The organism is Methylobacter tundripaludum, assembly GCF_002934365.1.
Classification (GTDB): Bacteria; Pseudomonadota; Gammaproteobacteria; order Methylococcales; family Methylomonadaceae; genus Methylobacter_A; species Methylobacter_A tundripaludum_A.
Map to the genome: position 1 here is coordinate 115,344 of NZ_PTIY01000002.1, position 57,671 is coordinate 173,014.

The following is a 57,671-nucleotide window of genomic DNA, read 5'->3' on the forward strand; positions in this document are numbered from 1 at the left end:
AATTCTTCTTGTGTTTCGATGCCTTCGGCAATGACGCTGCAATTGAGGGAGACCGCCATGCTTTGAATCGAGCGGACAAAATTAAGTTTGATCGGGTCGTTATGGAGGCTGTGGACGAAGTGTTTGTCTATTTTTACATATTCGGGCAGTAATTCCGCCCAGAGCCTTAATCCCGAATAACCGGCGCCCAAGTCGTCAAGAGCAATCTCAAAGCCCATGCCTCGATAGTGTTTGGCCGAGGCGCGCATGATTTCGTAGTTATCGGCTGGTTTGTGCTCGGTTAATTCAATGACTACCGAGCGCGGATTGACGCCGTACTGATCTAGCAATCTGAGTGTTTCGCCCTTTTTAAATTCCGGTTGCAGCAGCACCAACGGGCTGGCGTTGATAAACAGCTTTTCTTTAATGTCCAGGTCGGCGTAGCGTTGTATGGTTATTTCCCGGCATAGGAACTCGAGTTTTGTGCTTAAATTGAACCGTTCGGCCGTCGTAAACAAGTTAAACGGACTATGCAGAGGGCTATTGGATGGACCCCGGATTAGCGCCTCGTAACCCAGAATTTTCTTATGGGTCAGGGAAACAATAGGCTGGAAATGCGGCGTTAGGAGCTTGCCATCAAGGATGTTGATTATTTCTTTGCGCAGATCCGGCATTTGATAGATCCCCTAAACATGTTGAGGTTTAGGGTAGGATAGGCGGCTTTTATTACGTGAATATTTCTTTGTGATGACACGAATGTTTCCGCATTTGATAAGAAAGAGTAGTATTCTGCATAACTCGCTGAAAACATAGATCTTTTATGGTTAGTATTGTGAGCGGTTAGCGCTATTTGTTGCAGAAAAACGCCGCTAGCGCGACGGCTATGTCAGCAGTCGTATTTCATCCCGACGCTTACAAAGGCGAGTCAGGTTGGCTGGTAGACAGTTTCGGTAACGGCGGCGCTATTTTGCGCATGCAGCGCTGGTTAAGAGAATAACCCGGTCTTGGCGTATCGGGCTGCAAAACTGCAATCAGCAATTTTGCACAGTTATCCGCGTTCGGTTGTATTTGGCTGCACCTCGCCGTTACAACCCGGTACCTTGTTAACTCTCCGCCGTAGTTCTTTGCCCGGTTTGAAATGGGTCGAATACCTGGCCGGCAAGCTTAATTCAGCGCCGGTTCTGGGGTTTCTGCCGGTAACGGGTGGGTGATAATGCAGGGAAAAACTGCCAAATCCCCGGATTTCTATTCTATCGTTAGACATCAGCGCTGCACTCATATGCTCGATCATGCAATCAACCGCCGATTCCACTTGTTTTCGTTCCAAATGAGGCCGCTTCTTAGTCAATATATCAATGAGTTTCGATTTAGTCATACCAGTTTCTGTGTTGTTTAAGGTCTGCTCAGGTTTGTGTGGCATATGCCCTGTTTTTCTGCGTGAAATGCCCTGAAGACTGCCGATAATGATTTGTTTAAGCCCAGTATTCATGCGGCTTTAGGGCGTTTTTACAACGCAAGAACAAACAATAAGCATATATCGCGCCATTTTCCGCGTCTTATTGTCGCGCGACAATAAGTCACATTTCCAAGGCCGGTTTCATTCATTAGACTGTGTGCAACTCTTGTGTGTCACTCCCTTGCTTAAGGGGATTAGAGTTAACTGTCCTTCCTCTATGTGCGGTCAGCAGCGCTGGCCGCATCTTTTTAGCCTACGGGTGGAGCAATGAAACGGAATTACCAGGCTGATGCATTCTGCTTTGTTAATGATCAAGAGTTGATCAGACAAACCGCTTTCCATGAGGCCGGTCACGCGACGGCCATTTATCTTTACAATAAACAAAAACAACTGCCCCCGGTGCATTTTCAAATCACCATTAAGCCGCTGGATCGCCTAAAATCCGGTCTTCCGAACAACCTCGCCTATGATCGCTGTGCCGCAGTCGTAGAAGGAGGGCGCCTGATTCACAGCCTGCCGGTTGCGTTGCTTGAAAGTACGCGCTATTTCTCATCTGTCGAGCAGGACGTATATCAGACGGCTTTTGAGGCGGACATGATCAATTTGCTGATCGGGCCGCTGGCGGAAGCAAGGCATGTCGCCCTGCGCGATGACGAGCAGTTTAATGCCCGCTTGGTTAACATCGATGCCCTGCATTATTACGGCGGGACATCCGATCTTGAGAAGGTTTATGAATACCTGGACATCTTTATCGCGGACAGGCGCCGGCACGAAGAAAAGCTGGCCGAGCTGTTCGGGCAAGCTTTTCAGTTCATAAATTCACCTGTTTATTGGCAGGCTATTGAGCGATTGGCTGACTATATTCTCAGCAACAAGGAAAATATAATCAGCTGCGAGGAAGTGATTGCGGTGCTGGATAAAAGCAGTCCGCCACGTAGTGTTTAGCCGGGGACATCATCGGATCATTTAGGATCATGACAGACGGTACACGGCCTGCTATTGCTTGATTTGCAAAACTTCCACCGAATCCCATACGTCTTCAATAAAATCCGCATCCATTTTGGGCATGCCGTCCTGTATCCATTGCACCAGCGTTTTTGCGATATTGGGATAAGTAATATGAACGGCGTGATTGTCGTGCAGCCAATGTTCAATAACCGCTGCATCCAGATCGTTCATGACATGTCCATAGCCGAGCTGCTGTAAGGCCGCGGCATTGGAGATTTGTTCCATTTGCGCGTGTAGAGGCTTAGCCAGGATTTTTTTGCCCATCTGTAACGACTCGCTGGCCAGTTCAAATCCGGCATTGTTGATAATGCCCGCGCAATCATATAAATCTTTCTGGAAACCGTCGCGCGACAGAGGATTATAGGTGATATGATCGAATTGGGACGGAACCACTTCCGGCGAATAAACGTGAAACTGAAAGTTCTTAAAGGGCGACAAAAGCCGGACGACTTCATTCGGGTCTTCGAACGGAAGGTACACGATGATCTTGTTTTTGATAATGCTTTTCGGTGTTTCGGGCGTATCGATAATCGGCGGCAAAATGGGCTGGCCGAAATGATGCCAGTGCAAACCGATCCCCACATCCGCGGGGGCAAAATACTTTATGACTTGGTCGGCGATAGGGTCCGATCCCTTTCTGGGGATGTTATGGTTAAACGCATATTGATGGCCGATGCCTAAAACCGGTATTTTCCGGTTTTTTGCCGCCCAGGCGGTGACCGGTTCAAAATCGCTGATCACCAGATCATAGCCGCTCAAATCGAGCGACTTTACATCTTTTATGAAAGTAATGGGTTTTGCGTCACGCGCTGTTTTTAGATAATTGACTTGCCCTTTTTCCGTATTAAAGGTCATGCCGGTACGCAACTGGTAGCCGTTAAATATTTCCATATCGAAATACTTATCCGCAGGGCGTCCGCTAAATTGAAAGGTAACGTCGATGCCTGCGGCATGGAGTTCTTTCGCCATAACCCGTGCGCGAGTAATGTGGCCGTTTCCGGTGCCTTGTACGCCATAAAAAATTTTCATATTACGATTTGTCCCAAGCTGAAAAGTGCGGTGCTGATGCCCAAAATAGCGCCTACCAACGTGTCGGTCGGAAAATGCACGCCCAGAACCACACGGGAGAATGCAACCAATGTCGCCCAACAATAAAGCAGGATCATTAAGGGAGGTAAATAATAGCCAAGCAGCGTCGCCATCATGAACGCGGCGGACGTATGGCCGGATGGAAAACTGAACTTATCCGAGGGGGTAATGATGCTGCGGAAATTTTGTAAGGCCGCTTGCGGCCGGTTGCGCTTCAGGCCGTTTTTGAGCACGAAATAAATCGGTCTCTCGATTGAAAAACCCAGTAGAACGGCTTGCAGAAATGGGCTTTCCCAGCCCTCAGACCAATACAACAAGCCTGTGATGACCAGGTAAAGCTGGCCGTCGCCGGTTTTTGACAGATAACGGCCGGCCTTGGTCAAGTGGACGTGCATTCTGGCGTTGATCAGCCAGGTGAACATGAAAACGTCGTATTTATGGATGGAATAGAGCAGTTTCATATCTTTATCCTCCTGAGGGAAGTTCTGCAAAGCATTAACCTTCTGGGCAAAGAGTAAAACTCTTCTGTGACAAAGAAATGAACGTTTGTTGACGGTTTTGTGACAGCGGGGAGATTCAAGCAGGGCGTGCAAATAAGACTGCACATAACAAGCCTGATAGGGCGGCAGATTCAAGTAAGGCGGAATATAAATGTTAGGACAAAACCCAGCGTTGAAAGTATCATATCCGTCGCAACGTCAGTGGGGTATTGTCAATAAAGCCGCATGTCCGTTGGACAGGATGCACATGAGGGCAGCGTCTTCTTTTACATAACAAGAATATTTATTTGCCTTTTTTAGGTTTGATTGCCTACATCTATTTCGTGAATACAGATGTTATGGGTAAATTTAAACTACGGACTGACCATTACCTTTATAAATAAGTTTTAAAAAGTGGAGACCAGAACCCACTTAAATAAACGGGGCGTAAACCGAAAAGCCTATGAGTAAGTAAGGAAATAATAATCATGAACAATTCATATCTTAAAACAATAAGAAAATATTACCCTAACGCAATTTATTCTGAAATATTTGGAAAATTAGTTATTGAATATCTAAAGCAGATAGGTTTCAATCCAGATGAAGTAATGACTGCCAACAGTATTTGCAGCGATGATATAAACGCCATGCAGTTTTCAATATCAGATAGTGGTTTACTAGGCCCTTTTTATCTGGGAGGATTAGATGGATTTCCATTTACCGGACTAACGGGTATACAAGCATTCGCACATCACATGCCGGAGGATGGAGCATTGCTCATTTTTTATGGACCGCATATTGGCATAACTAAAGAGGGGGAAATCGGGAAAGTGGTCCGCAGAGGTCAAGATCATGAATCAAACTGTTGTGGAGCTGCACAAGCGGCACTAGATAAAATAAATGACAAACCGCAAGAACCCAGTTTACTCGATTACCAAGAAGATACTATTGTGCAATTGTTTCAACAAAACAAAGTACGAATCGAAGATGAACCCTATCCGATACAAGAAGCAACGGAAGTCATGTATGAAGCTGTACAAGAAAGAATTCATCTTTTGATTACGAAATCAAAAGATGAATTCGTAGGGAAATACCTGATTTTAATAGGATCCATTTTTATAAACGTAGACGAAGGGGCGGATTCCTGTATTACTTATAAAGAATTCCGAACGATAAACTTAGATACCAATGAAGAAAAAGACCATTTAAAAGGCTTTGTTACTTATTTGGCTAAAAATAAGTTAGATTAAAAATACCCGTATGACGTTATTAAATCAAAATCAATGGTGAGTTATAGTACTCCCCATTGTCCAGACCAAATAATCATGGAATTGAGATAGAGCCGGGCGTCTGGCACGGGCGCTGTTAATAGGTTATTCTGGCAAGTTGGAGATAGGGTGATTCGTGGGGATGCCTCAGAGTCTGCCCCCCCCCATTAAAATTGACGGTATCGTCCTGCCAATGCCTTTAAGTTAAGCACCGAAGGAGGAGTGGGCAATGCCCGCTGCGGTGGAATTACTAAAATCCTGCAATAATTGCCGCCCAAATATCGCGGCGCTGCCCGCTCCTTGTTTATGATGTATTGTTTGATATTAAGTTAACAATGCAAAATACTTTCTTTTATAAAATATCTGAAGCGTAATCGGCCAAGCGTGAACGCTCACCGCGGCGCAAGGTGATATGGGCTCCATGCGGCCAGGTTTTAAAACGGTCTACAACATAGGTTAAGCCTGAGGTCGTCGCCGTTAAATAAGGCGTGTCGATTTGCGACAGGTTGCCGATACAGATGATTTTGGTTCCGGGGCCTGCGCGGGTGATCAGGGTTTTCATTTGTTTTGAGGTTAGGTTTTGCGCTTCGTCGATGATCAAGAAACGATTCAGGAAGGTGCGTCCGCGCATAAAGTTAAGCGACCTGATTTTGACCCGGTTCATGATGATGTTGCTGGCCGCGCCTTGTTCCCATTCGGTCTGTTCAGCATTGTGGCTTAGCAGTTCAAGGTTATCGATTAATGCGCCCATCCACGGCGCCATTTTTTCTTCTTCGGTGCCGGGCAGAAAGCCTATATCTTCACCGACCGGCACGGTTTCTCGGGTCATGATGATTTCCTGGTAGGTTTTCTTTTCCATGACTTGGTTAAGGCCTGCGGCCAGAGCCAGTAGGGTTTTGCCCGTACCCGCCGTACCCAGTAAGGTGACAAAGTCAATGTTGGGGTCCAGCAGGACATTGAGGGCGAAGTTCTGCTCCCGGTTTCTTGCCGTTATGCCCCAGATATTGTTGCGTCTTGCCCGATAATCCTTGGCCAGTTCCAATACCGCAACCTGTCCTTCGCAAGATCTGACGATGGCTTCAAAGTTGGTCTCGTCTTCTATGTACAAATACTGGTTCGGGTACCATTCGGCGACCAGCGGATCGTCCAGTTTGTAAAACGTGCGGTCTTTTTCCTGCCAGGATTCCATTTTGGTGCCGTGAACGGCCCAGAAATCGGATTCCAGCGCCATTGAGCCGCTGTATAGCAGGTCAATGTCATCCAGAGTCTGGTCGTTATGGTAGTCCTCGGCCAGCAACTCCAGGGTCGCCGCCTTGATGCGCATGTTGATGTCTTTTGAGACCAGGATAACGGTGGTGCCCGGCAGTTCCTTAGTGAGCGCCAGGACGATGCGGAGTATCGAGTTGTCGGCCAGATTGCCGGGCATGCTTTCCGGCAGCAATGCGGTCATCGCGCTGGTTTGGAAATACAGGCGTCCGCTTTCGGCTGTGTCGGTGTTCGGCCCGTGTTTTATACTTGATAGCGGCAAGCCGTCGTTGATGGTTTGCTGGTTGGCGTCGCGGATTAATTCGTCCAGGAAACGGCTGACTTGTCTGACATTGCGCGCCAGTTCGGTCAGGCCTTTTTTCGCATGATCGAGTTCTTCCAGGACAATCATCGGGATGAAAATGTCATGTTCCTTGAAGCGGAAGATCGCGGTTGGATCATGCATCAGTACGTTGGTGTCCAAGACGAACAGCTTCTTAGGCGGTGATGTTTGAATATTCATGGCTAATTCCCTGTTAGTTCATGCAAGGCTTGCAAGACTTCTTCGCAGTGTCCTTTGACTTTGACTTTGCGCCATTCTCGAACCAGCAGGCCCTGAGGATCGATCAGAAAGGTGCTGCGCTCGATGCCTCGGACCTGCTTGCCGTACATGTTTTTCATCTTGATAACGTCAAACAGTTCGCACAGCTTTTCATCCGGGTCAGAGAGCAAGTCGAAGGGGAATTCCTGTTTGCATTTAAAGCCCTCGTGAACTCGGACAGTATCACGCGATACGCCTACGATGACGGCGTTCAGCGCAGTGAATTGTTCAATGTTGTCGCGGAAACTTTGGCCTTCCTGGATGCAGCCGGGCGTGTTGTCTTTAGGGTAAAAATAAATAACGAGATATTTGTTTTGGTAGTCGCTTAGCCTTACCGTTTTATCGCCGGTAGATGAAGCCTCAAAATCGGGTACAGGGTTGCCGGGAGTTATCATTATTAAAGTTATCGTTTTATGGGTTCAAGAATGGCGTCTATATTCAATTGGTCGCAGAAATCCATAAATTCTTCGCGTAGCGACAACAGGTGAATTTGCGGGGGAATTAAAATTACAAATTTGGTTGAGAATACGGAAGTCTGGATATAGGGCGCCTGATAGCAGCTGCCGGTTATTTCCTCAATATCTATTTTCCGGTCGAACAGAAACGAGGTAATGGATTCTGTGACGCTATCGCGGTCGAGGGATATTGTTTCCAATGAGTATGGAACGCATTCTTTGGCCTTGTCTTTCTGCTCCGGCCTTAAGGTATGGATTTTGATGTCCAGCCGTCTCTGGATAATGTCCAGGGTGTTTTCAAATTTGGCAATTTGATTCCAGTTGCCTTGAATCAGCAGGTATGCGGCGGAGGACTGAGCGAGACGGGATAGCCTTATTTCCAGGATATTGCATTTACAGTCGCGCACGGCGGGTAATATTTCGGCAATAAAATGAGTCTGATAATTGCCTAAGACGGTGATGGCTAGTTGCATTTTGTTTCTTGGAAGTTTTTTGGGGAGTTTAGCATCAAATTGGTGAAACTTGATGAACATTCAGTTTATTTGGTATTAAAATGAATAAAATTGTTTCTCTGCCGATAAGCACCTAACGCTGCATTTAAACCGTGTGGTTATCTTAAAACTCATCACCGAGCCTGAATATGACTGATTCAATGGATAAAAAAGCAAAAGAAAAACGCGATAATCTTACTGTTGATCTGGATGCCATGCTGGATGAGGCGGAATCATCCTTACTTCCGTCGAATGAGATACAAGACGATGATGATCTTGATGCAATTGATAGATTGTTGATGGATGCCGGGTTTGATGCAGACGATGCGTCCGGGCAAACAGAAACGAAAAAGCAGGTATATGACGCGAAAGATGCCGAGTTGGATGAACTTTTGAGTTTTGATAGCTTTGGAGGCGATTTTAACGAACCGGAAAAAAACCAGTCGGCCGTTATCGAAGTAGGGCGGACTGTAGAGGATTTGCCTTTTGTTTCGTCGAATGAGTCGCAGGATGACGAGGATGCTATTGACAGGTTGCTAATGGATACCGGATTTCATGAGGATAATGCGCCGGAGCAAGCAAACGCAGAGGATGCCGGTGCGGCGGACGAACAGGACGGTTTTTCGGGTTTTAGTGACTTCAACGAGCCGGAAATGGGTGGACAGGACTCGGCATCTGCGACGGAAGAGGAGGAGCTTGATGATTTTATGGCCCTTGTTGGCGATGATTTTGACCCATCGGATCTCATTCAGGATGATGACGTTACCGAAGCGGCTTCGACGGCGGGAGGTTTGACTACGCCCGAAAAAATCGTCGAAGAGTCTGGTCTGGACAAGGATATTGACGCGCTTGACGAAGTGGATGAGTTTTCGGATTTTAGCGACTTTAATGAGCCTGAAGCTGTTGAACAGGATTTATCACAGACGGCTGAAGCTGAACAGGCTGTAGCGGATTTGCCCCTGCCCGAAGAAATCGCCGATGGCTCCGGTCTGGACAAAGATGTTGGCGCGCTTGACGAAGTGAATGAGTTTTCGGATTTTAGCGACTTCAATGAGCCTGAATTTGTTGAACAGGACTTGTCGGATGCGGCCGAGGATGAAAAAGCCGGTGCTGAATCTGAACAGGCTTCCGCGGAAGCATTATCGGATGTCGAACAGTTTGCATCAGCGGCAGTGGATTCGACTGAGACCACGGAAGTCGTCGATGAATCCGATGTGGAAGAAGAGGCCGGTACAGGCTTGGCGGATGAGGTCGATGACTTTTCCTTCCTTAGCGATCACTTTGATGAGTCGGATCTGATTCAGGATGATGAAGTGACTGCTGCACCGGCTGCGGAAGCCGTCGATGTAGAGGATCGGGAAGAAGATATAGCGGATGAGAACGATGATTTTTCTTTCCTTAGCGATCACTTTGATGAGTCGGATCTGATTCAGGATGATGAACTGACTGCTGCACCGGCTGCGGAAGCCGTCGATGCAGAGGATCGGGAAGAAGATATAGCGGATGAGATCGATGATTTTTCCGGCTTTAGCGATGAGTTTGATAGTTCCGATTTGATTCGGGGTGATTCGGAGTCTGCGGATTTACCTGCCGCCGATGAAGAGCTGGAGACGGTGGCCGAAGAATCATTTAATGAATTGCAGGATGATAACGGCATTGACAATTTGCTTGCGGATGCCGGCTTTGATGCGGAAGGCGAGTTAGATCAAAATCTTGGAAAGAACGAGGCGTTTGGGGATGATGCGGATTTGAGTGAAATTAATGACCTTTTTCAGCTCGATGAAGTTAGTGACGATTCTTCCTGGCAGGCAGAGGGCGTTCAGTTAGGGGAAGCTGAAGAACCCTCCTCGGCGAAGGAAGATGATTTTCTTTTGCCTGATTTTGATATTACGGCGGATATGGAAATTTCTGATGCAGGCGTCAATAAAGACGATGAGTTGGCGGATGTTTTTGGCGACTCTGGTTTTCTAGGGCCGGATGAAGCGGTTCAGGGGTTTGACACGGAAACTGCCGGGTTAAAACCGGGAGATAACGAAGCGGTTGCCGGACCGGGTTCGGAACAGACTGCCGCGCCTGAGAAAGAAGACGTTGCCAATGTAAAGTTGAGTCCATTTGGGTTTGAACAGGAAGATATTAAAAGACAGCTTGAAGAGGCTGAAAGTAAGGTTAAAAAAGCAAAGCTTTTCAGTTATGTAGCATTGGGATTTGGCGTCGTTGCATTAAGCACGGCAGCCGGGCTGGGTATGATGATTTATGGCGCGAAAACTGAAGTCTCAAAGTTAAATGAAGTGGTTTCAACGCTTGAAGCAAGTCTGGCGAAGAGCGCCGCCAATAATCCCAATGAAGAAATGAATGCGATGCGGAATTCAGTTGTGCAATTGAATCAGCAGGTCGATGGTTTTATAACGGAGCTGAAAGGGAACCCACAGTTTCCCGTCGATTTGTTAAATCACAAGCTGCCTGATATTGTCGCTAAACAGGATATGGTAAGTAAGGCGATGGATGTGTTGCAGGTCAAGATTGGCGGGCCGGACGTAAAGCCAAAGCCTGTTTCGGAACCAGCCGTTGCAGTTCCACCGAAAGTTGAAGTCGTTCATAAGCCTGAACCGGTTAAACCTGAACCGGTTAAAGAAGTGAAGCCGCAGCCGGTTACGCCGGCTAAAACAGGTGTAGAACATGCTCCGGCTAAAGAGAAAAACGCGCACGAAACAGAACCGGCTCCCGCCAAGGTAGAGGCTGCGCATGAAACCGCAGCCGCCAAAGAAAAAACTCAACCTGAAACGGTAAAAGCCAAGCCAATAGCGGCTGAAAAAATTGTTGTAAAGCAAGAGCCGGTGAAGGAAAAAAGGCAAGAAGCGCCTGGAAAATGGGGTGTAAATCTGGTTGCCTTCAAACAGGAATGGTTTGCTAAAAGTAAAGCGGCGGAATTTGCCCGGCAAGGCGTTTTTGCCGAAGTAATCCCTGTCCGTGAGAAGAATACAACGATGTACAGATTGCGAGTCGGGGGGTTTAAAAGCAAACAAGAAGCGCAGGCCAATACCGACAAAATAAAAAGAGCACTCAATTTGGATTCGGTTTGGGTAAGCGATAATTAGAACTTCGGCTATGCGAGAAAAAAAGCTGGTCGTGGCGGTATCGTCCAGAGCGTTATTCAATCTGGATGAATCGCATACGATATTTGAAACCCAAGGCAAGGAAGCCTTCTGCCAATATCAGATAGAGCACGAGGATGAAATTCTGGCGCCGGGTTACGGCTTTGCGTTGGTTCAAAAGCTGCTGGCTATCAACGACAGCCGCCCCAATGACCCGCTGGTTGAAATCATCCTGTTATCGCAAAATAGTGCGGATACCGGGCTAAGAATCTTCAATTCCATTGCCCATCATCGGTTAGCCATTATCCGTGCGGCATTTACCAGCGGCGCATCGCCTTACAGTTATATCCCGGCGTTCGGGGCGCATTTGTTTTTATCGGCTAATGCCGATGATGTCGCCAAGGCGCTGGATGCCGGGTTTGCTGCGGCGACTATTCTTTGCGGTCCTTCGGTGGCGCATTATTCCGATCAGTTGCGTATCGCGTTTGACGGGGATTCCGTATTGTTTTCGGATGAGTCGGAACGGATTTATCAGCAGCGCGGCTTGGCTGTATTTACCGAAAATGAACGCAACGAAGCCAAAACGCCATTGCCGGGCGGCCCGTTTAAGGATTTCCTGAGCGCCCTGCATCATATCCAGACGCAGTTTGATTCCCAATCATCACCGATTAGAACGGCGCTAGTGACTGCACGTTCTGCGCCGGCACATGAGCGGGTGGTCAGGACATTAAGGGCCTGGGGTATTCGTATCGATGAGGCGCTTTTTTTGGGCGGAATGGCGAAAGGCGATTTTCTGAAGGCATTCGGTGCGGATATTTTCTTCGATGACCAAAAAGGGCATTGCGAGTCAGCAGCCCAGCATGTCGCCGCCGCGCATGTGCCGCACGGCATTGCTAACCAGATACAGGGTAAGTAGCCGTTTAAAATTTTTTTGGCCTTTATTGCTCGCGCTCACGACGAAGGGTGCGGAGCTCAAGAAGAACATATCAAACCTCATGAATCCAGTATGTTCCGGGATAGGTATGATGCGCGATGAATTTGCCGCATGCGTTTAAAAAATACGCAAGTATCCCGTTCAATCAGGCTATTATGTTCGGTAACGTACAGACGGGCTGCTGATGTTGCGGTTAAGCTACATTTGAGATTTTATAGCAACACTGATTTTGTAAGGAGTATTTTCTGTAAAATAGCATAAAAGGTAATGGATGCTGGTTCAAGATAGTGTGAATCGAAACGAAATAACGAGATCAATTCTAAAGACCCTGATGAAAAATAAACTAGAGATAAGGAAAAATATTATGCTGAAAAAGAATTTACTATTCATTGCCCCGTTACTCACTGCGGGTTTTCTGCCGCTGGCGCAAGCCGCCGATGCATTCCAGGATGACCGTTGGTATGTGGCGCCTTTCGCTTCGTTTGTCAAAACCGGTGGCGACCGTAGAGCAAGCGATGGCTGGGGGGGCGGCATGGGCATTGGCAAGATCCTCGATAAACATTTCAACGTCGAGGTTAAAGGGTTTTATGAAGGATTTGGCGGCGATAACGGTCCCTGGGATCTGGCGGGCGGCACGGCTGATGTACAGTATTATTTCTTCCGCGATAAATTCTCGCCTTATACCGTCGTCGGAGTAGGCGCCATGAACACATGTGCTTCCGCTAATTGCGGTGTAGGCGTTATCGGCGAAGCAGGCGCAGGTTTTACCTACGAGCTTCACGACAACTTCTTGCTCCGCAGTGATGTGCGTTATCGTTACAACAACAATCTCAATGCCCACGTACAGCCGGGTACAGATGAGTTCCACGATATGACCGTCAACGTTGGTTTTGTCATTCCGTTTGGCGACAAGCCGAAACCTGCAACAAGGGCTGAGGCTCCAATCGCAGCCGTCCCGGTTGCCGCAGTTGAAAATTGTTCCACCCTCGACACGGATTCTGACGGTGTTAACAACTGTTTGGATAAATGTCCCGGAACTATCAAAGGCAGTAAGATTGATAATAAGGGATGCCCAATCAGACTTGTATTGACAGGCCAGCATTTCAAATATGATTCTGCGGAGTTGACACTGAATGCCAAGGAACTGCTTGATGGTATCGCAGGAAATCTTGTTGCCTATCCTCAGAAAAACGATATTGAAGTCCAGGGGCATACCAGCAGCGAAGGCACCAATGCTTACAACATGAAGTTGTCGGAACGGCGCGCGAAGTCAGTTGTTGAATACCTTAAAATGAAAGGCGTCACCAACAAGTTGACTGCGAAAGGCTATGGCGAAACCCAACCTATTGCCGATAACAGCACGGAAGCAGGCAAGGCTGAAAACCGTCGTGTCGAGTTGATCTGGATCGAATATTGATCAAGCTATAAGGCCGCGAAAATAAGTCGGCTGGAATTGTCTAAATGCTGTAAACACAAAAACCCGCTTTCAAGCGGGTTTTTTTATGCTAACCAGTCCGAGCTTGAATGCCGAAACCGGGCTGTTTTCTTTTCTCAATGGCGTTTGTTCAAATTGGATGGGCCTTATGTACGATACCGTACAGACCCTGCCTGATGTTGTCGCTAGAATTTGTATGAGCTTTCAATCCAATGCGCTCGATTCAAAGAGAGGGAATTTCTTTTACCTGACGTTTTTCTCTAATGGGGTTCCCTTAATGTCATTTGGCGCATTTTTAAAAAATACAACGCAAAGGAATAACCAATGAAAATAACCAACGAGTACAAACAAAAAAAATTAGCCGCTAACGTTGTTGTGATCGGCTGTTTATCCGCTGTTCTCGGACTGGCGGGGTGCCAACAAGAAGGCACAGCAGAAAAAGCAGGGCAAAAAATCGATCGTGCGGCTGAAAAAGCTGAGCAAAAGATTGAACAAGCGACTGAAAAAGCAGAAACAAAAATTGACGCTGCAAAAGAGTCATTGGATAAGAAGGCCGACAAAGCCGGAGAATACATCAATGAATCAACTGACGCCTCTAAAGGGGCGCTGGAAAAGGCGGGAAAAAAACTTGATCAGGCGACAGAAAAAGCAGGAGAAAATATTGAGGGCGCAAAAGAGTCGGTAGTTGATAAGGCTGAAACAGCGGGGGAATACATCGATGATTCGGTTATTACCACAGAGGTTAAGACGGCGATTTTAAATGATCCTTTACTTAATGCATCCCATATCGAGGTGACGACTGATAAAGGCGTAGTGAAGTTGAGCGGCACTGTTGATTCCGAGCAAAGCATCGGTAGGGCGGTGGAAGTGGCCAATAGTCAGAAGAATGTAAAATCAGTGCAAACTGACTTGATCGTAAAGAGCGCGCCGGGTAAATAATAATGGTCTATTTACGATTCATAGTTGTTTTTGGCGTTATGCTGGTCCCCGTGTCTTTTGCTCATGCCACGGATCAGGATGACGCTTACATAGCCGGTTATGCCGCTGGCGTGTTAAAGCATGATTTAAAACGTGATATGCCGACATTAGTTGTACAGGATGGTGTAATTACTTTGCCGGTGAGTAGTTTGGAAGCCGCCGACCGGACCAAAGCGGTGCGGCTGTTAGCGGAAATTCCCGGGGTTAAGGCGGTAAAACTATCGGAAGCGACTAGCCGGCAGTCTGTGGCTGATTCTTCAAAGTCTGTCCAAGCTGCGGGCGATGGGGTTGGAGCAGGCGCTGAAACAACCCTATTGCCGACAGGACTTTTGCCCACCGGTCATCTATTCAAGCCATTATTGGCCGATACGCGCTGGGCCCATTTCTCGGCTGCTTACCGTAACTACCAGAGCAATAATTTTGATGGCAGAGATATAGCTTCTGTCAGCTTTGGTGAAACGATACCGTTTTATCGCAGTAATTTCGGACAATCCACTGCGCAATGGGAAACAGGGGTGCAAGCAGGAGTCTTTAGTGACTTCAATCTGGGGGCCTCATCGTCTGATCTGGTCAACACAGATTTTATTGCCGCAGTCTATTCAAGTGCGCGTGCTGGCCAGTTTTCAGCGTTTGGCCGTATTTATCACCAAAGTTCACATCTTGGCGACGAATTTCTGTTGCGCAAGATAAATACGAAATTCGAGCGAGTAAACCTCAGTTACGAAGGCGCGGATTTAAAGCTCTCTTATGAACTCCCCTATGGAGTCCGCTTGTATGGCGGCGGGGGAGGCCTGTTCCACAAAGAACCTTCGACGCTTAAGATATGGTCGGCGCAATATGGTGTTGAGTTTCGAAGTCCTTGGCGCATAGATTTTGCATCAATGCGGCCTATCGTTGCAGCTGACATCAAGAATTACGACGAAAATAACTGGAGTACGGATGTGTCGGCCAGAGCGGGCGTTGAATTTGGAAATTCAGGCGTATTAGGCCGGAAGCTTCAGGTTCTTGCAGAGTACTATAACGGCTACTCTCCTAGTGGGCAGTTTTATAAAGAGAAAGTGGAATATGTTGGCTTAGGTGCGCATTATCATTTCTAACCGAAGATAGAGAGGGCTTAACGTCTGTCCGTAAACGGCAGACGCTTTGCCTGACATCATCTGGAATAGGATGATTCCGAAAAGGAAGCGTTTCTCGGATTACTCTGGTAAATTCTGGAAAACCAACCGGGAAGGTCATGCAACCGGAGGCTGACAGGAAAGTCAATGGTTACGAGTCTGAACGCTTGGCATCGTCTACGACAGTATCAAAACCTGCATCCGATCGGGGATAGGCTGAAATGGATCTCCAGTGTGCTAATCGGCCTGCTCAAATGGGTGGGTTGGGGCGGGTAGCAGGCGATCGAGTTCCGTTTTGACCACTTGGTAGCACTCGCAAACCCGCGATTCCAAACCCTGCCTGTCCAGTACTGTGATACGGCCACGGTTGTAATCAATTAATCCCGCGCGCTGTAAATTCCCGGCGGCCTCGGTGACGCCTTCGCGGCGCACTCCCAGCATATTGGCGATCAATTCCTGAGTCATAATCAATTCGTTCGACGTGAGCCGGTCCAGGCTTAGCAGCAGCCAGCGGCAAAGTTGCTGATCCACTGAATGATGCCGATTACAGACCGCCGTTTGCGCTGTCTGGGTAATCAGCGCTTGGGTATAACGCAGCAGCAAATTATGCAACACTCCGTTGCGAGGCCCCTCCGCACGGGTGAATTCCTGCATAAGCAAGTGTCCCCGCAGTCTATAGGCATAGCCCGCACTCTGCACGACAGCCCGGTTGAGCATTGTTTCGCCGCCCATGAACAGCGCGACACCGATGATGCCTTCGTTGCCGACCACGGCGATTTCGGCCGACGCACCATTCTCCATCACGCAAAGCAGCGATACGATACAGGTCGTTGGCAAATAGACATAACTCAACTTGGCGCCGGACTCGTAAAGGACTTCACCTAGCGGCATCTGAACCAGTTCAAGATGGGGAGAAATGCGTTCGTATTCGGTTTCGGGCAGAGCGTCGAGAAGATGGTTTTGCCGCGGGTCATGCGAGTCAGTCATAAGTAGCGCTCCTATTTGTAAGTTAAGATCGAATCGCGTTAGCCACCTAAACAAAGCGGCGGGTGATATGTTAAGCGGCTGTAGGATAGAGAATGTCGTCTTTTCACACAATAAGAATTATTGTTTATCGGGCGAATTCGCTATTGAGCTGAATGCCTTATGCCGCTAACGCCTAAACTGGCGACCGGGATGGATAAAGCGGGCAGAGCCAAGGGAATCTGATGACTCTAAAAAACAGGTTGCTTGGATGCAGCTCCAGCCTGTTCTTTGACGAGCTTTGGAACCAGATAGCCGGGCAGGGCGGCTTGAACTTGCTTGATTAGCGCCAACGCTTCTGTTTCAGAGACTTCAAAATGCCCGGTTCCCGATGCCTTATCCAATAAATGCAGATAGTAGGGGATGACGCCGTTGCCGAACAGTCGTTCGCTCAGTTCGCATAAGATTTCCGCGTTGTCATTGACGCCTTTTAACAGCACCGATTGGTTAAACAAGGTGATGCCGCTGTTTTTCAGTGCGTTGCAGGCGGCAATGACGCGGGCACTGATTTCATTGGCATGGTTGCAGTGGACGACCATTACAATTTGTTGAGGGCTTTGGCGTATTGTGTCGATCAATTCATCGGTGATGCGGGCAGGCAGGACGATAGGCAGACGGCTGTGTATCCTGATACGCTTTAAATGTTTAATGCCGTTTAATTGCTGCATAAGCCGGGCTAATCTTGCGTCGCTTAGCAATAAAGGGTCGCCGCCGCTTAAAATAACTTCCGAGATACTTGCGTCGTCTCGTATGGCTTGGATGGCGGTAGTTTCCTTTTGTTTGCCAAGCTGCAAGTCGGCGTATGGAAAATTGCGCCGGAAACAATACCGGCAGTTGATGGCGCAGCTGCCGGTATTGATAAACAAAACCCGGCCATGATATTTGTGCAAAACGCTGGTCCGGGTGGCGGCCGCAAGGTCGCCGACAGGATCATTGCTAAAACCCGGATAAGCGAATAGTTCATCTTTTATGGGCAGTACCTGTCGTAATAAAGGATCATGCGGATTGCCTTTTTCGATACAGGCGGCAAAACTTAAAGGTACGCGTAAAGGGAAATCTTCAACGGCAGCGGTTGAAACCGGCAAGTCATCCGGCGATAAGTCCAGGTAACGGCAAAGGTCGTCAATGTTATTAAAAGCTTCGGCAAGTTGCTGTTGCCAGTGTTTAGTAAAGTGCTGGATTTCGGATTGCGGCTCGGACATCAGAGATTATTAAATTTTCTATCGGTTGTTGGCTCTATTATAATGCTTAAGTTTTACATTGTTTGTCATCTTTGAGGATAAAATGGCCATTTATAGCACCAACGAGTTTAAAGCCGGGTTAAAAGTTATGCTGGATAACGATCCCTGTGCAATTATTGAAAATGAATTTGTAAAGCCGGGTAAAGGCCAAGCGTTTAACCGGGTAAAAATCAGGAATTTGAAAACCGGCCGGGTGATTGAAAGAACCTTTAAATCGGGCGAGTCGCTTGAAGGCGCCGATGTGGTCGATGTCGAGATGCAATATCTGTATAACGACGGTCAATTCAGGCATTTTATGGTGCCGGATACTTTTGAACAGTATCAATGCGACGAAAAAATCGTCGGCGATGCGGGTAAATGGCTTAAAGATCAGGATTCTTGTACGGTGACCTTGTGGAATGATGCGCCTCTTGCTATTTCCCCCGCTAACTTTGTCGAGCTGACCATTGTGGAAACCGATCCGGGCGTGCGTGGCGATACTTCGGGCGGCGGCGGCAAGCCGGCCACTCTGGATACAGGTGCAGTGGTCAGGGTTCCTCTGTTTGTGCAGCAGGGTGAAATGATTAAGGTCGATACCCGTACCGGCGAATACGTTTCCCGCGTAAAAGAATAGTGTTGCAAGAGTGGCAGCCGACTTGCCCCATAGAGCTTCTGCGGTTAAGGGCGCGGACGCTTGCGAAGATACGTCAGTTTTTTGCCGACAGGTCGGTGCTGGAAGTGGAGACGCCGCTGCTTGGCAACAGCATCGGAACCGATCCGCAGCTGGCGTTTTTCACGACTGAGTATTTATCGCCAGGGATGGTGTGTACGCCGGAAGCCTGTCAGGAACAAGCTTGGCAGTCGCCATCCCGGCAAACGCTGTTCCTGCAGACATCACCCGAGTTCGCAATGAAACGCTTGCTCGCAGCCGGCAGCGGTTCCATCTATCAGATCGGCAAAGCTTTCAGAAACGGCGAGTCGGGGCGTTTTCATAATCCCGAATTTACGATGTTGGAATGGTATCGTGTCGGTTTTACCTTGCCTCAGTTAATGGATGAAATCGCCGAGCTGGTCGGTGGGCTGTTTATCGATCTGCCGTTACAGGAAACACAACGGGTCAGTTATCAAGACGTGTTTGTTTCATTTACCGGTTTAGACCCTCTGGTATTTTCATATCAAGACTATTGCAATTTTGCCAGGGAATGCGGGTTATCGGAGGCAGTGGATATTTGCGGACACGATCATGCGTTGTGGCTGGATTTTATCTTCAGCCATAACGTTCAGCCGCATTTGGGTAAAAATGCGTTGTGCATGGTTTACGGTTATCCCGCTTGTCAGTCGTCATTAGCCAGAATCAATGAGCAATGCGCGCAGATCACTGAACGGGTTGAATTGTTTGTCAACGGCGTTGAACTTGGCAACGGTTATCATGAGCTGACGGATGCGGCGGAACAGAGCAGTCGCTTTGATAAGGAGTTGGCGATCAGGCAACAACAAAAACTGCCTGTTTCCGTTAAAGACAAACGTCTTATTGCGGCTCTGGAGTCGGGGCTGCCGGAATGCTCAGGCATGGCTATAGGTTTGGATCGTTTATTGATGCTGTTGTCGGGTAGTGCATCCATTGATGATGTGCTTAGTTTTCCGATTCATAGGGCTTAAGCTTTTTTAAATATTTACTGTGATATAATCCGGCAGTTTTTCAATATTGGACAATAGCTGTTTCATTCTTAGACTTCTACATGAAATTAAATACTTTTTCGCGCGCGCTATTGCTGTTTCTACTTGTTTCCCAGGCGGTTAAAGGTGATGAAGAGTTTGTTGTAGAGGATATTCAGGTCAAAGGTCTGCAACGTATCTCTGTAGGCACCGTTTATAACTATCTCCCGGTTAATGTGGGAGAAAGATTTTCATTGGATAATGTCGCTCCGGCAATCAAGGCGCTATTCAAAACCGGTTTTTTTAAGGATATTTCTCTGGAAAGGGAAGGATCAACGTTGATTGTTAACGTGGTGGAGCGGCCCTCGATTGCAAAGATCATTTTTGAAGGCAATAAGGATTTGAGCAAGGATGACTTGACTAAAGCCTTAAAGAAAATCGGTTTGGCCGAAGGCAAGGTGTTCGACCAGCAAGTGCTGGATAAAGTCGAGCAGGAGTTAAGCCGCCAATATTTCAGCCACGGCAAATACGGCTTAAAGATTAAGACCGACGTGTCTAACCTTACCCGCAACCGGGTCGGTATTCATATCAAGATTTCCGAAGGCAGGGTAGCCAAGATTAAACAGATCAATATTGTCGGAAACAACGTTTTCGACGATAAAACCCTGTTGCGCAATCTTGAGTTGAATACGTCGAATTTATTGTCGTTCTATACCAAGGACGACCAGTATTCCAAACAAAAGTTGTCGGCGGATTTGGAGACTTTGCGTTCTTATTACCTGGATCGCGGTTATGTCAACTTCAATATCGAGTCGACGCAGGTAGCGATCACCCCGGACAAAAAAGATATTTATGTCACGATCAATGTCAAAGAGGGCGATGTTTATACGCTGGATAAAGTCAAGTTAGCCGGTAATCTGGTGGTCGATCCTCCCGAACTTATCAAGCTGGTCAAGGTAGGGCCGGAAGAAATCTTTTCCAGGAAAAACGCTACAGAAACCTCTAAAGCAATTTCCGACCGCTTGGGTGATGACGGCTATGCGTTTGCTAACGTCAACATGGTGCCGGAAATCAATGAGGCGAAAAAGACCGTCGATATGACTTTTTTTGTCGATCCGGGCAAGCGCGTTTATGTCAGGCGTATTAACATGAAAGGCAACAGCAAAACCCGCGATGAAGTGTTGCGCCGGGAAATGCGGCAAATGGAGTCCAGCTGGGCGTCCAGTTCGAAAATTGAACGGTCGAAAACGCGTCTTGAACGCTTGGGCTATTTTGAGGAAGTCACTGTGGAAACGCCGCCGGTTGCAGGCGCCGCGGATCAGATCGATGTTAATTATTCAGTCGTGGAAAAGCCATCCGGCAATTTGTCGGCAGGCGTCGGTTTTTCTCAGGTTCAAGGTATCGTATTGAATGCCAATATCGCTCAGGATAACGTGTTCGGCTCGGGTAAGCGGGTGAATCTTGCCTTTAACAATAGTAGTTACTTAACAAGTTATCAGTTTGGTTTTTTAAACCCTTATTTCACCGTGGATGGCGTCAGTCAAGGTTATAATGTGGGTTATACCAAGCGAAATGCCGGCCAAATTAATATTGCCAATTATTCAACCAATGTGGCGAATGCCGGGATCAATTTCGGCATACCGCTAAATGAGTTCGACAGCTTGCGTTTCGATATCGATGTAAAACATACTTCGTTGAGTGCAACCAGTTATTCATCCAATCAGATTTGCGACTTCATTTATGGCAATAATGGCACGGATATTTGTGCAAATAACTCAAACGGTAACGTTGCAGGAGGGGCCAATACCCGGAAGAAAGTTAAGGCGACAGGCGATTCGTTTCTGACATTGGCGCCATCGGTGGGTTGGACTCATGATACGCTTAACCGGGCTATCTTCCCGAATAAAGGGCAACAACAGCGTTTTTCCGCGTTGGCGACAGTCCCCGGCAGCGATCTGGAATATTATAAGCTTACTTACAAACATCAATTGTATTTCCCCCTGGCTAAAGATTTTACATTCAGACTGCAAGGGGAGGCGGCATACGGGAATGGTTATGGAAAGACAACCGCTTTGCCTTTCTTTGAGAATTTTTTCGGCGGCGGTACCGGGTCTATACGGGGCTTTAAGAATAATACTGTGGGGCCGAGAGACTCCAATGGCTATGCGTTTGGCGGCTCCAGCAAAATTATCGGGAATGCCGAATTGTTTTTCCCTGTGCCTTTTTTACCTGAGACAAAATCAGTCAGGTTAGGGACCTTTATGGATGCAGGGTCCATTAGTGACGGTTTTAAAACGAATAACCTAAAATATTCTGTCGGGGTCTCAGGCGAGTGGATGTCGCCGTTCGGCGCTTTGTCTGTCAGTGCCGCGTTACCGCTAAATGCCAAATCCACCACAACAGCAGCCGATGGCACTATTACAGGGGATCAAAAAGAGATGTTTCAATTCAACTTCGGGCAAAATTTCTAGAAGAAGTTGGTTTTGTTTAACAGGCTTATCCCCTATAATTCGGCATATGATTTAACTTATTCTTAATCATTACTTATTTTAATTTCACCAGAGAACCGTGTAACAATGAAAACAAAAATTGCTTTATTTTTAGGATTGTTGCTCGCTGCTAATGCGAGCTATGCTGATTTAAAAATTGGCTTTGTCAATATACCAGCCGTTCTTGAAAAAGCACCTCAGGCGGAAAAAGCCAAAAAACGCCTGGAGCAAGAGTTTTCACCTAGAGATAAACAATTAGTCGCTCAGCAAAAAGAAATCCAAAGCATGGACGAAAGAATGACCAAAGACGCCGCCGTGATGGGGGAGTCGGCACGGGCCAACCTGGAAAAGGATATTTTAAACAAGAAACGGGATGCAAAAAGAGCCCAGCAGGAGTTTAGCGAAGATTTCAATGCCCGTCGCAATGAAGAATTGGGCAAATTGCAACGCCGCATCGTTGAAGCTATTCGGGAAATAGCCAAAGACCAAAATTTTGATTTATTACTCACCGATGGCGTTATCTATGCCAGTGAAAAAATTGACGTGACTAGCCAAGTTCAACAAAAGTTGTCAGCCATGCCGGAATAATTACACACGGTTTTTATCCCATCGCATCGTCATCAACTTTATAAGAAAAATCCTTAGACATGTCCATTAAGCTAGATATTTTACAAATACAAGAATTCCTGCCGCATCGTTACCCTTTTTTGCTGGTTGATAAGGTGATCGAATGCGAGCCCGGCGTTAGGTTGCTGGGAGTGAAAAACGTCACTTATAACGAACCGTTTTTTCAAGGACATTTTCCGCAAAAACCCATTATGCCCGGCGTACTGATTTTGGAAGCTTTGGCTCAATCGACAGGGTTGTTGGCATCCGAAACAGCAGGGGATGAACTGGCCGGAATGATTTATTATTTGGTCGGCATCGATAAGGCTAAGTTTAAAAGACCCGTTGTGCCCGGCGATCAATTGATGCTGGAAGCAAAATTCCTTAAAAGCAAACGCAATATCTGGGCATTCGAATGCTGCGCCGAGGTTGACGGCGAGTTCGTTGCGAGCGCCGAAATCAGATGTGCGGCCGTGGTAAATTAATTTGATTGATCCAACAGCGATAATTGATAGCAAGGCGGAGCTGGCTGATGACGTGTCGGTCGGCCCTTTTTCCGTTATCGGGCCTGATGTAAAGATTGATGCGGGTACCGTTATAGGCTCCCATGTCGTTATTAAAGGGCCTACCTCGATAGGTAAGCAAAATCGTATCTATCAATTCACGTCCATCGGCGAAGATCCCCAAGACAAGAAGTATGCGGCCGAGATCACCCGGCTGGAAATCGGCGATAGAAATACGATACGCGAGTATACCTCTATGCACAGAGGTACCAAGCAGGATAAAAGCCTTACCAAGATAGGCAATGACAACTTGTTTATGGCTTATACCCATGTAGCGCACGATTGCATCATCGGCAATCACGTCATTATGGCCAACGGCGCTTCGTTGGCCGGTCATGTGCATTTGCACAGCCACGCCATTTTGGGCGGATTCACCCTGGTGCATCAGTTTACCCAGATAGGGCAGTACAGCTTTGCCGCGATGGGCAGCGCGATTACTCAGGATATTCCCCCGTTTGTAATGGTCGGCGGCAAGCCCACCCGGCCGCACGGCATAAACTCGGTCGGCATGGAGCGCAACGGCATATCCCCCGAAGACATCCGCTTAATCAGGAAAGCTTACAAGATCATTTACAAGACCAATTTGCGCCTCGAAGACGCCATCGATCAAATGGAAGATTTGGCCGGGGAAAGCAAAGAATTGTCCGACATGGTCAGTTTTTTGCGCAACGTCAGCCGGGGCATATTGCGTTAAGCGCTTTTGGCACGCTTAAACTGAAGCCGTTATGGATGATGGGTTTTCAACCAAAAGTATTGTCGCCGGCGTTGACGAGGCGGGCCGAGGACCGCTTGCAGGTCCGGTTTTCGCAGCAGCAGTCATTCTCGATCCGATGCGGCCGATAGCCGGATTGGCCGATTCCAAAATCCTTAGCGAAAGCAAACGGGATAGTCTTTACATCCTGATCAAAGAAGCCGCTTTAAGCTGGTCGATTGCGCAAGCCAGTGTTGAAGAGATTGACCAACTCAATATTCTTCAGGCCACTTTATTGGCAATGCAACGAGCGGTACAAGGATTGCACATCCAGCCCGATGAAGTGTTAGTGGATGGCAACCGTCTCCCCCAATTGTCCATGCCCGCCCAAGCCATCGTCAAAGGCGACAGCAAAGTGCAGGCGATCAGCGCGGCGTCAATATTGGCGAAAGTCGAGCGGGATAAGCTGATGGTTGAGTATCATCAGCAGTATCCAGACTTTGCGTTTCACGAGCACAAAGGTTACGGTACCAAACAGCATCTGGCCGAAATTGAGCGGTTCGGTTTTTTGGATGTGCATAGAAGAACATTCAACCCGGTAAAGTCCATGCTGCAAGGTAAGCTTTAACCCAACTCAAGCGGCCCTTCATCCATTAACGCGATCTGTTCGCGCAGCTCAATAATCCTGTCCTGCCAATAACGCGGGATGTCGAACCACGGGAACGCCATAGGAAACGCCGGATCATCCCAGCGCCTAGCAATCCAGGCTGAATAATGGATCAGACGCAGGGTGCGCAGGGCTTCTATCAGATGCAGCTCCCGGATATCGAAATCGTAAAAAGTCCGGTAGCCGGCCAACAGATGGTTTAACTGCACGGTCATTTCGGCGCGATCCCCGGACAGCAACATCCACAAATCCTGTATCGCAGGCCCCATCCGGCTGTCATCGAAATCGACAAAATGCGGGCCGTCATCGGTCCATAAAATATTGCCGGGATAACAGTCGCCGTGCAGGCGCAAGTTTTTCACCTTGCCTGCGCGCTCGAAGCAACGTCTTGCGCCAGCCAGCGCATGTTCGCTCACGCTACGGTAAGCCTCGGTAAGATCGGCGGGGATGAAGTTATTCGCCAGCAGATAAGCCCTTGGTTCATCGCCGAAACCGGCAATATCAAGCGTCGGCCGGTCCTTGAACGGCTGTAAAGCGCCGACGGCATGAATACGGCCGATAAACCGTCCCATCCATTCCAGTGTTTCGCGGCCGTCAAGCTCTGGCACGCGACCGCCTTGTCTTGGGAATACCGAAAAGCGGAAACCGTCGGCTTCGATTAACGTCTGATGATCGCCAAACGGCGTCGCCGGAACGACAGGAATTTCAGACTCGAACAATTCCTGAACAAAAGCATGTTCTTCAAGAATGGCCGCAGATGTCCAGCGTCCGGGCCTGTAAAACTTGGTCACAATAAACGATGTATCCGCCATGCCGACCTGGTAGACCCTGTTTTCGTAACTATTAAGCGCGAGCAATCGGCCATCGCTATGCAGGCCTATAGCGTCGAGCGCGTTCAAAATAATATCGGGCGTCAGCGCTGAAAAAGGAGTGAGATTCGTATTCATGGTTACTATTGTAACGCTGAACGTCGATTCGGCTAAGGTTTGTCGTTACCCCGTTAATGAAAACAGAGTTAGTTGCTTGGTTTTCTGGTATAACATTCGGGCATTACTTTCTATCGGGCGGCTTAATTCATGCGGCCGATCAAGAGCTAAATACTCAAATTCTAAAACGCATTCTGAACTAGAACGGAGGGTTATATGAAAAAATCGCAAAATCTTAAATTGGGTTTATTCCTGTTTGCCGGTTGTTTGTTTTTATCCGCAACATTATTTGCGGAAACTAAAACGCCGGCAGATACTGCAAAACCGGTCCACGGCGAATATATCGACTGGCGTTTGTTGGCCGTTTCCCACAGGGAAGATAAAAAAACACTGCGGGCTATTTTAGGTAACGATACGGCTATCGCCGCAGCACGAAAAGAACAGACCAAGCCTTGGCCGGACGGCTCCGTTTTAGCTAAAGTCGTGTGGAAGGAAAGCACGCATCCCAATTGGCCGCAAGCGATTGTTCCCGGCGAGTTTGCGTCCGCCGAGGCGATGGTTAAGGACGGGAAAAAATACGCCAATACCGGCGGCTGGGGATTTGGCCATTGGGAAGGCGGAAAGCTCATCATGCACGAGGAAGCTAAAGCGAAGGAATGTTTTGCTTGTCACATGCCGATGAAGGATAACGATTACGTTTATACCTTTAACGCACTAAAATAAATAGCGTCACCAGGCGTTAACAGATCAGTGCTCGTGCTGATCCGTTAACGTTAACTTCTGATTTTACGGGGCAAAGTGTACGACCTCTCCTTCCTGCATGGCATTGCCGGGTGCAGGGGCGGTATTTTGATAGGCGCCGATGCCCAGCTGTTCATTAATCTGCCGCGCCACATCCAGTCCCAGGCTTTTTGACACTTCCGAGACGACCTTGCCGCGACTCGGAACCACCCGGCTTCCTCCGGTCACAATACGAACATCCTGACCCTCGCCGGTAGCGCTAAAGGCGGCTTTGACTTCGTAAGTGCGGGTGCTGATCAGGCTGAACTCCGCGACCAGCGTCAGGCTGAAAGTGCTGGACAGCGTGTCAGTACCGATAATGGGATTCACTTCATTGCGAAAATCAAGATCGCTGACCGTGCCAAATAACACATAATCGGCCCCAGGATAAGCGCCTTTTTTGATGCGGCTGATAATGTCGTAGATCTGCTCGCCGCTCTTGGCGGTATAAGGCTTGGCTTGCGATAGTTTAAAGTCGCCGGTTTTAAGGATTTCCCCTTTAATGTCGCCGACAAATTTACGCAACTCGCCATATTCTATATAGCTGTAACTGCTTTCGACCTCGGTATAATCAGTCTGTGATTTTCCGTTATACGATGAACGGCTCGAAGCCGAGGAACTTTCAAAACCGTCCCGTTCCCGCTCGCTGTGGCTCGCGCGCTCGGACGACTTGTTGTGATAATCGACAATATGAAAATAACCGCTGACACGCTCGGCATAAGCCAGATCGGTTACCGCGATTTTAGTCGCCTGGGCGCTACAAGCCCCAAACAGTGACGACATCAGGAATAACAAACGCAACGCTTTCATTGGGCGGCTCACTAGAACATGGATTTATTGGATGTTTTGCGTATTTCTTTTTCGTCGGCCCATTCCATGATGCCGGATTCGTTGTCCACCAGTTGCAAGCTGAATTTGTAGTACACGTCTTTGACATCGCCTGCGCGTTTGACGATAGAGGTGATGGAGCCTTCGATACGGAAATCGGCGCCTTCCATGTTACCCATTTTCTTGGATTTGCTTTTTTTGTATAGGCTTGTTTGATTTTGCCGGGTTAACTCCTCGACCTGGGTTTGCATGGCGCTGGTGTCCACTGCAAAACGCACCAATCCGCTTTTCAGAATTTTAGCTCGTATCGAATCGGTGATGGATTTTGTGTCTATGTATTCGCTGGTTCTGTTTTTTACATCAGCGACTGTTACTAAAGGGCGCTGTTTTGCAGTCAGGGGAGCGGATTGCAATAGCGAGCCGGCCATCGATTCCGCTATGGTTTGCAGATCGGTGGAACCGAACTCGTTAGTCAAAGTTTCAACCGCTTTACTGTCGCCGTATTCGACATTGCCCGAGCTGAGTGTTGGCGACTGCGTAGCGCAACCGCTTAACAGCAGCGCTATCGTTGTGGCTTTGAATGCATTTGAATAGTTATACATGGATTTATGTCTCTGTTGGTGTGGGGCGACTTCAGTCGCTCAATATATTGAAAAGGCGGCTAAAGTCGCCGTTACCGTTATCTAAGGCAGATTACCGGTGTTATCCGGGCTTTGCACAACAAGCCTGAAATCGGTGGCCTGGGGCGACGGCGCGACGGCCGTTAACGTTTGTTTCTGGTAAGCGTAAACCAACACTGGTTTCCAGGCTTCCTCGCTGCCGACCGTAAAGCCGTTGGCATCCAGCCATTTAAAGCGATAGTAAAGCTGTTGATTATCCGAGTCGGTATTGTTGATCTCCGCCTGCACCGTCAACAGATGATTGCGTTTTACGGCGCGCAGGTCGGTTATTTGCAGATACGACATTTCACTTAGCTGCTCGACTTTGGCATGGATGCTGCCGGGCCGTGGCGGCGGCTTGTGGCTGGCGCAGCCGCTGAGCAGCGACAAAGCAATTGCTAACGGTACGATTTTAAACGGATGCATGGTTTATCCTTTTGCTTGTTGGACAGGTTTTCTGGCTTTTTTCTTTTTGGATTTAGCGGTGCCTTTGGTTGCAGCCGCGCTATTGTCGTTCGCAGGCTCAATAACAACGGGTGCGGCATAAACCGGCGTGTGCGGCCCATAAGCCGGTTGCGACCAGTAAACCTGATTGCCTAGCAGACGCGTCACCACGACGGCGTGAGAGCCTTTGATGTCGATGGATTGCTTGCTGCCGCCGATGGCGATGTCATGCTTGCCGGAAGGCAATGTTGCGCGGGCAATGCTGATGGTTGCAGGCAAAGTGCGCCAAGTGCGTTCATCAGCGGATTCGGTAATGACATTGGCTATATTCAGCGCAATGCCGGCAATCGCCGCGCCGCCGCCTTGGTCCATCAAGGCTTTTTGGGACATTGCTTTTGCCGCGGCACGAAGAATGCCCCGAACGATAATTCCCGGCATATCGTCTCTTAATGCCCGTTTGGACATTGTATCCAGGCTGGTCACACCCGCTAATGGCAGGGTTTCTTTGCCGTCGATGCCGAGGGTGCTGGGTTGCGGAGTGCGGCTGGGGTCTGAATGCAGTACCGGAAACGATATGGGAATAACGCCCAAATTGCTGACGATGACCGGCACGGGAATAGTGACTGAGCTAAGCGCGGGCGCGGTGCCGGATTCAACCACAAACAACACATCGGTTTCGGCAGGTTTACGGAGGCTAGTACGGGCTTCCAACGTCGCCAGGCCGTCTTCCAGAATTTTAATATTGGGCTGTAGCTCAATCGCCTGCCGGTAACCGGGCGCGGCGAGTCCCTGTTCGTTCAAGGCTTCATAGACAAAACCGGCCAAATAATGGCTGAAAGCGCTTTGGTAACCGTTTTTCAGTCGGGTGACTTCGGCCGAATTAAGCGTTTCGACCGGATAACCGTTCAAATCCTTAAAGGTTGTGGCGATGCCTTTTTCCTTGCTTTCCTGTTCCAGAGCCTCGGCGTCTTTCGCGTTGATTTCCGCGATAATGGCTTCGCGCTCGTGGGTTTTCTTGATCTCAATTCTGGCGGCATTCCAGTCGCCTGCCGATAAGTGATCCAGAGCCAGTCGGGTGGACAGCATGACTTTTTCATAATCATGCCCGTCGTAGCGGCGGGTTTTGTCGTTTAGCACCACCGCGCCGACATTTTCCAAAATTGCGCCGGCCCTGATTTTGGCCTCATTTTCCCACTCATTGACTTTCCGGTCGGCCAACATCCACGCGCCTGCGCTGTCTTTATATTGGCTTTTCAAACGCAATAATTCGCCTTTTTCCAGATAGTAAAGCAAATCGAAGTCGCCGCCGGTGTTGTTGGCTTCATGTTGAGTTAAGGCTTGATCAAGCTGGCCTTGTCCGACCAGATCTATGGTTTGTTTGAGTTCGTTATCGTAACTGCGCATTGCGGAGCAGCCGGATAGCGTCAGCATCAATACAAAAGGCAGGGCAAGGCCTGGAGAAGAGGTAAAGAGGGGCATGAGGATTCCTTGTTTTATTATTATGGTGGTGTACGGTTTTTACCCGCTAGCTTCGGTGTCGTCCGTAACTAAGATGCCAACGCAGTAGAGGAAGTATAAATGTTTTTTTTGATAACCCAATTTTTTTGAGCTGATGCACTTTACGGCATTACAGCGATAGCAATGTGTCGGGATTTGCGAATAACGGAGGACAATTGGAATAAGTTTAAGTTATTTATCTGTTTTTTATTCTTCCAGACGATAGGTCGCACTCATTTTTTTGCCGCCCATCGTCGAGACCATATCTTTGTTTGCCGTAAACCGGAATGTTCTTGTCAACTCATTTGTAAGCTTAGACCGACTATACAAATATAGTGAAATAGTGAACAATGAAAACCGGTCGTAAAGGGTGAATTTAGCAAATAGGAGCGGTTGACCGCTAAATTACAGAAGCTCAGAACCACCTTAGTCTGTCCGTATTTTTTTCAAAAATGCACAATGCAAGACTTGAACCTGATGTTATAGGGCAGGTTTCAGGATGAGATCGAAGCTATGTTCGGTCAATCTGCCAAAATTGCACCGCAGAAACGACTAAAAAATCAAAAAATAACTGAAAACAACCTATTGGCCTTTATCGCCTCTTTTCAGTTAAGAGCGATATCATATGTCAAAAAATCATGATAAATCTGACGCCTGGAACGCGTTGGTTTTAATCTTACAACGGAATAAACAACTAAAATTATGGGGTGGAAATTATGGGATGGACAAAATCTGTCAGTAAAGGCGCGAAGGGTGTTGGCAAATCAATAGACAAGGGTGCAAAAGATACCGGTAAAGCAGTCGTAGATACCGGAAAAGATGCTGGAAAAGCAATTGAAAAAGGTGCAACGGATACGATTGATACGGTCGTTGATACTACAACTACCGTTATCAATGTCGCAACTGATACATACAATTACGCAGTCGATTTTGCTAATGATACGGCCGCTAGAACTGAAAGCATTGAAGCGACGGTATTGAAAAATACCGAAGAAATGGCAAAGGCTGGTATTGATACAACTTCAAAGGAGTTTAACGATTTATCAAAACAAGCTGAGCAACAAGTTATTGCTGGTGTTGAGGTTGTTAAAGATGCGGCAGTAGACGCTTATGCGTGGATTGATGAGAACGCTTGTAGAATTGGTCTAACGGCGTCGCTATCGATGGGTTTCGTCGCAGCATTTACGCCTGCGCAGCCAGAGGGGGCGGCGACATCAACTACGATGAGTTCATTATATGTAACTATGATTTCAACTGCTGGAAAATATGCAACTGCAATAGCATTGGCGGAAGCGTCTACAGAATTAATTTATTTGATACCTGGTGTAAAGGGGCAAGTGAATCAAGACCTTTTATTTAATTGTGTTTCAAATTGTATTTACTACTCATTAGATTCGGCCGCATTGTGGGGAACGCCTGCTGGAGTTGGGATCGCGATGGGGGCCGCAGTGTCGCCAATTGTAGCAACTTTAATATGCACTAGAACTTTACCTAACGGATTTTCCAAAGCACTGCCAAAGAGTTAATATGGAAAGCAAGGTGTTATACACATTAGAGTATTTAGTTGGACATTTGGACAATATAGATAACCTAAAGTTAAAAGCTAACATATTGCGTAATTACGAAGGAAGAAACTTCATGGAAGATAGTCCAGAAGATATTCGTTATGAGGATATTAGACTGGACTTATTTCCAGAAGTTAAAAAGTTGATGCGCACTTTGATGGATAAGTTTGAGGAACAATATGGGTTGAAAATAAAACCCGTTCCAACATCAGACCCGAATGAAGTTGTTTGGGCGGTTGTGCATCAACACAATGAAAGCACCAATTGGCACGATCACGCCACCCATACTAATTACAATAAGGGAGCTAAGGTAAGTGCGGTATATTATGTAGATGTTCCACATAATAGTGGGGATATAGTATTTAAAGTTTATGAGAATCCATTTGTAACTAAAATGTATTTGGAGAAAGCGGAAACGGGTAAGTTCATAATGTTTGATAGCACATTGTTACATTGCGTAACTAAAAATTTAAGCAATTATAATAGAATTATTATTAGCATGAATTTTACATTTGATGACTAATCAAGGTTCTTCGGAGTCAGGGGCAATTTAGTAATTAAGCGGATATAATGGATTCGTAATGTTTTCGGCAATGCGATTAAGAAACGGTGATTGGACTGCATAATTTCTTAACTGGGTGTGAAAATATATTTTCCCTGAAGAATTGGTTTCGTCAGTCTATTCGAGGGTTTTGTTTTTAATGCGGGTTCCCATTAGGTAATCGAACCAAGGCCAGGTAACGCACCAGTTACCGGGGGAATTGCCGCCGAGATGATGGTCGCAATGCCAGCGCAAATGCCGTTTAGCCCAAGCCGGGTCAAGGTGGGCCTTACGATGTTTATAGTAATAAAACATCAAGGAAGCATATAGTGTACCGGCAAATAGCGGGAACATGATCAACAGTGGCGCATGCAGCAGTACAATGCTTATCAACACCGCCAATTCCTTGGTTTGAGGATTCCATGTTGTTAAATTCATGGACTGATAGCCCGGGTCGAGCATGGCGTTTTGGGTGCAAGCGGCGTGATGTTCATACCAGTGGTAAGCCCAGAAACTATGCCGATTTCGTCCCAGCCCATGCAGAATGTATTTATGCATCAGCCATTCGCCCGCATTGGCGCCCGCATTGGCATAGGCCAAGCCTAAAATGAATTGGACAGCTACGCTAAGCATGGGCAAAATACCTCGTGCGTTAATTAATCGATCGGCATTAGCCGGAATATTTCTTGTTTCTATAGTACGTCTGTTATTAAATCAAGCAAAAGATATTGTCAGATAAAGCCATTCCAAGTGGGGTGTTAAATGACGCCGATTAGTGTGCTCAGCGGTTGCCCCGGCGGCCGGATTGCAAGATTTTCTTTTTTAGCCGTTATAAAGTTGATAAAATCAGTGGGTTTTTCATTTATTGGGTGATTATCATCATGAGCGTTATAGAAAGAATTAAAGACCAGATTGGAAATAATCCGGTGGTTTTATATATGAAAGGGTCGCCGGATTTTCCTCAATGCGGCTTTTCCGGTCAAACAGTGCAGGTGTTAGAGGCCTGCCATGCCAAATATAAGCACGTTAATATTTTCGAGGATCCCGAGCTTCGCGAGGCGCTTAAAGAGTATTCGAACTGGCCGACCTATCCCCAGCTTTATATTGGCGGCGAATTAGTCGGCGGTTGCGATATTGTTACCGATCTTTATCAAAAGGGTGAGCTGGCAAAGATGTTGGCTGCGGTTGGCGGTGTAGAAGAATAAGTTGTATTTGATTTGTCGGGTTACGCTACGCGAACCCGACTTACGCTCGCGATTCCAGTTCCTTCCAGCGGTTGACGATCATGCAAAACAGTTCCGCTGTTTTTTCGGCGTCATAGAGCGCTGAATGCGCTTTTTCGTTATCCCAGTCCAATCCTGCCGATTGGGCGATTTTCGCCAGCACTGTCTGCTGATAGGCCAATCCTCCCAACGTCGCGGTATCGAAAGTGCTGAACGGATGAAAAGGGCTGCGTTTTATTTGGGTCCGTTGAATGGCTGCATTCAGGAAGCTGATATCGAAAGCCGGGTTGTGGCCGACCAAGATTGCCCGTGTGCAATTATTACGTTTGACGGCTTCTTTAATCGGCTTAAACAGCATGTGTAGCGCATCTTTCTCTTCGATAGCCATCCGAAACGGATGGTGCGGATCGATCTTGTTAAATTTGAGAGCGGCTTCGTCCAGTTCGGCGTTTTTAAAGGGAATGACATGTGTTGTATAACGTTCGGTTACTTCCAGGTCGCCGTTGCCGTTATATTCAACAATAACCGCGGCAATCTCCAGTAATGCATTTTTTTTTGGATTAAATCCGGCTGTTTCTATGTCAATGATTACCGGAAGGAAGCCCCGGAAACGTTTGTCTAAGGGAATTGCAGGTGTATCCATTTTGTGAGTTATGCCAAGATGTGTTGAAATGATGAGTAATAAATGCGGCGATTTATGATATGTTACGCGAAAATCAATAACAGCGTTGTGGAGAAAATGTAATGCGGCAGAAAAAATTAATCACTCAACTCGGATGTCTTGTTTTGTTGGGTGCGCTGGGTGGGTGTGCAACTTCCGCTAAAGATCCTCAGGATCCATTTGAAGAATGGAATAGAGGCGTGCAGACGTTCAACGATAATCTTGACGAGTATGCAATGAAGCCTGTTGCCAAAGGCTATCAGTGGATAACGCCATCGTTTGTTGATCGCGGCGTGACTAATTTTTTCAGCAATATTAATGATATTGGCGTAACTATTAATGACTTGTTGCAGTTCAAAATCGAACAAACCGGTATGGACGGATCGCGATTTCTCGTGAATACCGTCGCCGGTCTTGCCGGTTTTATTGATGTCGCAGAGATGATCGACTTGCCCAAGCATAATGAAGATTTTGATCAAACCATGGGCGTCTGGGGTGTGCCGGCAGGCCCTTATCTGGTGTTGCCGTTTTTCGGGCCAAGCTCTCCTCGGGGAGTGGGCGGTCTGATCGGCGATGCGGCGATGAATCCGATCAGCTATATTGATAGTGGGGCAATCACCGGCGGCTTGTTTGCGTTGAATGCCGCCGACTTGCGTGCAGACAACTTGGCTACTGAAAAAATTGCTACAGAAGCGGCCGTAGACCGGTATGCGTTTTTTAAGAGCGCTTATTTTCAACATCGTGAATACCTGATCCACGATGGCAACCTGCCGGAAGGACATGATTTGCTGGAGCTTGATAAGGAGTTTAATGAGGATAATTTGGGGCCGATTAAGCCTTACTAATCCATACCTGATCCACGAAAGGGCCGGTAGTTATGCACCGGCCCTTTTTTGTAGGCAATATCCAGGTTATTGCAATTTCCAGGGTAATTCTTCATTAGCCTTCAACGGCGTAATCGACAGGTCATTTTTCCCGTAAACAGCTGGCACTTTCCAGGCGGTTTTTTCCAGCGTGACTGTACCTGAATTTCTGGGTAGCCGGTAAAAATCAGCGCCGTAAAAACTGGCGAAAGCTTCCAATTTATTCAGTGCATCCGCCCGTTCGAATGCTTCCGCGTAAAGTTCCAATGCCGCATGGGCGCTGTAACAACCGGCGCAACCGCAGGCGTTTTCTTTTAACGAAGTCAGGTGCGGCGCGCTGTCTGTACCCAAAAAGAACTTTGGATTGCCGCTGGTCGCAGCTTCGACTAATGCCAGACGGTGCGACTCGCGTTTGATGATCGGCAGGCAGTAATAGTGCGGCTTGATGCCGCCGGCCAGAATCGCATTGCGGTTAAAAAGCAAATGTTGGGGGGTGATGGTTGCGGCAATATTGGGAGTGGAAGCCAACACAAACTGCACGGCTTCAGTTGTGGTCACATGCTCGACCACGATGCGTAAGCCAGGAAAATTGCGGGTGATGTCGCTTAGGTAGGTGTCGATGAACACCCGCTCCCGGTCGAAAATATCGCAAGCGTCGTCGGTTACTTCGCCATGAATCAGCAAGGGCAGGTCATGCCGCTCCATTGCCGCCAATAGCGGATAAATAGCTTTGATGTCGGCAACACCGGAATCGGAGTTAGTGGTGGCTCCTGCCGGATAAAGTTTGAAGGCATGGATATGTTCGCATTCGGCGGCTTTTTTGATTTCAGCCGTTGTCGTCGAGCCGGTCAGGTAAAGCGTCATCAGCGGCGTAAAATCCAGGTCCGCAGGAACTGCGGCTAAAATTTCTTCCCGATAAATCAAAGCCTGAGCCACCGTCGTAACCGGCGGCTTGAGGTTGGGCATGATGATCGCGCGGGCAAATTGCCGGGCGGTATGCGGCATGACGGTTTTTAAAACAGCGCCGTTTCTGACATGCAAATGCCAGTCATCCGGCCTTGTGATGGTTAATGTTTTCATTATTGGAGTTAAATTCTGTAAAATAGGCGGTTATTTTATAGTAAGTGCCTTGAAAAATTAAACGCAGCACTTATCGTAGCTATTATTTCTTATTATCGGAGCGATAAATGCCAATATACGAGTACCAATGTCAATCATGCGGTCATGAGCACGAAGCGTTACAAAAACTCAGCGCCGAGCCCCTCGTTATCTGTCCAGCCTGTAGCAAGCCGGAATTAATGAAAAAGATTTCTGCAGCCGGCTTCAGATTAAAAGGCAGCGGCTGGTACGAAACCGATTTTAAAAGCGGCGCCAAGAAGAATGTCGCCGGCGAAGCCAGTTGTTCGCCTTCCGGCGGCTGTCCGGCCGGCAACTGCAAAAGTTAATAAAACAGGCGCAAGACACAAGGTGAAAGACAACGAACACGCTTTCGCCTTGAGCCTTTCGTCTTTTGCTTTTTACCTTAACTAAATCAACAGGGAAAATTTATGCGTACTCACAAGTGCGGAGAATTAAACACACAACAGCTAGGCGAAACGGTTTCAATCTGCGGTTGGGTACATAGACGCCGAGATCACGGCGGCGTTATTTTTATCGATCTGAGAGACCGCGCCGGCTTGGTGCAAGTTGTGGTTGATCCCGACGTGGCTGAAACCTTCGCGACGGCTGAAAGCGTCCGCAGTGAATATGTATTACAAATTACCGGCTTGGTTCGCGACCGTCCGGCAGGCACGGTTAATCCCAACATGCATTCCGGCGCGATTGAGGTATTGGCTAAAAACATCGTCGTGCTGAACGAGTCGGAAACCCCGCCGTTCCCGGTCGAAAGCGAGATCGAGGTCAACGAGGAACTGCGTTTGCGCTATCGCTATATCGACTTGCGCCGCACCGAGATGCAGGAAAAGATGAAGGTGCGCCGCGACGTGACGCGGGTGTTAAGAAATTTTCTCGACGACAACGAGTTTTTCGAGATCGAAACGCCGTACCTAACCAAAGCGACTCCAGAAGGCGCGCGCGATTACATCGTGCCGAGCCGCACCCACGAAAATTCGTTTTTCGCGCTGCCGCAATCGCCGCAATTGTACAAACAAATCCTGATGGTCGCGGGCATGGACCGTTATTATCAAGTCGTGCGCTGCTTCCGCGACGAAGACTTGCGCGCCGACCGTCAGCCCGAATTCACCCAGCTGGATATCGAAACTTCGTTCATGGATGAAAACGAGATCATGCATGTCATGGAGGAAATGATCCGCCAGTTGTTCATTAAAGTGATCGGCGTAAACCTGGGCGACAAATTTCCGCGTATGACGCATCAGGAAGCCATCTCCCGTTACGGCGTCGATCGTCCCGATTTACGGATTTCGCTGGAATTGGTCGATGTTGCCGAGGACATGAAAGACGTCGATTTCCAAGTCTTCTCGGCGCCGGCTAACGATCCGAAAGGCCGCGTCGTTGCAATGCGCGTACCGAATGGCGGCGAATTAAGCCGTAAAGACATCGATGCGTTAACGAAATATGTCAGCATTTACGGCGCAAGAGGCTTGGCTTATATCAAAGTCAACGACCTGTCGGCCGGTGTCGACGGTTTGCAATCGCCTATCGTTAAATTCGCTCCTGCGGAAGTTTGGGACAGTGTGTTGGCCAAAACCGGCGCGCAAAACGGCGATTTGATCTTTTTCGGCGCGGATAAAGCGAACATCGTTAATGAAGCGATGGGCGCATTGCGGGTCAAGTTGGGGCATGATTTGAACCTGCTGCAAGGCGACTGGAAACCGGTTTGGGTGGTTGACTTCCCGATGTTCGAATGGGATGAAAAAAGCGGTCGTTACAATGCGATTCATCACCCGTTCACCGCGCCAAGTTGCTCGGTTGAAGAGTTGGTCGTCAATCCGGGTGCGGCATTATCGCGCGCTTACGATTTGGTGTTGAACGGCACCGAAGTCGGCGGCGGTTCGATTCGTATCAACCGCAGCGCTATGCAGCAAACCGTGCTTGAGATTTTAGGCATCGGCGAAGACGAAGCCAGGGAAAAATTCGGCTTCCTGCTGGATGCATTGAAGTACGGTGCGCCTCCGCATGGCGGTTTGGCGTTCGGCCTTGACCGTCTGGTCATGTTGATGACAGGATCAACCTCTATTCGCGACGTGATTGCTTTCCCCAAGACCCAATCGGCGGCTTGTCCGTTGGTCAGCGCACCGGCGGTCGTCACCGATGAGCAGTTGAAGGAACTGGGCATCAGGTTGATTAAACCTGCGGGAAAAGAGAAAGTTAAGGACTAAAAAGCTTTTTTATTCACCACGAAGGCACGAAGGACACGAAGTTTTATTTCTTCGCGCTCTTCGTGCCTTCGTGGTGAAATGCTTTTATGGATTGACCTACCAAGCCGGTTGCTATGTATGGTATGAACAAATATTACAGAGAAAGCAAATATGGCTAAATGCCCAATATGTAATTCAAGAAAAGGGAAAAGACAGTGTGTAATCGCTAATGGATTAGTGTGTAGCTTGTGCTGCGGAACTATCCGCAAAGAAGATTCCTGTTTAGAGTGCTCATATTATCAAAAGCCGAAACGGAAATATAACGAAGTGCCGTCTTTTACGACCAATCAAGTACATGAAAGTGATGTATTGACGGGTTATAGCAATGCCATTGAAGGCGCTTTTTGTGCTTACGATATTGAAAATAACAAGACTTTAAACGATGCCGATGCCATCAGAATCCTTGAGCTGCTGATTGATAAATATCATTTTAAAGACACTGAAATAAACTGCGACAGCTCGTTCCTATCGGCGGGATTCAATTTTGTCGATGCCGTGATAGGCAGGGATTTAGCCGGTATTGATGGGCTGGAATTGGTGAAATTGTTGTGTATTCTTCATGCTGTTGTGAAAAGACTAACCAAGACCGGCAAAGAATACATGAATATTATTCATAGCTATGCAGGTTAAAAAATCGGTTCGTATCTGCCGGTTTTAAGCGATTATAGATTTTTAAGGTTTCTCCCTCTTAGGGCACAAACGCCATATTCTGCCGATGTTAAGCAGTAAACTAACCTCAAAATTCTCCGCAGAGGAGTTTCATTTATGACCAATACCCCATTCCCGATTCAAGATTACGCCTTACTCAGCGATGAGGAATGCGATGCGCGGATTATCGCCGCCAAAGTCAAGCTTGGCCGCCGTTGCGTGGTGCTCGGGCATCATTATCAGCGCGATGAAGTGTTCAAGCATGCCGATTTTTCCGGCGACTCGTTAAAGCTGTCCAGGGATGCGGCGCAATCCGACGCCGAATACATCGTGTTTTGCGGCGTGCACTTTATGGCCGAAGTCGCCGATATATTGTCCCGTCCCGAGCAGATCGCCATTTTGCCGGACATGGCGGCGGGCTGTTCGATGGCCGACATGGCCAATCTGCTCAAGGTGCAAAAGTGCTGGGATGAATTGGCGCAAGTAATCGATGTGGAGGCCGAGGTTACACCCGTTACCTATATCAACTCTGCGGCCGATCTTAAATCCTTTTGCGGCCAGCATGACGGCATCGTCTGCACCTCATCCAACGCCCAGAAGATTTTGGAATGGAGCTTTGCCAAAAAACGGAAAGTGCTGTTTTTCCCCGACCAGCATCTGGGGCGCAATACCGGTTACAGGATGGGCATACCGCTGGATGAAATGGTGGCCTGGGATTTCAACAAGCCGATGGGCGGTTTGACCGAACAGCAAATCCGCAACGCCAAAATCATCCTTTGGAACGGCTATTGCTCCGTACATCAGGTGTTCAAGCCGGAACATATTGACGAATTCCTTAAACGTTACCCGGAAACCAAGGTTATTTCGCACCCGGAAGCCGCATTCGAGGTGTGCCAAAAAGCGGATTACATCGGTTCCACCGAGTACATTTTAAAAACGGTCCGCGAAGCCGAAGCCAACACCCGATGGCTGGTTGCAACGGAACTCAATCTGGTCAACCGCCTGCACGACGAATGCAAGGCGCAGGGCAAAAATGTTCATTTCATGTCGCCTACATTGTGCATGTGCTCAACCATGTTCAGAACCGACCCGCAGCATTTGGCCTGGGTGCTGGAGAACCTGGCCGCAGGCCATGTAGTTAACCGGATTACAGTGCCCGAGGACGTGGCGAAGTACGCCAAGAAAGCGCTGGACAACATGTTGGGAGTTATATGATGTCGATAGATTTTAATCGTTTAAAGCATTTTTCGATGACATATGTGTTCATTGATGATGAAGATATAGCCTGCGAATATGAGCAAACAGAGCAAAATCCGGTCGTAGCCCCCGATGGCAACAGTGTCAGTTTCACCTTGAAAAATATCGATCAAGACGAAGACAAAGAGTGCTATTCGGTCGTTCTGGTAAAAGAAAGTGATGACGAGTTTTACATCAAATCCGATTATTTTGACGATGCGGCTGAGCCTTATCCTCTGGATGTTGAAATTTCCGATGACGACGTAAAGTTTATTCTGGAAGGTGAGGATGAGGTGATGTATTTATACGGGTTTTCCGAATAAATCGGTTGCTTAGGGCGAATCTGATAAAAGCTAAAGTCAAAAACAAGATAGCCCGATTGCCGCCAAACATAATGAAACAGCGGAACAGGGCGTTAAAAGGTGGTTTTCAGCTTGTCGGCTTCTTGATGTGCCGCGAAAAAAGTTACAAAAGTTTTAACGTTATTTGGGTTCCGTTTGTTGAGGCGGCGCCGTTTCAGTACTTGGCGATGTGCTTTCAGCCTCCGGTGGCGTGCCTTGCGTGTTTGGGTCGCCGCCTTCGGTTTGCAAAATCTCCTGCTCGGTTTTTTTGTTCATAACGATAATGGAAATTCGCCGGTTAATCGGATCCAGCGGTTCGGTGGTGGCGCTGTAGTGAACACTGGACGATAACCCGATAACTCTTAAAACCTTTTCCTCGGCAAGCCCCCCTTGATTCAATTCGTACCGAGCGGCATTGGCCCGGTCGCTGGAGAGTTCCCAATTGGTATATTTCTTTTGATTGGGCGGAAATGGCCGTGCATCGGTATGGCCGTTTACGCTGACTTTATTGGGTAATTCGTTGATGGCCGGAGCCAGCGCCCTTAAAAGCAATTTAATTTGCGGCTCGGGTTCGGCACTAGCCAGTTTATACATGGGCCTGTTCTGCGCATCAACAATCAAAACCCGTAAGCCTTCGGAGGTTATTTCCAGTTTAATTTGATCCTTAAACTCGGTTAATTCTGGAGTTGTATCGATTTTATTCTGGATTTTTTCCTTCAGATTCTCGAGCTTTTCCCGCTCAATTTCCTCGGCTTTCTGTTCTATTTCCTCTGCCGTCATTTCCTTCTCTTCCGGTGTCAGGCCTTTGTCAACCTGGCCTTGATCTTGTGACGTGAGATCCGCGCCGCCCGCTTGAATTATGCTGGTGCGATCGCCGATATCGGCTCCTTTTTCTTCCGCGGATGCCTTAAAAGGGTCTTGAAAGTATTCGGCAATGCCTCGGCGTTCCGGTTCGGTGGTTGTACCCAACAGCCACATCAGTAAAAAAAAAGCCATCATGGCGGTTACAAAATCGGCGTAAGCCAGTTTCCACACGCCGCCATGAGATTCATGTCCGCCTTTTTTGATTTTTTTTATGATGATCGGTTGTTGGTCGGCCATTTTTTAACCTTTGTTGGCTCTTAACTGTTCTTCCAGTTCCAGAAAGCCGGGACGCATGGAGGAAGAAATCATCGTGCGCATATATTCCGCAGTCATGGCCGGCGATACGCCTTTGGCGCAACACAGCAAGCCTTTTTGGGCGCATTTATAGACGTTGCCTGACGCTTCGGAACGTTCCCCCATGACCGCAGCGACGGGGCCGACAAAACCATAGGAAAGTAAAATACCCAAAAATGTACCCACCAGGGCCGCGGCGATTAATTTGCCCAACTCTGAGGGCGGAATACCGACTGATTCCATGGTATGCACGACGCCCATTACCGCCGCGACAATCCCAAAGGCCGGCATGCCGTCAGCGATATTCTGGATGGCTTTGACCGGCGCATGGGCTTCTTCATGATGGGTTTCGAGTTCCTGATCCATCAGTTCTTCCAGCGCATAGACCTCAACGCCGGTTACAATCAGGCGAAGGTTGTCGCAGATAAATTCCAATAAATGGTGATCGCCGAGAATTCTGGGCGTAAAGACCGGGCTGCTTTTCGGATCGTCGATAATACTTTCCAGCGATAATAAGCCTTCCTTGCGTGTTTTGGTGGTGATCGCATAAAAACACAACAGCAGCTCAAGGTAATAGGCTTTATTGTACGGGGTGCTTTTTAAGGTGGCGGTGGCCTGACTGATAGCCTCTTTGATTACATTTATGGAGTTTCCGCACACGAAAGCGCCCAAGGCCGCTCCAATAATGATCACAAATTCAAAGGGCTGAAAAAGAACGCCGGGGTGTCCGCCGGCCCCCATAAATCCGCCCATGATTGAGATAGAGAGGATCAAATATCCGACAATAACTAACATGTGTTCTCTTTATGTGCTTGGTTTATATTGAAAAAAACTAAATATCATGCGATAGCCGCTGATGTTTAAGCAACGCTCACGGCATGATTATATATCGGGTGACACCAAAACCGATTTTAAATCCGAACTTTTGCTGTTTCTGTTCCATAACCGTAAGCTTATTTTAACTTGAATTTGAAATTCAAGGGTCAATCTTTCACTGCCTTGTTTTTCTTGAGTATGTACGGGTTTAGAACGCGGGCATCACAGACAAAGACGTGGTCCAAAGCCGGGTAATCAAGGCGGCGAAAGCATGAAAGAGAGGTCCCCTCATGAAGCCGTTTGCAATCTTTGCGGAGTTATTTTGTAATGCCAATAGACTAGGAAGCGCTGATTGCCTTTTCGTTGCGCATGAACGAAAACGGTTTGTTCAGGGCTTCCCTATGCTTGATCGATTAATAACCGGGCAAATTCTTCGGCGGGTAAGGGCTTGCTTTTGATGTAGCCTTGATAGGTATCGCAGCCTTTTTCCCGCAAAAATGCCAGTTGCTCAAGCGTTTCAACGCCTTCGGCCAACACCTTGAATCCTAGAATATGCCCCATCGCGACTATCGTCGCGGTGATTTCCATGTCGTCTTGCAGCGAGGGAATATCATCGATAAAGCTTTTGTCGATTTTCAGTACGTCCAGAGGGAAGCGCTTTAGATAAGCCAGCGACGAATAGCCGGTGCCGAAGTCGTCAATCGCAAGACGGACGCCCTGGGCGCGCAAATTATTGAGCACCTCGACGGCTTTGTCTTCATTCTCCATTAAGCCGCTTTCAGTGAGTTCCAGTTCTAATAGTTCGGCGGGGAAACCGGTCTCGTGCAAAACATCGGCTACCAGAGCGCTGATGTCGCTACGGCGGAATTGGTGTGGGGAGACATTGACCGCTAAAGTTAATGACGGCAAACCGGCGTCTATCCAGCGCCTGCCTTGCCGGCAAGTCTCGCGCAACACCCAGGCGCCGATTTCAACGATCAGCCCGGTTTCTTCGGCAATGGAGATGAAGCTGGATGGCGAAATCAGTCCCTCGGTGGGATCTTGCCAGCGTACCAAGGCTTCGGCGCCGATTATCAGGCCGCTGTCGATGTCTATTTGCGCCTGATAATAGACGCACAGCTCCCGCTGTTCAGTGGCGCGGCGCAGACGGGTTTCCAGCGCAATACGTTCGCGGGCGATAATGGTGAATTCTTCCGAAAAATAGGCAAAACAACCGCGGCCTTCATCTTTCGCTCTATAGAGTGCAATGTCGGCGTTATCCAGCAGCGCTTCGGGGCTGTCGCCATGCTGGGGAAACAAGCTGATCCCTATGCTGGCGCCTATTCTGACCTTTCGGTTCGGCTCATCAGGATTGGCATTGTTATTTTGCAGCAACTCAAAAGGCTTGCTTAAGTCGGCGACGATTTCTTCCGCGACCCGCGCTGCATCTTCCGGGTGTGTAATATCTTCCAGCAGCACGATAAACTCGTCACCACCCAAACGAGCGACCATGTCAACCTCGCGCAACCTTGACTTGATGCGGGCGGCAACCTGTTGCAGTAACTCGTCACCCGCCAAGTGCCCCATGCTGTCATTGACCGCTTTGAAGCGATCCAGATCGAGCATCAGCAACGCCAGTTGTTTGCCGTCACGCCGCTCCATATCAATGCTGTGCTTCAGACGTTCCCACATCAGGCGGCGATTGGGCAGTGCGGTGAGCGGATCGTAATAGGCCAGATTGTGAATGGTTTCTTCCGCTTCCTTGTCTTTGGTGATGTCGGTGAAGGCGCCGACATAGTTGCTGATCTTGCTATTCGCATCGCTAACCGCAGTGATGATCAGCCATTCGGGGTAGATTTCCCCATTTTTGCGTTTATGCCAGATTTCGCCTTCCCAGCAGCCATCCTGTTGCAGGCTGTGTTGCAGTGCTTGGTAGAAGTGCGCATTATGACGGCCCGAGTTAAGCAAAGCACCGGTTTGCCCAATGGCTTCTTCGGGACTATAGCCGGTGATACGGGTAAACGCCTTGTTGACCTTCAAAATAACCTGATCGGCATCGGTGATGAACATGCCTTCTTGCGATTCAAAGGCGGTTGCGGCGATGCGGAGTTCGGCTTCCGCCCGTTTTTGTTCGCTAACGTCGCGAAAACTCCATACTCTGCCGACTACTTTGTTGTTAATCAGTTTGGGGATGGAATAGCGTTCGACAATTTTTCCATCCTTAAACTCAATAATATCGAAAGAATGAGCTTCGGGAGTTGCATACAGCTCGATTACCTTATTTGAGAAAGCTTCGGTATCTTTGATTTGATCGGGGCCGTACAATAATTCTATGCTGCCGTCTTTAGCGCCAATTTTGGCGGCTGCAACTTCATTGGGGATTTGCCATAGATCAATAAATTTTTGGTTATACAGCAGCCAATTATTGTGTAGATCCACGGCCAGAATGGCCTCGCCGGTGGATTCCAATGTGGCTTTTAGTATCGACAGGGATTCCGCTATTTGCATCGTTGACCGGTTCCGTTCGATCACCAACTGCGCCAGACCGGCATAGTGCTTAATCAGGCTGATTTCGGCATCGGTTGATTGCACCAGCCAGTTCTCCATCGGTGTCGGCGCTTTCTTCATCCCTGGTGGTCGGCCGCATTGGTTCCCTACCATGTGCGACACTCCTTCCATCCCTGGAGGTCGATGATAGAAAGCGAAAGTTCCTAGCACGCGGCCCTGATTGTTTTTAATCGGATGCGACCAGCAGGCGTGTAAATTGGCTTGCTTGGCGAGATCACGATACGGTTCCCAATAGGGGTGGTGTTGTATATCTTCAACGATGACAGTCTTGCCGAGATACGCAGCCGTACCGCAGGAACCTACGCCATCGCCGATTTCCAAGCCATCAATGGCTTGACTGTAAAAATCGGGTAAACTTGGCGCCGCACCGTGGCGCAGATGTTTATTGTCGTTATCCAGCAGCAAAATTGAGCACAATAGGTCGGGGTGCAGCGCTTCAATTTGACGCGCTAACTCATCTAATATGTTGTGGAGATCGTCCTCTCGATTAATTAATTGCAGAATTTGATTTTGCAGGGCCAGTTCGTCGGTACGGCTGCGTAATTTGTTTTCAACGGCCTTGCGTTCGGTTATGTCGCGCCAACAGACATGGGTAATAAGCTCGCTATTCACTGTCATTGGCGTTAGGGACACTTCTACAGGAAAGTGCGATCCATCGGCCCTGATGTGCAGCCATTCAAATCGGTGATAACCCACTTTCCGGGCTGTAGCTATCATTTCAGCCGCTTTTTGATCCGATGGTTGTCCATCGGGCTGATAGGAGGGAGATATTTCATCGGGCCGGCAATTAATGAGTTCCGATTTTGACTTAAGACCCAGCTGGATTAACGTAGCGGCATTGCAGTCGATGAATCGCCCCTCTTTGATCAGTAAAACAGGGTCGTTGGAATCTTCAAACAGGTGCCGGAATGCGTCCTCGCTCTCGCGTAGCGCAGCTTCCGCTTGCTTCCGTTCGGTAACATCCTGGACGGTGCCTATCAGTTGTGCGGGATTGCCGGTTTTGCCGTACTCGATGTCGCCATGATCAACTACCCAGCGTGATTTGCCATCGCTGGGTCGGATGATGACATATTCCATCGAAAATCGTTCGTGGGTATGGATTATTTTCTGGAAGTGATCCAGCACAGACTGTCGGTGCTCAGGATCAATCAATGCAGCCCAATTGGGAATATCCCGTTCAAAGCGCGCGTCGATGCCGAAAATCTGATCGAACAGGGGCGAACTTTCCCAGCGCCCTGTCGCCAGGTCGGTCACATAGTAGCCTATGCCTGCCGTCTCATGGGCCAAACGTAAAAGATTTTCGTTGCGAGCGGCTATTTTATTTTTTCGTTTTAACGATCTATAGGCGGCTAATAGGCTCAAGGTGATAACGCCGGTCAGCAGGGTAATGATTACGGCGATTTTGAGATATTGGATCAGCTTTTCCTGGTCGGCTTTGGGGTTTGGATCATAGCTGAAACCTTGTAAAAATTTATCGTTTTCAACCATGCCCGCCTTGACGAATGTTTCCGCCATGTGCCGCCAGCGCCAGGGATTCATGTGTCCCAGGTCGATGACGTCCGGTATGATCAAGGAGCGTATGGCGTCGGCTTCAAACTCAAGGTGTTCTCTGGATTTATTGGTTTTGTATTTATTGAGCAACAGGGTAATGATTTCCCGCGGGTGATCCATTGCGTAATACCAGCCTTCAAGGCTGGCCTGGCGGAATGCCTTTACGCGTTCAGGATGATGTTTCAGCTCGTTTTCCGTTGTAAACAGAATGTCGCTGTAGAAATCGATACCGTAGTTGCGCGGATTGAGTACGTTGAACTCAACGCCTTGTTGCTTTAGAAAAAAAGGTTCATTGCTTAGATATGAATTAAACGCGTCGGCTTTACCGTCAATCAAATCACGAATTTCATAACTGCTGGGGATGGCTTGAATGCGGCTTATATCTATACCTTCATTATTGAACATGGCGACAAAATCGGCGTCGACAGCCTGATTCAATAGCATGACTCTTTTCCCGATCAAGTCGTCAGGCGAGGAGATTCCGGTATCTTTTCGGGCGATTAATACGGAAGGGGAGTGTTGATAGATCGCAGCCAAGGCGACAAGCGGCGCGCCGCGCAAGCGTTCCAGCAGTAATTCGCTGTTGGCCTCGCCGTATTGGGCGCGGCCTTGAAGAACTTCCTGCACCGGTTTTTTTTCCGGGCTGCCTTCGTCGATAATAACGTCGAGTCCGGCTTCTTTGTAATAGCCTTTTTCTAAGGCCGCATAGTATCCGGCAAATTGAAATTGATGATGCCAGCGTAACTGTAGATGGATGGGTTCAGCCGACGCCAAAAAGCAAGGACAGATCAATGCCATAACAAGTATGGCACGGGTTCGCATCATATTAAGGTAATCCGCTTTCTATGCTTGATAGTCATTTTTGTAACTTCTTACTAATAACGGGTAAATTCACAAAAAACCGATTAGAAAAACTTCACCACGAAGACTGAAGGACACGAAGTTTTATTCTTTCGTGTCCTTCGTGGTGAATAAAAGACTTTTAATCGCCTATTTACCAGTATTCCGCACTTAGCCGAGTCACCTTGCGGGTTATCCGAAGTTACGGAGTTATTTATTAATCAGTTTACGAACACGGTCAATAATCAATTGGCGATTAATTATCAGCACATAACTTAATAGCCCCAGAATTAAACCGAATAGCAAGTTTCCAACAAAAGAGCTTTCCTGTTCAGCTTCAGGCGTTGCGTCCGTCCGTTTGGGTTGTACGGTTTGCACCGCAACTTTTGACGGTTGGTAGCTTGCCTTCAGGTCAGGCAGGCCTAAGCTGCGCCACTCGTCATAGTCTTGCCAGATCGGGTAATCGCGTTTCCACATGCCTTTGGTGAAATAGGGCGCAAGGCTCATGCCATGCGATTTGGGAATGCCTTTTTCATCAAGGAAGCCGTCGTAAACGACCAGGCTGATGTCGCCGCCTTCGCCAACGCCGTTAGTGGTAAACGCTTTCTCAACATGGTCATGGAACATCCAGATGCCTTGGCCAAAGCTGTGCAAGCCGTCATCGATGCCGCTTAATTCCAGGTCCAGACGCTGCGCAGGCACCATGGTGTGTACATCGCGCTGGATATATGAGCCGGGTCCGTTATCGACGCCGTCATAATGAGTTATGGTCGGCTTGTGGCCGTGGATATGCACGGCCATGGCTTCGGTGTGACCGTTCAGTATCCGCAGTTTAACTTTTTCGTCCTGTTTCATTTCAATCAATGATTCCCTTAGGGTGTAAGGGAAGGAACGGCCATTGAGCATGAAATAATCATCGGTGGCATCGGTGGTGTCGTATTCCATGTTCATATGCTTGGCAATCAGCCGTGGGTCGTTGGCCGAGCGGGCAATAAGCTCATGCAATTCCCTGTCCGCCGATTCATAATGCAAATCATATTCCCGCGCATATTTTTCCAGCACCGCGACCGATGGATGACGCACTTGACCTGCGCCGACATTAAGGGTTTGCGGCCAGTTGTTGGGGCGGTTTTCCTCAACGATGAAAATGCCCTGCAAGCCCATTGGAATGTGGGTGTGCGGTTGGACATGGCAATGGTAATACATGGTACCCGGTTGGCGCGGTTTGATCACGTAGGTTTTGCTTTGTCCTGGCATCGTATCCATGTTGCTGGATTGCGCAACCCCGTCATTGCCCACTCCCGCATGGTCCATGAACGGATGGTCGATACCGTGTAAATGGATGGAATGCGGCAAATAATGAGTGTTCTCCAGAACCAGCCAGACCACGTCATCCTGTTCGACACGGATTACCGGAGACGGTACGCGCAACAGGGGGTTGGCGATCGGCTCGTAGATGCTTAGCGTGGACATGTCGCGGGTTTTTGGAGCGAAAACCCAAAAAGTCGGTTGGATGCCAGGCGCTATGTCGAAAGTGGTGGTGGGGTCTTTCATGTCCGGTGAATGACCGTTGAGTTCGGCAACTTCAAGCTTGATGATGATTTTATCCGGGTCGCCGTCGCCGTCGATGTCGTCGGATAGGGTAATCGCATCGGCTGCGAGCTGAGTCTCCATCAGTGTCGTCATGGAAATGCCGTTGGTTCCCTTTACAAAGGCGGCGATATCGGCCGGATTGTCGGGATTACAGAGCCGTGAAGCTTGTATCGCAACACCGTCAATGACTTGTGCTTCACGCCATTTGGCGGGGGTGAAGTCGGAACAGACTTCTTCTACCGCTCCCATGTCCACTTTGGCCGAAGGAGGTAAATCGCTGGCCGCTTGACTCCAAGGATGCATAAGGAGCAGGGTGGCGCCCCCAATAAAGGTAAGAAGGTTTTTACGCATACGACGACCTCAGAAAAAACATTAAATAAAATGGCGCACCGCCACACAAAGCGGAGGGTTTTTTAACGCCGCCATTTTAACTGAATATCAACGAGAATTCATGTTTAACGCTAGAATAAGACTAAATTGCCATGAGCTGTTCGCCGAATCCGTATGTGATGCCATGATTGTACGGAAGAATTATTACCAACCGATGAAAACGCATGCGGGCAGCCGCTTGCCGACAAAAGAGCGAAATAAATGAATTCTCAAACAACGACGTCCGGGCTCGATGACTTGATCTTCGATAACCGTTTTATACGCGAGTTACCTGCCGACCATGAAACCGTTAATAATCGCCGCCAGGTTCTTAGCGCCTGTTATTCGCGGGTGTCGCCAACCAAAGTTGCCGATCCGCGGATGGTTGCTTATTCCAGGGAAGTTGCAGAACTGCTGGATTTGAGCCCGGAAGATTGCGAGTCGGCCGATTTTACCCAGGTATTTGCCGGTAATCGCTTGTTGCCCGGCATGGACCCTTACGCAACCTGCTACGGCGGTCACCAGTTCGGCAACTGGGCGGGACAGCTCGGTGACGGCCGCGCGATTAATCTGGGCGAAGTAGTCAATCGCCGGGGCGGGCACTGGACCTTGCAGCTGAAAGGTGCGGGCGAAACGCCTTATTCAAGGAATGCTGACGGTTTGGCGGTGCTGCGCTCCTCGGTGCGCGAGTTTTTATGCAGCGAAGCCATGCATCATCTGGGCGTGCCGACCACGCGGGCATTGAGCTTGATACTGACCGGCGAGGAAGTTATCCGGGATATGTTTTACAACGGCAATCCGCGGCCCGAACCGGGCGCGGTAGTTTGCCGGGTTGCGCCATCGTTTACCCGCTTTGGCAATTTCCAGATTTTTGCCGCCAGGGGCGAGATAGAGCTGCTGAAAAAACTGGTCGATTACACCATCCGCACCGACTTTCCGCATTTGGGCGAGCCGTCATTCGACGTTTATCTCAAATGGTTTGAAGAAGTCTGCCGCAGAACGGCGGAAATGATCGTGCACTGGCAGCGTGTCGGCTTTGTTCACGGCGTGATGAACACCGACAATATGTCGATACTCGGCCTCACCATAGACTACGGCCCCTACGGCTGGCTGGAAAATTACGACCCCAACTGGACGCCCAACACCACCGATGCGGCGGATCGCCGGTACCGCTTCGGCAACCAGCCGCAAATCGCTTTCTGGAATCTGGGGCAGCTGGCCAATGCGATCTATCCGCTGATAGAACAGGTTGAGCCCCTGCAACAGGCGATTAATGCCTATAAAGACACCTTTGAGCGGGGCTGGCAAAAAATGGTCGCCGACAAGCTGGGGCTTAATGCCTATGATCCGGTTGCCGATAAGGAATTACACACCGAGCTGTTGATCCTGTTGCAAACGGTCGAAACGGACATGACCATTTTTTACCGCAAGCTCGGCATGCTGGTCATGGACGCTGAACTCGGCAATGAAGCTTTGATGGCGCCGCTGATGGAAGCCTATTATGTGCCGGAGCAGCTAACCGATGAATACAAGGCCCGTCTTGGCAACTGGCTTAAATCTTACATCAAGCGGGTGCAAAACTCCGGCGTTACCGATGAGGTGCGAATCAAGACTATGAATGCGGCGAATCCCAACTATGTACTGAGAAATTATTTGGCGCAACTGGCGATAGACAAGGCGGAGCAGGGTGATTTTTCGATGGTTAACGAGTTGTTGGAATTATTGCGTCATCCCTATGACGATCAGCCTGGCAAGGAAAAGTTCGCTTTAAAACGCCCGGACTGGGCGAGGCAACGGGCCGGGTGTTCTATGTTGTCGTGCAGTTCTTAATGCGCATGCGGCAACATTTGGACGGAAGGCTTGCCGATCAATGTATTCCGGCGTTGAAGCGCCGCTTTTTTGTTTGCCGTCATAATGTTTATGACGGATTCCTCTTCACCTGGGCGGCGTTTGCTTTGCGCGGCCGTAAGGAAGAAGAATCCAGGCTATGAGCTTGATTCGCGATTATTTTATCTTAATCAGTTCCTTGTCGCCGCTGGAAAAGTGGCATTTGCCGACGGTAAATGTGCCGCAATCTTTCGACTCTTCCACCTTCGCGCCGTTCGGGCTAAGTTTGATTTTTAGTTCGCAGAAACTGGCCGAGCTTTCAGAATGTTTTTTCAGCAGCAATTCGTTCTCGCCTGTGCTTTTGGCTTTGCCGGAAATGGTCTCGGAACAGTGGGCGATGCCGGCTTCTTGGACAGTGGCTTCAAAGTCTACGTCAGCGCTGACGGTGTAATCGTCGTCGATTTTGGTGACTTTTAAGTGGCGCACATAGTCGCCATCGCGCAACACGTAATGATCGGTAGCGGCGCTTACGTTGCCGGAAATCAGCATCGCAACAGTCAGAAACAAACTTTTTTTCATAATGGCGTCTCTCTTTATTTGATTTAAATTTGATCAACATGGGGCGGATGATAGTTCATTGCCGTTCATGCCGTCTTTGAATGTACTTGGCACAACTCGGGGTATTGTACCCCAGTGCAGGCGGTTACTAAAAGGCGGGACAATGATGATTAAAAAACTACACACAGCAAACTATGTGTCTGCGCTTGTTCTATAGTCCAAGCGCCAGCCAACTTATGCGATTATAATATTAAGCGTGATTCCAGTTTAGGCTGGCCGAGATTCGTGGCGTGATGCGCCTTAACTGCATATTCCCATACGGCATGTGGGAACGGAACATAATGGCTAACAACTTAATTTTCTCTCCTAAAACGCCGCAAAAACAAGATCAAATACTGATCTGGGCGGGCTTAACCGGCTGCGGCGATTCGTTGGCGCTGGCTTCAGCCATTAAAAATGAAGACCGTCTGTTTGTCATGGTCACGCCGGATAATCAGACCGCCTTGCGGCTTGAACATGAATTGTCGTTCTTCTTACAGGGCGAGCACCCCATTTTGAATTTTCCCGATTGGGAAACCTTGCCTTACGATGTTTTCTCGCCGCTGCCGGAAATTATCTCTGAACGGCTCAAAACCTTGGCCTTGTTGCCGCAGGTGAAGCGCGGCGCGCTGGTGGTTTCGGTGACGACGCTGATGCACCGGTTGGCGCCCCGTGAGCATGTTCTGGCCAACAGTTTTGCGGTTAAGGTCGGCGACGATTTTAACCTGGAGCTGAACCGCCTGAAGCTGGAAAGCGTCGGCTATCATTGCGTATCTCAGGTTTACCAGCACGGCGAATTTGCGGTCAGGGGGGCGATAGTCGATTTGTTCCCGATGGGCGGCAAGGCGCCGTATCGCATCGAGTTATTCGATGAGGAAATCGAATCCATCCGTACATTCGACCCTGAAACGCAGCGGTCATTGGAAAAAATTGACCGGATTCAGCTGTTCCCCGCGCGGGAATTCCCGTTTACCGATGAGGCCATCAAGCATTTTCGCCAGGCTTTCAGAGATGCTTTCCCGGAAACTTCGCCGAAAAACCATTTTTATATGGATGTCAGCAAAGGCATCACGCCCGGCGGCATTGAATATTACTTGCCGTTGTTTGTCGATCGAATGGCGTCATTGTTCGATTACCTGCCGAAGTCGGCGGTTTTGGTGACGGCGGATAGTTTTGCCGCGACCGCCCAGGCTTTTTATGCCGAAGCCGAAGACCGGTTTCAGCAACGGAAATACGATGCGGACAGACCGTTGTTGAAACCGGAACTGTTGTTCTTGTCGACCGATGAGCTGGCGCAAAGAACCGAAGCATTTGCCCGTATTACGCTTGGCGGCATAGCTGCCGAGGATACCGACAGCATCGTTTTCAACTGCCGTCCGCTGCCCAATGTCACCATCGATGCGAAAGTGGAACAGCCGGCTCAGGCCTTGCAGCAGTTTGTAAGTGGTTTTGCCGGCAAGATTTTGTTTGTTTCGGAATCGGCAGGACGCCGGGAAGCCTTGATGGACAAATTAAGGCAGTACAAGATTATCGTGAAGCAGGTGGAAAGCTGGGACAAGTTTCTCCAGTCCGAAGTGTCGCCGTGTCTTCTGGTTGCGCCGATGGATCATGGCTTGTGGCTCGGAAATCCGGCCATCGCGATCATCACCGAAAACCTGTTGTCCGGCGAAAAAGTCCAGCAACGGCGCAGGCGGCGCAAGTCCGGGGCGCATGAGCTGGAAAATATCGTCAATAACCTGAATGAACTGACTATCGGTTCGCCGGTCGTGCATCAGGAACATGGCGTCGGCCGTTACTTAGGCTTGCAGACTTTGGAGATCGGCGGAGTCGCGTCGGAATTTTTGACGCTGGAATACGCCAATAACGACAAACTTTATGTGCCGGTTTCATCGCTGCATGTGATCGGCCGTTACACCGGCATGAGCGCGGAAAATGCGCCTTTGCACAAACTGGGCGGCGATCAGTGGAGCAAAGCCAAGCAAAAAGCCATTAAGCGTATCCGGGATGTCGCCGCGGAATTGCTGGAGATTCATGCCAAAAGAGCGGTCAAGCAAGGCCACGCGTTTGATGTTGAAAATGTCGAATATGCGGCGTTTGCCGACGCGTTCCCGTTTGAAGAAACGCCGGATCAACAGACCTCGATCGAGGCGATATTGGACGACATGGCCAGCCCTCAGCCGATGGACAGGGTGATTTGCGGTGACGTCGGTTTCGGTAAAACCGAGGTGTCGATGCGCGCGGCGTTTATTGCGGTGCAAAACGGCAAGCAGGTGGCGGTCTTGGTGCCGACTACCTTGTTGGCGCAACAGCATTACCAGAATTTCCGCGACCGCTTTGCCGACTGGCCGGTTCGCGTCGAGGTGCTGTCGCGTTTTGTCAGCGCCAAGCAGCAAAAAGAGATTACCGACGACCTGGAACAGGGCAAGGTCGATATCGTGATCGGTACGCATAAATTATTGTCGAAAGAAATCAAATACAAAGCGCTGGGGCTGGTGGTGATTGACGAGGAACACCGTTTCGGCGTGACGCAGAAAGAACATTTCAAAAAGCTGCGCAATGAACTGGATATGTTGACGCTGACCGCAACGCCTATTCCGCGCACTTTGAATATGGCGATGTCGGGCCTCCGGGATATTTCCATTATCGCCAGCCCGCCGCCTAACCGTCATGCGATCAAGACCTTTATCAGCGAATGGATCGATGCACAGATCAGGGAGGCCTGTTTGCGCGAGATCAAGCGTGGCGGCCAGGTGTTTTTCTTGCATAACGATGTTAAATCGATGGAAAAAATGGCCAGGGAGCTCGAAGCGCTGGTGCCCGAGGCGCGGATCGAGATTGCGCACGGACAAATGCCGGAGCGGGAGCTGGAACGCATCATGCTGGATTTTTATCACCAGCGTTTTAACCTGCTGTTGTGCTCTACGATTATTGAAAGCGGCATCGACATACCCAGCGCCAATACCATCATCATCAATCGCGCCGATAAATTGGGCCTGGCGCAGTTGCATCAGTTGCGCGGCCGGGTCGGGCGTTCGCATCATCGGGCTTACGCCTATTTTGTCGTGCCGCCGAAATCCTTATTGAGCAAAGACGCGATTAAACGGCTGGAAGCGGTCGAGGCATCCGGCGATTTGGGCGCCGGTTTTATGTTGTCGTCGCATGACATGGAAATTCGCGGCGCGGGCGAATTGCTCGGCGATGACCAAAGCGGGCAGATTCAGGAAATCGGTTTTACTCTGTATACCGAGCTGTTGGAGCGCGCGGTCGATGCGCTAAAATCCGGCAAACAGCCTGAGCTCGAAACCCCGATAGACCGGGGGCCGGAAGTCGATCTTCAAGCATCGGCGCTGATCCCGGAAGACTATCTTCCTGATATTCATGGCCGGCTGGTGTTGTATAAGCGCATCTCCAATACCGAAACCAAGGACGATTTACGTGAATTGCAGGTGGAAATGATCGATCGTTTCGGCTTATTCCCCGAGCAGGTAAAGACGTTGTTCAGCGTCGCCGAATTAAAGCAGCAGGCCGAAAAAATGGGCGTCAAGAAAATAGAGGCCAATGCCGGCGGCGGGCGCATTATTTTTTCTGCGACGCCTAATATCAATACCGACCAGCTGATTTCGCTGATACAAACCCAGGCCCAGGTTTATAAATTCGATGGGGCCGACAAGTTAAGGTTCAGTAAACCGTTTGAAACGACCGAGCAGAAGCTTGAGTTTATAACCGATTTGCTGGATAAATTAACCCTTAAACCGGCGGATAAAAAATGACGATAATTAAAATAATGGCCTACAGTTTGACGGCAATGCTGGTTTTTTTCAGTAACCGGCTTTTAGCTGAAGATGGCGCTTATCAAATAGAGTTGATCATATTCTCGCAAGCGATGCCCAACTCCGAGGTGTTTGAACAGGCCGCCAGCCAGATTAAGTGGCCATCCGCGTTGACGGAACTGAGCGCTTATAAAAAACCGGGTGCTACAACGCTGGATGAGAGTTATGACGCATTATCGAAAGTCCCGGTTTACCGGCCTATCCTGCATGTCGCCTGGATTCAGCCAATTGGCGGCGGAGGGTTAGCCGCTCCCGTGCATATTCAGGGTGCGGAGGGCAAGTTGGACGGTTATTTCCAGATGCAACACGATCAGGGCCTGCAAATGACGGTTGATTTGGAGCTGGGTTCTCGTTTTGACGGCGATTCGGGGAAGGCGGTGATTTACCGCTTAAATGAAAAGCGATTCATTAAACTGAATGAACTCTATTATCTGGATCATCCCAAATTCGGGGTCGTCGTAAAAATCAGTCTTTTATAAAGCCTACAGCCAAGTGTGGTGTTGAAAAATTGGAGTATCGGTTTTTTTATGTTATTAAGATCAAGTCGGAATAGAGGCGGTATTAGAATTCCCAGTGAGCAGAGGGGAGTTGTTCTTGCGAGCATTATAGGAGCCTGATTTTAAGGCGGAGGACGGATAACTTTTGGCAAGAAATTGGCCGGATCGGGAATGATCGGTTTTTTTTGAATACGGATATGATTGTTTATCTGATGTTTGATAAAAATAAACTGACTGACAAGTTTGCTAAAGAACCGCAAATGCTTTGTTAGCCGAATAATTAACTGACGATTGCGTGGGTATAGGGCAATTACTGAGGAAAAATAATGAAGAGAAAAGAAATCATTCCGACAAGTAAGGAACGGTTAATGCGGGAGCAGGATTTCATTGTTTCCAAAACTGACCTGACAGGGCGGATTACTTACGGAAACGATATTTTTATCGAGTTTTCGGGATACGAGGAACACGAGCTTTTGGGTAGTCAGCACAACATTATTCGTCACCCTGATATGCCGAGGGCGGTATTTAAGTTGTTGTGGGATTATCTGGCGGAAGACAAGGAGATATTCGCCTATGTTAAAAACATGTCGAAAGATGGCGGGTTTTACTGGGTGTTTACTCACGTAGCGCCGATGAAAGACAAAAACAAACAAAAGATAGGCTACAGCTCTGTGCGCCGTATGCCTAATCCTAAGGCTATTCCGATTGTGACGGATGTGTATCGAGCCATGCTGGATGCCGAACGTAACGCGGGGCCGAAGGATGCTATGGCGGCGTCAGGCGCAGTATTGGGTAATGTATTAAAAGAAAAAGGCGTTACTTACGAGGAGCTTATCAATGTCTTACAGTCACTTTAAGAATAATGAAGCTATCGCCTTAGCGGTAGTCGCTTGTTGCTGGACCGGTTCGTTGGTTTATGGGTGGATGCCTGTTTTGACCGGAGGTAATGTTATCACGCCGTCTTTATTGACGGTGGCATCGGTTTTATCGGTCGTTTGGTGGCGTAAATCAATATCAGCCGATCAGTTGTTGTTGAAGAAGTTACTGAGCGCAAGCAAGGAATGGAGGCAGGGATCTGTCGATGTCAGGGTTACCTATATCGGCGGAAAAGACAGGCCGCTCCAACAGCTCGCCTGGTTGCTGAACGATTTGATGGATCAGGTCGAAACTGCACAGACAGATATGTATTATTCGCTGGCCTATGTCATCTATGGCGATTTTACCCGGAAGAGCTATCCCGAAGGCTTGCATGGCGGGTTTGCGACAGCGCTGAAACAACTGAATGCCGTCGCAAAAACGCTGTCCGTGACTACAAACGCTATTACCGAATTAATGAACGCCCTTGCTGAAGGCGACTTTAACAAAAGGGTTAATGTTAATGTCGAAGGCGAATACAAGCTCGCGGTAGAGCACGCCATGCAAGCCATGCAGGCTATGCAGTCGATGCTGGGCGATGTAGGCAATGTCATGCACAGCGTGGCGCAAGGCGATATCAGTCAGCGGGTTCAGGCCGAAGGGCGTGGCGATCTCGGCAAACTGAAAGACGATATTAACCTTTCGCTTGATGCCTTGGGCAGTTTGAATGACATATCGGTTATTGCCAGTGCATTGTCGGAAGGTGACTTGACTAAAACGATCAGCAAGGACTACCCCGGCACTTTCGGCGCCGTGATTGTCGGCATGAACAGCACTGTCGAAAACCTCAGGGGGCTGGTCGAAGAAATCAAGGATTCCACCAACAACATCAATACTGCCGCCAAAGAAATTGCAGCGGGTAACAACGATTTGTCACACCGTACCGAAGAGCAGGCGGCCAGTTTGGAAGAAACCGCCGCCAGCATGGAAGAGCTGACTTCCACAGTGCAGTTAAACGCAAAAAACGCTCAATATGCCAACCAGCTTGCTGTCGGCGCGACC

Annotated in this window: 51 protein-coding genes (2 of these 51 cut by a window edge); 29 read left to right on the forward strand and 22 right to left on the reverse strand. The window is 48.6% G+C overall.

Features of this window, described 5'->3' with window-relative positions:
• Together B0F88_RS02620 and B0F88_RS02625 are read right to left on the reverse strand one after the other, a co-directional pair.
• Positions 1–653, reverse strand: partial view of a GGDEF domain-containing protein gene (locus B0F88_RS02620; RefSeq protein ID WP_104422398.1) — the start only. The gene continues 1,156 nt to the left of window position 1, outside the view; 653 of the gene's 1,809 nt are visible here — the first part of the coding sequence; the start codon lies at positions 651–653; its stop codon lies beyond the left edge, outside the window.
• Between the two features lie 374 nt (positions 654–1,027).
• Positions 1,028–1,354: an integration host factor subunit beta gene (locus tag B0F88_RS02625; protein ID WP_104422399.1), complete on the reverse strand. Its 327-nt coding sequence runs from the start codon at positions 1,352–1,354 to the stop codon at positions 1,028–1,030.
• 348 nt (positions 1,355–1,702) lie between these two features.
• On the opposite strand from B0F88_RS02625, the gene B0F88_RS02630 reads away from it, so the two are divergent.
• Positions 1,703–2,380 (forward strand): hypothetical protein, encoded by a 678-nt coding sequence (locus B0F88_RS02630; protein WP_104422400.1) that lies wholly within the window; start codon positions 1,703–1,705, stop codon positions 2,378–2,380.
• A gap of 51 nt (positions 2,381–2,431) precedes the next feature.
• Here the strand turns inward: B0F88_RS02630 and B0F88_RS02635 are convergent, their stop codons facing one another.
• Positions 2,432–3,472 (reverse strand): MJ1255/VC2487 family glycosyltransferase, encoded by a 1,041-nt coding sequence (locus tag B0F88_RS02635; protein ID WP_104422401.1) that lies wholly within the window; start codon positions 3,470–3,472, stop codon positions 2,432–2,434.
• Positions 3,469–3,993, reverse strand: coding sequence for a phosphatase PAP2 family protein (locus B0F88_RS02640; protein WP_104422402.1), 525 nt, complete (start codon positions 3,991–3,993; stop codon positions 3,469–3,471). Before B0F88_RS02640 ends, B0F88_RS02635 begins: the two co-directional genes overlap by 4 nt.
• A gap of 506 nt (positions 3,994–4,499) precedes the next feature.
• Here B0F88_RS02640 and B0F88_RS02645 point away from each other — a divergent pair.
• Complete coding sequence (locus B0F88_RS02645) at positions 4,500–5,261, forward strand: hypothetical protein (protein WP_104422403.1); 762 nt, start codon at positions 4,500–4,502, stop codon at positions 5,259–5,261.
• A gap of 370 nt (positions 5,262–5,631) precedes the next feature.
• Here B0F88_RS02645 and B0F88_RS02650 read toward each other — a convergent pair whose 3' ends face one another.
• From B0F88_RS02650 to B0F88_RS02660, 3 genes are read right to left on the reverse strand one after another with little or no spacing between them, the layout of a single operon-like run.
• Positions 5,632–7,047, reverse strand: coding sequence for a PhoH family protein (locus B0F88_RS02650; RefSeq protein WP_104422404.1), 1,416 nt, complete (start codon positions 7,045–7,047; stop codon positions 5,632–5,634).
• A gap of 2 nt (positions 7,048–7,049) precedes the next feature.
• The gene (locus tag B0F88_RS02655) at positions 7,050–7,520 is read right to left on the reverse strand and encodes a peroxiredoxin (protein WP_181049821.1); all 471 of its coding nucleotides are present in this window, start codon (positions 7,518–7,520) and stop codon (positions 7,050–7,052) included.
• Between the two features lie 8 nt (positions 7,521–7,528).
• Complete coding sequence (locus B0F88_RS02660; protein ID WP_104422656.1) at positions 7,529–8,053, reverse strand: glycine cleavage system protein R; 525 nt, start codon at positions 8,051–8,053, stop codon at positions 7,529–7,531.
• 167 nt (positions 8,054–8,220) lie between these two features.
• Between B0F88_RS02660 and B0F88_RS02665 the strand changes: the two genes are divergently transcribed.
• The 5 genes from B0F88_RS02665 to B0F88_RS02690 all read left to right on the forward strand — a co-directional run bounded on the left by B0F88_RS02665 (position 8,221) and on the right by B0F88_RS02690 (position 15,607).
• Entirely contained in the window at positions 8,221–11,166 is a 2,946-nt protein-coding gene (locus B0F88_RS02665; protein ID WP_104422405.1) for an SPOR domain-containing protein, read from the forward strand.
• Positions 11,167–11,176: 10 nt separating this feature from the next.
• Positions 11,177–12,079, forward strand: coding sequence for a 5'-nucleotidase (locus tag B0F88_RS02670; RefSeq protein ID WP_104422406.1), 903 nt, complete (start codon positions 11,177–11,179; stop codon positions 12,077–12,079).
• Positions 12,080–12,461: 382 nt separating this feature from the next.
• A complete protein-coding gene (locus B0F88_RS02675) occupies positions 12,462–13,514 on the forward strand; it encodes an OmpA family protein (protein WP_104422407.1) in 1,053 nt (350 codons plus the stop codon).
• Between the two features lie 342 nt (positions 13,515–13,856).
• Positions 13,857–14,471 carry a BON domain-containing protein gene (locus B0F88_RS02685; protein ID WP_258076540.1) on the forward strand — a complete coding sequence of 205 codons (615 nt, stop codon included), beginning with the start codon at positions 13,857–13,859 and terminating at the stop codon, positions 14,469–14,471.
• 2 nt (positions 14,472–14,473) lie between these two features.
• Positions 14,474–15,607: a DUF1207 domain-containing protein gene (locus B0F88_RS02690; RefSeq protein ID WP_258076541.1), complete on the forward strand. Its 1,134-nt coding sequence runs from the start codon at positions 14,474–14,476 to the stop codon at positions 15,605–15,607.
• Positions 15,608–15,862: 255 nt separating this feature from the next.
• Here the strand turns inward: B0F88_RS02690 and B0F88_RS02695 are convergent, their stop codons facing one another.
• Complete coding sequence (locus tag B0F88_RS02695) at positions 15,863–16,612, reverse strand: Crp/Fnr family transcriptional regulator (RefSeq protein WP_104422409.1); 750 nt, start codon at positions 16,610–16,612, stop codon at positions 15,863–15,865.
• A 227-nt stretch (positions 16,613–16,839) separates the two neighbouring features.
• Positions 16,840–17,850 carry an EF-P beta-lysylation protein EpmB gene (gene epmB / locus B0F88_RS02700; protein WP_104422410.1) on the reverse strand — a complete coding sequence of 337 codons (1,011 nt, stop codon included), beginning with the start codon at positions 17,848–17,850 and terminating at the stop codon, positions 16,840–16,842.
• A gap of 82 nt (positions 17,851–17,932) precedes the next feature.
• Here epmB and efp point away from each other — a divergent pair, with 82 nt between their 5' ends.
• The 7 genes from efp to rnhB all read left to right on the forward strand — a co-directional run bounded on the left by efp (position 17,933) and on the right by rnhB (position 24,501).
• Complete coding sequence (efp, locus tag B0F88_RS02705; protein WP_104422411.1) at positions 17,933–18,502, forward strand: elongation factor P; 570 nt, start codon at positions 17,933–17,935, stop codon at positions 18,500–18,502.
• Positions 18,502–19,527, forward strand: a complete 1,026-nt coding sequence (epmA, locus tag B0F88_RS02710) for an EF-P lysine aminoacylase EpmA (protein ID WP_181049822.1) — start codon at positions 18,502–18,504, stop codon at positions 19,525–19,527. Before efp ends, epmA begins: the two co-directional genes overlap by 1 nt.
• An 80-nt stretch (positions 19,528–19,607) precedes the next feature.
• Positions 19,608–21,995: an outer membrane protein assembly factor BamA gene (gene bamA / locus B0F88_RS02715; RefSeq protein WP_104422412.1), complete on the forward strand. Its 2,388-nt coding sequence runs from the start codon at positions 19,608–19,610 to the stop codon at positions 21,993–21,995.
• A 105-nt stretch (positions 21,996–22,100) separates the two neighbouring features.
• Positions 22,101–22,601 carry an OmpH family outer membrane protein gene (locus B0F88_RS02720; protein WP_104422413.1) on the forward strand — a complete coding sequence of 167 codons (501 nt, stop codon included), beginning with the start codon at positions 22,101–22,103 and terminating at the stop codon, positions 22,599–22,601.
• 59 nt (positions 22,602–22,660) lie between these two features.
• Entirely contained in the window at positions 22,661–23,104 is a 444-nt protein-coding gene (gene fabZ, locus B0F88_RS02725; protein WP_104422414.1) for a 3-hydroxyacyl-ACP dehydratase FabZ, read from the forward strand.
• Between the two features lies 1 nt (position 23,105).
• Entirely contained in the window at positions 23,106–23,876 is a 771-nt protein-coding gene (gene lpxA / locus B0F88_RS02730; protein ID WP_104422415.1) for an acyl-ACP--UDP-N-acetylglucosamine O-acyltransferase, read from the forward strand.
• A 31-nt stretch (positions 23,877–23,907) separates the two neighbouring features.
• Positions 23,908–24,501: a ribonuclease HII gene (rnhB, locus tag B0F88_RS02735; RefSeq protein ID WP_104422416.1), complete on the forward strand. Its 594-nt coding sequence runs from the start codon at positions 23,908–23,910 to the stop codon at positions 24,499–24,501.
• On the opposite strand, the gene B0F88_RS02740 is transcribed toward rnhB, so the two are convergent.
• Positions 24,498–25,487, reverse strand: coding sequence for a serine/threonine protein kinase (locus tag B0F88_RS02740; protein WP_104422417.1), 990 nt, complete (start codon positions 25,485–25,487; stop codon positions 24,498–24,500). The genes rnhB and B0F88_RS02740 overlap by 4 nt on opposite strands.
• A 195-nt stretch (positions 25,488–25,682) precedes the next feature.
• Here B0F88_RS02740 and B0F88_RS02745 point away from each other — a divergent pair, with 195 nt between their 5' ends.
• Complete coding sequence (locus B0F88_RS02745; protein ID WP_104422418.1) at positions 25,683–26,189, forward strand: cytochrome P460 family protein; 507 nt, start codon at positions 25,683–25,685, stop codon at positions 26,187–26,189.
• 63 nt (positions 26,190–26,252) lie between these two features.
• On the opposite strand, the gene B0F88_RS02750 is transcribed toward B0F88_RS02745, so the two are convergent.
• The 4 genes from B0F88_RS02750 to B0F88_RS02765 form a co-directional block, all read right to left on the reverse strand.
• A complete protein-coding gene (locus B0F88_RS02750) occupies positions 26,253–27,056 on the reverse strand; it encodes a penicillin-binding protein activator LpoB (protein WP_104422419.1) in 804 nt (267 codons plus the stop codon).
• Between the two features lie 11 nt (positions 27,057–27,067).
• Positions 27,068–27,676: a penicillin-binding protein activator LpoB gene (lpoB, locus tag B0F88_RS02755; RefSeq protein WP_104422420.1), complete on the reverse strand. Its 609-nt coding sequence runs from the start codon at positions 27,674–27,676 to the stop codon at positions 27,068–27,070.
• An 81-nt stretch (positions 27,677–27,757) separates the two neighbouring features.
• Complete coding sequence (locus tag B0F88_RS02760) at positions 27,758–28,159, reverse strand: YcfL family protein (RefSeq protein ID WP_104422421.1); 402 nt, start codon at positions 28,157–28,159, stop codon at positions 27,758–27,760.
• Positions 28,160–28,162: 3 nt separating this feature from the next.
• Positions 28,163–29,656, reverse strand: coding sequence for a COG3014 family protein (locus B0F88_RS02765; protein ID WP_104422422.1), 1,494 nt, complete (start codon positions 29,654–29,656; stop codon positions 28,163–28,165).
• 734 nt (positions 29,657–30,390) lie between these two features.
• Between B0F88_RS02765 and B0F88_RS02770 the strand changes: the two genes are divergently transcribed.
• Both B0F88_RS02770 and B0F88_RS02775 read left to right on the forward strand, forming a co-directional pair.
• Positions 30,391–31,200, forward strand: a complete 810-nt coding sequence (locus B0F88_RS02770) for a hypothetical protein (protein WP_104422423.1) — start codon at positions 30,391–30,393, stop codon at positions 31,198–31,200.
• 1 nt (position 31,201) lies between these two features.
• Entirely contained in the window at positions 31,202–31,762 is a 561-nt protein-coding gene (locus B0F88_RS02775; RefSeq protein WP_104422424.1) for a putative 2OG-Fe(II) oxygenase, read from the forward strand.
• Positions 31,763–31,918: 156 nt separating this feature from the next.
• On the opposite strand, the gene B0F88_RS02780 is transcribed toward B0F88_RS02775, so the two are convergent.
• Positions 31,919–32,413, reverse strand: coding sequence for a hypothetical protein (locus tag B0F88_RS02780; RefSeq protein WP_104422425.1), 495 nt, complete (start codon positions 32,411–32,413; stop codon positions 31,919–31,921).
• A 248-nt stretch (positions 32,414–32,661) separates the two neighbouring features.
• Here B0F88_RS02780 and grxD point away from each other — a divergent pair, with 248 nt between their 5' ends.
• Positions 32,662–32,985, forward strand: coding sequence for a Grx4 family monothiol glutaredoxin (grxD, locus tag B0F88_RS02785; RefSeq protein ID WP_104422660.1), 324 nt, complete (start codon positions 32,662–32,664; stop codon positions 32,983–32,985).
• A 40-nt stretch (positions 32,986–33,025) separates the two neighbouring features.
• Here the strand turns inward: grxD and rnt are convergent, their stop codons facing one another.
• On the reverse strand, positions 33,026–33,646 hold the full coding sequence (gene rnt, locus B0F88_RS02790; RefSeq protein ID WP_104422426.1) for a ribonuclease T: 621 nt from the start codon (positions 33,644–33,646) through the stop codon (positions 33,026–33,028).
• Positions 33,647–33,747: 101 nt separating this feature from the next.
• Between rnt and B0F88_RS02795 the strand changes: the two genes are divergently transcribed.
• Complete coding sequence (locus B0F88_RS02795) at positions 33,748–34,509, forward strand: MlaA family lipoprotein (protein ID WP_104422427.1); 762 nt, start codon at positions 33,748–33,750, stop codon at positions 34,507–34,509.
• Between the two features lie 66 nt (positions 34,510–34,575).
• Here the strand turns inward: B0F88_RS02795 and pyrC are convergent, their stop codons facing one another.
• Positions 34,576–35,607, reverse strand: coding sequence for a dihydroorotase (pyrC, locus tag B0F88_RS02800; protein ID WP_104422428.1), 1,032 nt, complete (start codon positions 35,605–35,607; stop codon positions 34,576–34,578).
• 107 nt (positions 35,608–35,714) lie between these two features.
• On the opposite strand from pyrC, the gene B0F88_RS02805 reads away from it, so the two are divergent.
• The 5 genes from B0F88_RS02805 to B0F88_RS02825 all read left to right on the forward strand — a co-directional run bounded on the left by B0F88_RS02805 (position 35,715) and on the right by B0F88_RS02825 (position 40,111).
• Complete coding sequence (locus B0F88_RS02805; protein WP_104422429.1) at positions 35,715–35,972, forward strand: FmdB family zinc ribbon protein; 258 nt, start codon at positions 35,715–35,717, stop codon at positions 35,970–35,972.
• Between the two features lie 102 nt (positions 35,973–36,074).
• Entirely contained in the window at positions 36,075–37,865 is a 1,791-nt protein-coding gene (aspS, locus tag B0F88_RS02810; RefSeq protein ID WP_104422430.1) for an aspartate--tRNA ligase, read from the forward strand.
• A 150-nt stretch (positions 37,866–38,015) separates the two neighbouring features.
• Positions 38,016–38,534 (forward strand): hypothetical protein, encoded by a 519-nt coding sequence (locus B0F88_RS02815; RefSeq protein ID WP_146083302.1) that lies wholly within the window; start codon positions 38,016–38,018, stop codon positions 38,532–38,534.
• A gap of 135 nt (positions 38,535–38,669) precedes the next feature.
• Positions 38,670–39,767, forward strand: a complete 1,098-nt coding sequence (nadA, locus tag B0F88_RS02820) for a quinolinate synthase NadA (RefSeq protein WP_104422432.1) — start codon at positions 38,670–38,672, stop codon at positions 39,765–39,767.
• A gap of 35 nt (positions 39,768–39,802) precedes the next feature.
• Entirely contained in the window at positions 39,803–40,111 is a 309-nt protein-coding gene (locus tag B0F88_RS02825) for a hypothetical protein (RefSeq protein WP_181049823.1), read from the forward strand.
• Between the two features lie 159 nt (positions 40,112–40,270).
• Here B0F88_RS02825 and motB read toward each other — a convergent pair whose 3' ends face one another.
• From motB to B0F88_RS02845, 4 genes are all read right to left on the reverse strand, one after another.
• The gene (motB, locus tag B0F88_RS02830; protein WP_104422434.1) at positions 40,271–41,230 is read right to left on the reverse strand and encodes a flagellar motor protein MotB; all 960 of its coding nucleotides are present in this window, start codon (positions 41,228–41,230) and stop codon (positions 40,271–40,273) included.
• Positions 41,231–41,233: 3 nt separating this feature from the next.
• Positions 41,234–42,082, reverse strand: coding sequence for a flagellar motor stator protein MotA (gene motA, locus B0F88_RS02835; protein ID WP_104422435.1), 849 nt, complete (start codon positions 42,080–42,082; stop codon positions 41,234–41,236).
• A gap of 420 nt (positions 42,083–42,502) precedes the next feature.
• Positions 42,503–47,026, reverse strand: coding sequence for an EAL domain-containing protein (locus B0F88_RS19620; RefSeq protein WP_104422436.1), 4,524 nt, complete (start codon positions 47,024–47,026; stop codon positions 42,503–42,505).
• Positions 47,027–47,251: 225 nt separating this feature from the next.
• Positions 47,252–48,985: a multicopper oxidase domain-containing protein gene (locus B0F88_RS02845; RefSeq protein WP_104422437.1), complete on the reverse strand. Its 1,734-nt coding sequence runs from the start codon at positions 48,983–48,985 to the stop codon at positions 47,252–47,254.
• A 240-nt stretch (positions 48,986–49,225) separates the two neighbouring features.
• On the opposite strand from B0F88_RS02845, the gene B0F88_RS02850 reads away from it, so the two are divergent.
• A complete protein-coding gene (locus tag B0F88_RS02850; protein ID WP_104422438.1) occupies positions 49,226–50,833 on the forward strand; it encodes a protein adenylyltransferase SelO in 1,608 nt (535 codons plus the stop codon).
• A gap of 174 nt (positions 50,834–51,007) precedes the next feature.
• On the opposite strand, the gene B0F88_RS02855 is transcribed toward B0F88_RS02850, so the two are convergent.
• A complete protein-coding gene (locus B0F88_RS02855; protein WP_104422439.1) occupies positions 51,008–51,409 on the reverse strand; it encodes a hypothetical protein in 402 nt (133 codons plus the stop codon).
• 320 nt (positions 51,410–51,729) lie between these two features.
• Here B0F88_RS02855 and mfd point away from each other — a divergent pair, with 320 nt between their 5' ends.
• From mfd to B0F88_RS02875, 4 genes are all read left to right on the forward strand, one after another.
• A complete protein-coding gene (mfd, locus tag B0F88_RS02860; protein ID WP_104422440.1) occupies positions 51,730–55,197 on the forward strand; it encodes a transcription-repair coupling factor in 3,468 nt (1,155 codons plus the stop codon).
• Entirely contained in the window at positions 55,194–55,736 is a 543-nt protein-coding gene (locus B0F88_RS02865; protein ID WP_104422441.1) for a CsiV family protein, read from the forward strand. The genes mfd and B0F88_RS02865 overlap by 4 nt, the downstream gene beginning before the upstream one ends.
• A gap of 344 nt (positions 55,737–56,080) precedes the next feature.
• Positions 56,081–56,611: a PAS domain-containing protein gene (locus B0F88_RS02870; protein WP_104422442.1), complete on the forward strand. Its 531-nt coding sequence runs from the start codon at positions 56,081–56,083 to the stop codon at positions 56,609–56,611.
• Positions 56,592–57,671, forward strand: the 5' portion of a protein-coding gene (locus tag B0F88_RS02875) for a methyl-accepting chemotaxis protein (protein ID WP_104422443.1). The gene runs 678 nt beyond the window's last position; the window shows 1,080 of its 1,758 coding nt (coding positions 1–1,080); the start codon lies at positions 56,592–56,594; its stop codon lies beyond the right edge, outside the window. Before B0F88_RS02870 ends, B0F88_RS02875 begins: the two co-directional genes overlap by 20 nt.

Bases quoted from the DNA above. Each gene is read 5' to 3' on its own strand.
- B0F88_RS02625 (WP_104422399.1), bottom strand. From the start codon at position 1,354: ATGACTAAATCGAAACTCATTGATATATTGACTAAGAAGCGGCCTCAT.
- B0F88_RS02630 (WP_104422400.1), top strand. From the start codon at position 1,703: ATGAAACGGAATTACCAGGCTGATGCATTCTGCTTTGTTAATGATCAA.
- B0F88_RS02635 (WP_104422401.1), bottom strand. From the start codon at position 3,472: ATGAAAATTTTTTATGGCGTACAAGGCACCGGAAACGGCCACATTACT.
- B0F88_RS02640 (WP_104422402.1), bottom strand. From the start codon at position 3,993: ATGAAACTGCTCTATTCCATCCATAAATACGACGTTTTCATGTTCACC.
- B0F88_RS02645 (WP_104422403.1), top strand. From the start codon at position 4,500: ATGAACAATTCATATCTTAAAACAATAAGAAAATATTACCCTAACGCA.
- B0F88_RS02650 (WP_104422404.1), bottom strand. From the start codon at position 7,047: ATGAATATTCAAACATCACCGCCTAAGAAGCTGTTCGTCTTGGACACC.
- B0F88_RS02655 (WP_181049821.1), bottom strand. From the start codon at position 7,520: ATGATAACTCCCGGCAACCCTGTACCCGATTTTGAGGCTTCATCTACC.
- B0F88_RS02660 (WP_104422656.1), bottom strand. From the start codon at position 8,053: ATGCAACTAGCCATCACCGTCTTAGGCAATTATCAGACTCATTTTATT.
- B0F88_RS02665 (WP_104422405.1), top strand. From the start codon at position 8,221: ATGACTGATTCAATGGATAAAAAAGCAAAAGAAAAACGCGATAATCTT.
- B0F88_RS02670 (WP_104422406.1), top strand. From the start codon at position 11,177: ATGCGAGAAAAAAAGCTGGTCGTGGCGGTATCGTCCAGAGCGTTATTC.
- B0F88_RS02675 (WP_104422407.1), top strand. From the start codon at position 12,462: ATGCTGAAAAAGAATTTACTATTCATTGCCCCGTTACTCACTGCGGGT.
- B0F88_RS02685 (WP_258076540.1), top strand. From the start codon at position 13,857: ATGAAAATAACCAACGAGTACAAACAAAAAAAATTAGCCGCTAACGTT.
- B0F88_RS02690 (WP_258076541.1), top strand. From the start codon at position 14,474: ATGGTCTATTTACGATTCATAGTTGTTTTTGGCGTTATGCTGGTCCCC.
- B0F88_RS02695 (WP_104422409.1), bottom strand. From the start codon at position 16,612: ATGACTGACTCGCATGACCCGCGGCAAAACCATCTTCTCGACGCTCTG.
- epmB (WP_104422410.1), bottom strand. From the start codon at position 17,850: ATGTCCGAGCCGCAATCCGAAATCCAGCACTTTACTAAACACTGGCAA.
- efp (WP_104422411.1), top strand. From the start codon at position 17,933: ATGGCCATTTATAGCACCAACGAGTTTAAAGCCGGGTTAAAAGTTATG.
- bamA (WP_104422412.1), top strand. From the start codon at position 19,608: ATGAAATTAAATACTTTTTCGCGCGCGCTATTGCTGTTTCTACTTGTT.
- B0F88_RS02720 (WP_104422413.1), top strand. From the start codon at position 22,101: ATGAAAACAAAAATTGCTTTATTTTTAGGATTGTTGCTCGCTGCTAAT.
- fabZ (WP_104422414.1), top strand. From the start codon at position 22,661: ATGTCCATTAAGCTAGATATTTTACAAATACAAGAATTCCTGCCGCAT.
- rnhB (WP_104422416.1), top strand. From the start codon at position 23,908: ATGGATGATGGGTTTTCAACCAAAAGTATTGTCGCCGGCGTTGACGAG.
- B0F88_RS02740 (WP_104422417.1), bottom strand. From the start codon at position 25,487: ATGAATACGAATCTCACTCCTTTTTCAGCGCTGACGCCCGATATTATT.
- B0F88_RS02745 (WP_104422418.1), top strand. From the start codon at position 25,683: ATGAAAAAATCGCAAAATCTTAAATTGGGTTTATTCCTGTTTGCCGGT.
- B0F88_RS02750 (WP_104422419.1), bottom strand. From the start codon at position 27,056: ATGAAAGCGTTGCGTTTGTTATTCCTGATGTCGTCACTGTTTGGGGCT.
- lpoB (WP_104422420.1), bottom strand. From the start codon at position 27,676: ATGTATAACTATTCAAATGCATTCAAAGCCACAACGATAGCGCTGCTG.
- B0F88_RS02760 (WP_104422421.1), bottom strand. From the start codon at position 28,159: ATGCATCCGTTTAAAATCGTACCGTTAGCAATTGCTTTGTCGCTGCTC.
- B0F88_RS02765 (WP_104422422.1), bottom strand. From the start codon at position 29,656: ATGCCCCTCTTTACCTCTTCTCCAGGCCTTGCCCTGCCTTTTGTATTG.
- B0F88_RS02770 (WP_104422423.1), top strand. From the start codon at position 30,391: ATGGGATGGACAAAATCTGTCAGTAAAGGCGCGAAGGGTGTTGGCAAA.
- B0F88_RS02775 (WP_104422424.1), top strand. From the start codon at position 31,202: ATGGAAAGCAAGGTGTTATACACATTAGAGTATTTAGTTGGACATTTG.
- B0F88_RS02780 (WP_104422425.1), bottom strand. From the start codon at position 32,413: ATGCTTAGCGTAGCTGTCCAATTCATTTTAGGCTTGGCCTATGCCAAT.
- grxD (WP_104422660.1), top strand. From the start codon at position 32,662: ATGAGCGTTATAGAAAGAATTAAAGACCAGATTGGAAATAATCCGGTG.
- rnt (WP_104422426.1), bottom strand. From the start codon at position 33,646: ATGGATACACCTGCAATTCCCTTAGACAAACGTTTCCGGGGCTTCCTT.
- B0F88_RS02795 (WP_104422427.1), top strand. From the start codon at position 33,748: ATGCGGCAGAAAAAATTAATCACTCAACTCGGATGTCTTGTTTTGTTG.
- pyrC (WP_104422428.1), bottom strand. From the start codon at position 35,607: ATGAAAACATTAACCATCACAAGGCCGGATGACTGGCATTTGCATGTC.
- B0F88_RS02805 (WP_104422429.1), top strand. From the start codon at position 35,715: ATGCCAATATACGAGTACCAATGTCAATCATGCGGTCATGAGCACGAA.
- aspS (WP_104422430.1), top strand. From the start codon at position 36,075: ATGCGTACTCACAAGTGCGGAGAATTAAACACACAACAGCTAGGCGAA.
- B0F88_RS02815 (WP_146083302.1), top strand. From the start codon at position 38,016: ATGGCTAAATGCCCAATATGTAATTCAAGAAAAGGGAAAAGACAGTGT.
- nadA (WP_104422432.1), top strand. From the start codon at position 38,670: ATGACCAATACCCCATTCCCGATTCAAGATTACGCCTTACTCAGCGAT.
- B0F88_RS02825 (WP_181049823.1), top strand. From the start codon at position 39,803: ATGACATATGTGTTCATTGATGATGAAGATATAGCCTGCGAATATGAG.
- motB (WP_104422434.1), bottom strand. From the start codon at position 41,230: ATGGCCGACCAACAACCGATCATCATAAAAAAAATCAAAAAAGGCGGA.
- motA (WP_104422435.1), bottom strand. From the start codon at position 42,082: ATGTTAGTTATTGTCGGATATTTGATCCTCTCTATCTCAATCATGGGC.
- B0F88_RS19620 (WP_104422436.1), bottom strand. From the start codon at position 47,026: ATGATGCGAACCCGTGCCATACTTGTTATGGCATTGATCTGTCCTTGC.
- B0F88_RS02845 (WP_104422437.1), bottom strand. From the start codon at position 48,985: ATGCGTAAAAACCTTCTTACCTTTATTGGGGGCGCCACCCTGCTCCTT.
- B0F88_RS02850 (WP_104422438.1), top strand. From the start codon at position 49,226: ATGAATTCTCAAACAACGACGTCCGGGCTCGATGACTTGATCTTCGAT.
- B0F88_RS02855 (WP_104422439.1), bottom strand. From the start codon at position 51,409: ATGAAAAAAAGTTTGTTTCTGACTGTTGCGATGCTGATTTCCGGCAAC.
- mfd (WP_104422440.1), top strand. From the start codon at position 51,730: ATGGCTAACAACTTAATTTTCTCTCCTAAAACGCCGCAAAAACAAGAT.
- B0F88_RS02865 (WP_104422441.1), top strand. From the start codon at position 55,194: ATGACGATAATTAAAATAATGGCCTACAGTTTGACGGCAATGCTGGTT.
- B0F88_RS02870 (WP_104422442.1), top strand. From the start codon at position 56,081: ATGAAGAGAAAAGAAATCATTCCGACAAGTAAGGAACGGTTAATGCGG.